The 57,671-nt window shown below is 41.5% G+C and carries 47 protein-coding genes and 13 pseudogenes (2 of these 60 only partly in view); 36 read left to right on the forward strand and 24 right to left on the reverse strand.

The features are described 5' to 3' along the window. The 12 genes from SLP02_RS25715 to SLP02_RS26940 all read left to right on the forward strand — a co-directional run. Positions 1-409, forward strand: partial view of a hypothetical protein gene (locus SLP02_RS25715; protein ID WP_319423538.1) — the 3' portion only. The gene continues 275 nt to the left of window position 1, outside the view; 409 of the gene's 684 nt are visible here — the last part of the coding sequence; its start codon lies off the left edge, out of view; the stop codon is at positions 407-409. A gap of 5 nt (positions 410-414) precedes the next feature. Then, positions 415-1,848 (forward strand): HAMP domain-containing protein, encoded by a 1,434-nt coding sequence (locus SLP02_RS25720; RefSeq protein WP_319423539.1) that lies wholly within the window; start codon positions 415-417, stop codon positions 1,846-1,848. 65 nt (positions 1,849-1,913) lie between these two features. Beyond that, on the forward strand, positions 1,914-2,564 hold the full coding sequence (locus SLP02_RS25725) for a hypothetical protein (RefSeq protein WP_319423540.1): 651 nt from the start codon (positions 1,914-1,916) through the stop codon (positions 2,562-2,564). 85 nt (positions 2,565-2,649) lie between these two features. After that, complete coding sequence (locus SLP02_RS25730) at positions 2,650-3,441, forward strand: MinD/ParA family ATP-binding protein (RefSeq protein ID WP_319423541.1); 792 nt, start codon at positions 2,650-2,652, stop codon at positions 3,439-3,441. Continuing rightward, positions 3,438-4,592: a DUF7005 family protein gene (locus SLP02_RS25735; RefSeq protein WP_319423542.1), complete on the forward strand. Its 1,155-nt coding sequence runs from the start codon at positions 3,438-3,440 to the stop codon at positions 4,590-4,592. The genes SLP02_RS25730 and SLP02_RS25735 overlap by 4 nt, the downstream gene beginning before the upstream one ends. A 73-nt stretch (positions 4,593-4,665) precedes the next feature. Then, on the forward strand, positions 4,666-5,760 hold the full coding sequence (locus tag SLP02_RS25740) for a cyclic nucleotide-binding domain-containing protein (RefSeq protein ID WP_319423543.1): 1,095 nt from the start codon (positions 4,666-4,668) through the stop codon (positions 5,758-5,760). A gap of 77 nt (positions 5,761-5,837) precedes the next feature. Then, complete coding sequence (locus SLP02_RS25745) at positions 5,838-6,080, forward strand: FitA-like ribbon-helix-helix domain-containing protein (protein ID WP_319423544.1); 243 nt, start codon at positions 5,838-5,840, stop codon at positions 6,078-6,080. Continuing rightward, positions 6,077-6,484 (forward strand): type II toxin-antitoxin system VapC family toxin, encoded by a 408-nt coding sequence (locus tag SLP02_RS25750; protein ID WP_319423545.1) that lies wholly within the window; start codon positions 6,077-6,079, stop codon positions 6,482-6,484. Before SLP02_RS25745 ends, SLP02_RS25750 begins: the two co-directional genes overlap by 4 nt. 313 nt (positions 6,485-6,797) lie before the next feature. Next, positions 6,798-8,762 (forward strand): NHLP bacteriocin system secretion protein, encoded by a 1,965-nt coding sequence (locus SLP02_RS25755; protein ID WP_319423546.1) that lies wholly within the window; start codon positions 6,798-6,800, stop codon positions 8,760-8,762. Beyond that, entirely contained in the window at positions 8,749-10,974 is a 2,226-nt protein-coding gene (locus tag SLP02_RS25760; RefSeq protein ID WP_319423547.1) for an NHLP family bacteriocin export ABC transporter peptidase/permease/ATPase subunit, read from the forward strand. The genes SLP02_RS25755 and SLP02_RS25760 overlap by 14 nt, the downstream gene beginning before the upstream one ends. Before the next feature lie 58 nt (positions 10,975-11,032). After that, on the forward strand, positions 11,033-13,828 hold the full coding sequence (locus SLP02_RS25765) for an NHLP bacteriocin export ABC transporter permease/ATPase subunit (protein ID WP_319423548.1): 2,796 nt from the start codon (positions 11,033-11,035) through the stop codon (positions 13,826-13,828). Positions 13,829-14,469: 641 nt separating this feature from the next. After that, positions 14,470-14,841: a transposase gene (locus SLP02_RS26940; protein WP_413467434.1), complete on the forward strand. Its 372-nt coding sequence runs from the start codon at positions 14,470-14,472 to the stop codon at positions 14,839-14,841. 52 nt (positions 14,842-14,893) lie between these two features. Here the strand turns inward: SLP02_RS26940 and SLP02_RS25770 are convergent, their stop codons facing one another. Together SLP02_RS25770 and SLP02_RS25775 are read right to left on the reverse strand one after the other, a co-directional pair. Then, positions 14,894-15,127: a hypothetical protein gene (locus SLP02_RS25770; protein WP_319423549.1), complete on the reverse strand. Its 234-nt coding sequence runs from the start codon at positions 15,125-15,127 to the stop codon at positions 14,894-14,896. Between the two features lie 196 nt (positions 15,128-15,323). Further along, positions 15,324-15,587, reverse strand: a complete 264-nt coding sequence (locus tag SLP02_RS25775; protein ID WP_319423550.1) for a hypothetical protein — start codon at positions 15,585-15,587, stop codon at positions 15,324-15,326. A 60-nt stretch (positions 15,588-15,647) separates the two neighbouring features. On the opposite strand from SLP02_RS25775, the pseudogene SLP02_RS25780 reads away from it, so the two are divergent. After that, positions 15,648-15,881, forward strand: a pseudogene (locus SLP02_RS25780) (DDE-type integrase/transposase/recombinase); the annotation flags it as partial. 631 nt (positions 15,882-16,512) lie between these two features. On the opposite strand, the gene SLP02_RS25785 reads toward SLP02_RS25780, so the two are convergent. From SLP02_RS25785 to SLP02_RS25800, 4 genes are all read right to left on the reverse strand, one after another. Continuing rightward, positions 16,513-16,968, reverse strand: coding sequence for a nuclear transport factor 2 family protein (locus SLP02_RS25785; RefSeq protein ID WP_319423551.1), 456 nt, complete (start codon positions 16,966-16,968; stop codon positions 16,513-16,515). Positions 16,969-17,058: 90 nt separating this feature from the next. Further along, complete coding sequence (locus SLP02_RS25790; protein WP_319423552.1) at positions 17,059-17,922, reverse strand: fumarylacetoacetate hydrolase family protein; 864 nt, start codon at positions 17,920-17,922, stop codon at positions 17,059-17,061. 205 nt (positions 17,923-18,127) lie between these two features. Next, complete coding sequence (locus tag SLP02_RS25795; RefSeq protein ID WP_319423553.1) at positions 18,128-18,562, reverse strand: tautomerase family protein; 435 nt, start codon at positions 18,560-18,562, stop codon at positions 18,128-18,130. 137 nt (positions 18,563-18,699) lie between these two features. Then, positions 18,700-19,455 carry an SDR family NAD(P)-dependent oxidoreductase gene (locus SLP02_RS25800; protein ID WP_319423554.1) on the reverse strand — a complete coding sequence of 252 codons (756 nt, stop codon included), beginning with the start codon at positions 19,453-19,455 and terminating at the stop codon, positions 18,700-18,702. A 421-nt stretch (positions 19,456-19,876) separates the two neighbouring features. Here SLP02_RS25800 and SLP02_RS25805 point away from each other — a divergent pair, with 421 nt between their 5' ends. Beyond that, positions 19,877-20,716: an AraC family transcriptional regulator gene (locus tag SLP02_RS25805; protein ID WP_319423734.1), complete on the forward strand. Its 840-nt coding sequence runs from the start codon at positions 19,877-19,879 to the stop codon at positions 20,714-20,716. A 384-nt stretch (positions 20,717-21,100) separates the two neighbouring features. On the opposite strand, the gene SLP02_RS25810 is transcribed toward SLP02_RS25805, so the two are convergent. Further along, positions 21,101-21,634, reverse strand: a complete 534-nt coding sequence (locus SLP02_RS25810) for a transposase (RefSeq protein ID WP_319423555.1) — start codon at positions 21,632-21,634, stop codon at positions 21,101-21,103. A gap of 404 nt (positions 21,635-22,038) precedes the next feature. On the opposite strand from SLP02_RS25810, the gene SLP02_RS25815 reads away from it, so the two are divergent. After that, complete coding sequence (locus tag SLP02_RS25815; RefSeq protein ID WP_319423556.1) at positions 22,039-22,242, forward strand: hypothetical protein; 204 nt, start codon at positions 22,039-22,041, stop codon at positions 22,240-22,242. Between the two features lie 259 nt (positions 22,243-22,501). Here the strand turns inward: SLP02_RS25815 and SLP02_RS25820 are convergent, their stop codons facing one another. From SLP02_RS25820 to SLP02_RS25850, 7 genes are all read right to left on the reverse strand, one after another. Further along, a complete protein-coding gene (locus tag SLP02_RS25820) occupies positions 22,502-22,816 on the reverse strand; it encodes a hypothetical protein (RefSeq protein ID WP_319423557.1) in 315 nt (104 codons plus the stop codon). A 206-nt stretch (positions 22,817-23,022) separates the two neighbouring features. Then, a complete protein-coding gene (locus SLP02_RS25825) occupies positions 23,023-24,258 on the reverse strand; it encodes an FAD-binding oxidoreductase (protein ID WP_319423558.1) in 1,236 nt (411 codons plus the stop codon). 42 nt (positions 24,259-24,300) lie between these two features. Further along, on the reverse strand, positions 24,301-24,576 hold the full coding sequence (locus SLP02_RS25830; protein WP_319423559.1) for an FHA domain-containing protein: 276 nt from the start codon (positions 24,574-24,576) through the stop codon (positions 24,301-24,303). A 153-nt stretch (positions 24,577-24,729) separates the two neighbouring features. Continuing rightward, positions 24,730-26,508, reverse strand: a complete 1,779-nt coding sequence (locus SLP02_RS25835) for a 4Fe-4S binding protein (protein ID WP_319423560.1) — start codon at positions 26,506-26,508, stop codon at positions 24,730-24,732. Between the two features lie 124 nt (positions 26,509-26,632). Continuing rightward, a complete protein-coding gene (locus SLP02_RS25840) occupies positions 26,633-26,836 on the reverse strand; it encodes a hypothetical protein (RefSeq protein WP_319423561.1) in 204 nt (67 codons plus the stop codon). 258 nt (positions 26,837-27,094) lie between these two features. After that, positions 27,095-27,373 carry a hypothetical protein gene (locus SLP02_RS25845; protein ID WP_319423562.1) on the reverse strand — a complete coding sequence of 93 codons (279 nt, stop codon included), beginning with the start codon at positions 27,371-27,373 and terminating at the stop codon, positions 27,095-27,097. A gap of 132 nt (positions 27,374-27,505) precedes the next feature. Beyond that, positions 27,506-27,745 (reverse strand): hypothetical protein, encoded by a 240-nt coding sequence (locus SLP02_RS25850; protein ID WP_319423563.1) that lies wholly within the window; start codon positions 27,743-27,745, stop codon positions 27,506-27,508. Positions 27,746-27,807: 62 nt separating this feature from the next. On the opposite strand from SLP02_RS25850, the gene SLP02_RS25855 reads away from it, so the two are divergent. The 5 genes and pseudogenes from SLP02_RS25855 (at position 27,808) to SLP02_RS25880 (ending at position 40,495) form a co-directional block, all read left to right on the forward strand. Then, positions 27,808-29,556, forward strand: coding sequence for a phosphatase PAP2 family protein (locus SLP02_RS25855; protein ID WP_319423564.1), 1,749 nt, complete (start codon positions 27,808-27,810; stop codon positions 29,554-29,556). A gap of 188 nt (positions 29,557-29,744) precedes the next feature. After that, entirely contained in the window at positions 29,745-31,082 is a 1,338-nt protein-coding gene (locus tag SLP02_RS25860; RefSeq protein WP_319423565.1) for an AAA-like domain-containing protein, read from the forward strand. A 353-nt stretch (positions 31,083-31,435) separates the two neighbouring features. Continuing rightward, positions 31,436-33,196, forward strand: a complete 1,761-nt coding sequence (locus SLP02_RS25865; RefSeq protein ID WP_319423566.1) for a carotenoid oxygenase family protein — start codon at positions 31,436-31,438, stop codon at positions 33,194-33,196. A gap of 127 nt (positions 33,197-33,323) precedes the next feature. Beyond that, positions 33,324-39,443, forward strand: a pseudogene (locus SLP02_RS26945) (AAA family ATPase). A 238-nt stretch (positions 39,444-39,681) separates the two neighbouring features. Further along, positions 39,682-40,495: pseudogene (locus SLP02_RS25880) on the forward strand (IS5 family transposase). A gap of 102 nt (positions 40,496-40,597) precedes the next feature. Here the strand turns inward: SLP02_RS25880 and SLP02_RS25885 are convergent. Both SLP02_RS25885 and SLP02_RS25890 read right to left on the reverse strand, forming a co-directional pair. Further along, positions 40,598-41,023 (reverse strand): annotated as a pseudogene (locus tag SLP02_RS25885) (transposase); the annotation flags it as partial. A gap of 164 nt (positions 41,024-41,187) precedes the next feature. Next, a complete protein-coding gene (locus SLP02_RS25890; RefSeq protein WP_319423569.1) occupies positions 41,188-41,388 on the reverse strand; it encodes a hypothetical protein in 201 nt (66 codons plus the stop codon). 412 nt (positions 41,389-41,800) lie between these two features. Between SLP02_RS25890 and SLP02_RS25895 the strand changes: the two genes are divergently transcribed. Together SLP02_RS25895 and SLP02_RS25900 are read left to right on the forward strand one after the other, a co-directional pair. Then, positions 41,801-42,022, forward strand: coding sequence for a Nif11-like leader peptide family natural product precursor (locus SLP02_RS25895; RefSeq protein ID WP_319423570.1), 222 nt, complete (start codon positions 41,801-41,803; stop codon positions 42,020-42,022). Positions 42,023-42,324: 302 nt separating this feature from the next. Further along, a pseudogene (locus SLP02_RS25900) lies at positions 42,325-42,498 on the forward strand (BMP family ABC transporter substrate-binding protein); the annotation flags it as partial. Positions 42,499-43,315: 817 nt separating this feature from the next. Here SLP02_RS25900 and SLP02_RS25905 read toward each other — a convergent pair. Further along, positions 43,316-44,269, reverse strand: a pseudogene (locus SLP02_RS25905) (IS630 family transposase). A gap of 136 nt (positions 44,270-44,405) precedes the next feature. Between SLP02_RS25905 and SLP02_RS25910 the strand changes: the two are divergent. From SLP02_RS25910 to SLP02_RS25925, 5 genes and pseudogenes are all read left to right on the forward strand, one after another. Continuing rightward, positions 44,406-44,552: pseudogene (locus tag SLP02_RS25910) on the forward strand (IS1 family transposase); the annotation flags it as partial. A 91-nt stretch (positions 44,553-44,643) separates the two neighbouring features. Then, on the forward strand, positions 44,644-45,504 hold the full coding sequence (locus SLP02_RS25915; RefSeq protein ID WP_319423572.1) for an alpha/beta fold hydrolase: 861 nt from the start codon (positions 44,644-44,646) through the stop codon (positions 45,502-45,504). Between the two features lie 102 nt (positions 45,505-45,606). Next, positions 45,607-45,905: pseudogene (locus SLP02_RS26950) on the forward strand (pyridoxal-phosphate dependent enzyme); the annotation flags it as partial. A 183-nt stretch (positions 45,906-46,088) separates the two neighbouring features. Continuing rightward, a pseudogene (locus SLP02_RS25920) lies at positions 46,089-46,337 on the forward strand (IS6 family transposase); the annotation flags it as partial. Positions 46,338-46,491: 154 nt separating this feature from the next. Continuing rightward, positions 46,492-46,593: pseudogene (locus SLP02_RS25925) on the forward strand (DDE-type integrase/transposase/recombinase); the annotation flags it as partial. Between the two features lie 345 nt (positions 46,594-46,938). Here the strand turns inward: SLP02_RS25925 and SLP02_RS25930 are convergent. Then, on the reverse strand, positions 46,939-47,109 hold the full coding sequence (locus tag SLP02_RS25930) for a zinc ribbon domain-containing protein (RefSeq protein WP_319423735.1): 171 nt from the start codon (positions 47,107-47,109) through the stop codon (positions 46,939-46,941). Positions 47,110-48,180: 1,071 nt separating this feature from the next. Next, positions 48,181-48,423, reverse strand: a pseudogene (locus tag SLP02_RS25935) (IS701 family transposase); the annotation flags it as partial. Between the two features lie 96 nt (positions 48,424-48,519). On the opposite strand from SLP02_RS25935, the gene SLP02_RS25940 reads away from it, so the two are divergent. Next, complete coding sequence (locus tag SLP02_RS25940) at positions 48,520-48,915, forward strand: DDE-type integrase/transposase/recombinase (protein WP_319423573.1); 396 nt, start codon at positions 48,520-48,522, stop codon at positions 48,913-48,915. Positions 48,916-49,022: 107 nt separating this feature from the next. Here SLP02_RS25940 and SLP02_RS25945 read toward each other — a convergent pair whose 3' ends face one another. Next, the gene (locus tag SLP02_RS25945; RefSeq protein ID WP_319423574.1) at positions 49,023-50,903 is read right to left on the reverse strand and encodes a hypothetical protein; all 1,881 of its coding nucleotides are present in this window, start codon (positions 50,901-50,903) and stop codon (positions 49,023-49,025) included. 658 nt (positions 50,904-51,561) lie between these two features. On the opposite strand from SLP02_RS25945, the pseudogene SLP02_RS25950 reads away from it, so the two are divergent. The 5 genes and pseudogenes from SLP02_RS25950 to SLP02_RS26955 form a co-directional block, all read left to right on the forward strand. Continuing rightward, positions 51,562-51,786, forward strand: a pseudogene (locus SLP02_RS25950) (IS6 family transposase); the annotation flags it as partial. A gap of 251 nt (positions 51,787-52,037) precedes the next feature. Further along, complete coding sequence (locus SLP02_RS25955; protein WP_319423575.1) at positions 52,038-52,244, forward strand: hypothetical protein; 207 nt, start codon at positions 52,038-52,040, stop codon at positions 52,242-52,244. A 24-nt stretch (positions 52,245-52,268) separates the two neighbouring features. After that, positions 52,269-52,472: a hypothetical protein gene (locus SLP02_RS25960; RefSeq protein WP_319423576.1), complete on the forward strand. Its 204-nt coding sequence runs from the start codon at positions 52,269-52,271 to the stop codon at positions 52,470-52,472. A 33-nt stretch (positions 52,473-52,505) separates the two neighbouring features. Further along, on the forward strand, positions 52,506-52,688 hold the full coding sequence (locus SLP02_RS25965; protein ID WP_319423577.1) for a hypothetical protein: 183 nt from the start codon (positions 52,506-52,508) through the stop codon (positions 52,686-52,688). Beyond that, on the forward strand, positions 52,660-52,830 hold the full coding sequence (locus SLP02_RS26955) for a tyrosine-type recombinase/integrase (protein ID WP_413467294.1): 171 nt from the start codon (positions 52,660-52,662) through the stop codon (positions 52,828-52,830). Before SLP02_RS25965 ends, SLP02_RS26955 begins: the two co-directional genes overlap by 29 nt. A 201-nt stretch (positions 52,831-53,031) precedes the next feature. Here SLP02_RS26955 and SLP02_RS25970 read toward each other — a convergent pair whose 3' ends face one another. The 4 genes from SLP02_RS25970 to SLP02_RS25980 all read right to left on the reverse strand — a co-directional run bounded on the left by SLP02_RS25970 (position 53,032) and on the right by SLP02_RS25980 (position 55,316). Beyond that, positions 53,032-53,481, reverse strand: a complete 450-nt coding sequence (locus tag SLP02_RS25970) for a DesA/ISL3 alpha bundle tail domain-containing protein (RefSeq protein ID WP_319423578.1) — start codon at positions 53,479-53,481, stop codon at positions 53,032-53,034. 435 nt (positions 53,482-53,916) lie between these two features. Further along, on the reverse strand, positions 53,917-54,117 hold the full coding sequence (locus tag SLP02_RS26960; protein WP_413467435.1) for a transposase: 201 nt from the start codon (positions 54,115-54,117) through the stop codon (positions 53,917-53,919). Between the two features lie 3 nt (positions 54,118-54,120). Next, on the reverse strand, positions 54,121-54,345 hold the full coding sequence (locus tag SLP02_RS25975; RefSeq protein ID WP_319423579.1) for a hypothetical protein: 225 nt from the start codon (positions 54,343-54,345) through the stop codon (positions 54,121-54,123). 689 nt (positions 54,346-55,034) lie between these two features. Next, positions 55,035-55,316 (reverse strand): hypothetical protein, encoded by a 282-nt coding sequence (locus SLP02_RS25980; RefSeq protein ID WP_319423580.1) that lies wholly within the window; start codon positions 55,314-55,316, stop codon positions 55,035-55,037. On the opposite strand from SLP02_RS25980, the pseudogene SLP02_RS25985 reads away from it, so the two are divergent. From SLP02_RS25985 to SLP02_RS26000, 3 genes and pseudogenes are all read left to right on the forward strand, one after another. Then, positions 55,308-55,476 (forward strand): annotated as a pseudogene (locus tag SLP02_RS25985) (transposase); the annotation flags it as partial. The gene SLP02_RS25980 and the pseudogene SLP02_RS25985 overlap by 9 nt on opposite strands. Before the next feature lie 381 nt (positions 55,477-55,857). Next, the gene (locus SLP02_RS25995) at positions 55,858-56,532 is read left to right on the forward strand and encodes a response regulator transcription factor (RefSeq protein WP_319423582.1); all 675 of its coding nucleotides are present in this window, start codon (positions 55,858-55,860) and stop codon (positions 56,530-56,532) included. A gap of 15 nt (positions 56,533-56,547) precedes the next feature. Beyond that, on the forward strand, positions 56,548-57,671 hold the 5' portion of the coding sequence (locus SLP02_RS26000) for a sensor histidine kinase (protein WP_319423583.1). Its footprint extends 127 nt past the window's final position; only the first 1,124 of its 1,251 coding nucleotides appear in the window; it begins with the start codon at positions 56,548-56,550; its stop codon lies off the right edge, out of view.

A 57,671-nucleotide genomic window follows, 5' to 3' on the forward strand; every position in this document is an offset into this window, starting at 1 on the left:
TAATTCACAGCCAGATAAAGATAATGCCCTGGTGTTTGGTGTTGTTAGTGGAACAGTTAAATCACCTAAAATAGATTATCTAAAGCGATCGCAACCCGTAAATGAAATAGTGCCGCCATCGGCAGTAAAACCAACCGAGATGCTGCGTATTGCTTCTGATTGTCATAAAAAGGGATGTCTGCATTTTGATGGTGCTGATTGTCGTTTAGCAGCGAGGATTGTAGAACAGTTACCGACGGTAACGGACACTTTACCCGCCTGTCAAATTTGCTCAAGCTGTCGTTGGTGGCAACAGAAAGGAAAATCTGCCTGTCTGCGCTGTCCTCAAGTGGTGACGAAGAATTACTATGCTTCTTCTTTATTTGAGCAAGTAGCAAATCCCCAGGCTATTACACAGATTAGGTTTTAACTAACATGAAACGCATCCATCGGTTATTATATCCCCCCGCCTGGTCGATCGCGGCAAAGGTTTCGGCTGCATTGCTGGCAGCAGCGTTAATACCGATGAGCTTTAACGCTTATTACAATTTGCAAGAAAGCATTGAGGGTGCAGTAGAAAGTGAATACCGTCAATTGGAGCTTTTGTCTACAAGTATTGCCAGTCGATTAGACCAACTTATTATCAATCTTCAGCCTGTTGTCGTCCAAGTTAGCACAGAGCCAAGCGTGGTATCCTTTCTTAGTTTGACCGCCACCGAGCAGCAAAAAGGTAATAATGTCGCAATACAACAAACTTTAGATAATATTTTTCGCTCTAATCCCGACTATGATGCTGTTTATGTTATGAATCAGAAGGGTCGTTGTCTGGCTGCTAGCGACCCGACTTTTATCGGACAAAACTATAGCTTTCAAGAATACTTTCAAGCGGCAATTCAAGGTAATCCCTATGTTTCTAGCATTCTAATCGGGACGACCAGCAGCAGACCTGGAATTTACTTTTCCCATCCCGTACGTTCTGAGGAGGGCAAGATTATTGGTGTGGCAGTCTTAAAAATTCAGGGTGATCAAATTTGGACAATTGTGAATACCATGCAGGGAGATTCTCAAAGCTCTCCTTTTCTCGTCGATCGCCTAGGAGTAATTATCGCTCATCAAGACCCCTCTTTTTTGTACCATAGCCTCACTCATCTATCTAAAAAAACACAGCAGCAAATCGCCAAAGATCGACGCTACGGGCAACAGCAAATTGAAAGTCTAGACCTGCCGAAATTAGCAGCAGCAATGGTTAGAGCAGAAGCAACAGGACACGCTAGTTACTATTCTCCTGCCGACGAGCAAACTCAACAAATGGTTGGTTTTACTCCTTTGACCGAGCAACCGTGGGTCTTGGGTGTCTATAAGCCAAAATCGCAATTTGTGTCTTCACTCATTACTATGATTTGGCGACAGAGTCGCAGTTTAATCTTGGTAGGAGCAATTGCCATCATTTTGGCTCTGCTGTTGGCACAAAGCATTGCTAGACCAATACGAGAACTTACAGAAGTATCTCAAGCATTAGAAAAAGATAGTTTTGCCTATGATAAATTAACTAAGTTTGCCCGTTCGCGAGATGATATCGGTCAGTTAATGCGCGTCTTTATCAACATGGCGCGAGAAATAGAGGTGCGAGAACAAAAGCTCAAACAACAGGTAGTACAGCTTAATTTTGAAATTGATGAGGTAAAAAAAGAACGTCAGGTAGCAGCAGTTACAGGCACAGAATACTTTCAGCAACTAAAGCAAAAAGCACAGCGACTCAGAAAGCGATCGCCCGTTAGTCGCCATAACGAAGCCGAATATTATCAACAATTACAGCAAAAAGCCCAAAGGATAAAGGCAGTAAGGAGCAGGGGAGCAGAAAAGAACTAACTAATATCTTTACTTGTTACCTATTACTTATGTACGTGCGAACGGCCGTTCGCCCCTAACGAACCATGTCTTCAGACGAATTATTTTCTCGCCAAGAAGCATTAGCTGGATTTCCCGCTAAACGAGCAAGTACACTATTATTTTTAATTGAAAACCGCATGGCACATTTAGCAGCGCGATCGTTAACTAAAGAGCGAGTCGATTTGCAGATAAATTCTAACCTGCTGCTTGATTACGAAGGAATGTTTAGTAATGCCGATATAAACAGCATTGAATTTCCGCCAAAAATTAACGATCATCAAAATAATAAACAAAATAAACTGTATAACCTTAAAGCGAGTTTGTTTAATCAGCGTCGCTTTTTAATCGGGATTATTCCGCTAGTAATTGTCTTTATACTGACCGAATGGCTATTTTTCACCCGAACTCAATCATTTACTAACGTTCTCGCTTTTGCAGGCGTACTAAGTAATTCGCTAGTTGGAGGAATATTTCCTATTTTACGCTACGCCATCTGTCAATTGCCAATCAAAGGCAAACAAGAGTTAAAAATTTGGGCGCATCGTCGCAACATTAGCAGGAACTACGAAAATCTTCCCACCCTATTAGAAGTTTATCGAGGAGATCAAAAAATGCAGTTCGATTTAAGTCTGTCTGGAGGCAAAGTATTATTACCCGCGATGACAAGTGACTGCTGGTTAAAGTTCCAGTTTTAAACCCCGTAGGGGCGATTCGCGAATTGCCGTTACATAAATTTCCCAACGAAACATTCATCCTTTATCATTACGAGATTTATTAATTATGTGCAAAATAGTTTCAGTTCACTCATTCCGTGGCGGTACTGGCAAATCAAACATGGTGGCTAACGTCGCTGCAACCATGACTCAACAGGGACACAAAGTCGGAATTGTCGACACCGATATTCAATCCCCTGGTATTCACGTCATTTTCGGTCTAGACGAAGATCGAATGGATCGCTCTCTCAACGATTATCTCTGGGGAAACTGCGATGTTCAAGAGGCTGCTTATGACGTTACTCGCGTCTTCAATTCCGAACCAGTCGATGGCAAGCTTTATCTAATTCCTTCAAGTATCAAAGCTGGAGAAATTGCCCGTGTTTTACGCGAAGGCTATGACGTAGGTAGATTAAACGACGGCTTTCAAGACCTAATTCGCTGTCTCGATCTAGATTATCTCCTGATCGATACTCATCCTGGTTTAAACGAGGAAACTTTACTGTCGCTCGCTATTTCCGATGTCTTAGTTGTGATTCTCCGTCCAGATCGTCAAGATTTCCAAGGTACTGCGGTAACGGTAGACGTAGCTCGTAAATTACAAGTACCCAAGATGCTTTTGGTGGTTAATAAAGTACTACCTACTTATGACTTTGAGGCATTAAAAACCAAAGTGCAGGACAGCTATAAAACAGATGTAGCAGGAATTGTTGCTCTATCTGAAGATATCATTCATCTCGCCAGTAGCGATGTCTTCTGTTTGCGCTATCCCAACCACGCTTTTAGTCAGATAGTCAGAGAAATTTCTCAACAAATTGTCAGCAAGCCCGAACCCGTTCTGGCGGGAGCAATCAAGTGAATTTGGGATTAATCAGCCACAACAAAGCAGATAAACAAGAACGTGCTAGAATACTAGCTGGATTTGGTGCTAGCGATTGCGAAACTGAGGAATTGCTAGTCTACAATCAAAATGTCTTTGAACGAGACGATGTTAAAGCCTCGCGCCCGTTTTCTTTACCGTCCGAACCTCATATAGCTGTATGGCAAAAATATGTTGCTCAAGCCGAAATAAATGGTGCTTGGTCAATTCTGCAAAATGCTCTGGTTCAGCTAAGATTTCCCATTCAAGCAGGTATTAGTCAAACGCTAGCCTATCGTGAGGCAACTCGCAAAGGAATTAAGCCTAATGTAACAACCGAGCTATTACAACAGCCAGAAGCACTACAGCTAACCATTCATCAAAGTTTGGCGGGTGAGATCCCTGTGTTGCTAACTACCAACCGCGATGATTTTATATATCTAGTTAGAGCAATAACTAAGCGTAACGAACCTGTAACTATACCCGATTCTATGGGTGCTTGCATGGTGGCTGGTTATAATAACTGGGACAGAATTCACCGCTATCGGCAACAATGGTCGGTGGATAATCCAGGTAGTTCGGAATTAGCTTGGTCGGCTGAATTTAAGCGATTAACTGCCCGTAAAGAACTGTATCAAGACCGATTTATTATTCTCAGTGATGGTTTTTACAGTAACGTTCAGCCTCAGGAATTAGGACTAACAGAGACAGAGTGGCGACATTTATCTTTGACGATTCGCTTAGAACATGAATGCACTCACTACTTTACCCGTCGCGTCTTTAATTCGATGCGTAACAATCTGCTGGATGAATTTATCGCCGACTATCGGGGAATAGTTGCTGCTACGGGTAGTTACAAAGCTGACTGGTTTCTCCGCTTTTTGGGTTTAGAATCTTTGACCCACTATCGAGAAGGAGGTAGACTACAAAACTATCGCGGACAACTTTCGGACGGGGCTTTTAAGATTTTACAGCGGTTGGTTAAATCGGCAGCAGAAAATTTAGAGAACTTCGATCGCACCCGCGCCCCTACTGAAGAACAAACAATAATGCTGATGACCTTGACTTCTCTAACCATCGAAGAATTAGCTTCATCTCAGATGAGCGATCGCATTTTGCGAATTATCAAACCGCAACAATTAACCTTGTAGGGGCGGGGTTTATGAACCCTTGCGAATGACCATTCGCCCTTACCAGAATATTTTTTTTATAGAGGATAAAATCATGACAGAAGTTTTACTAAAAGAATTAAATAATAGCGATATTGATTGGTTGCTAGGAACTGGTCGTCGTCAGGATCTAGCTGCGGGGACTCAACTGGTGCAAGCGGGACAACCTTTAGATTGTTTGCACATTTTAATTGAGGGAAGTTTAGTGTCCACCGTACCCCAAATAGATAATAATCCTTTAGCTCGTGCTTTTGCTGCCCTCGATGACGGACAGACTGCTGGAGTAGAAATCGCTCGCTTATCCAGTGGCGAAGTAGTTGGCGAAATGTCTTTGATTAATCTGCGTCTTCCTGCTACTACAGTTACGGCGATCGCTAGATCTCAAGTCTTGTCTATTCCTCTGCTGCAACTAGAAGCCAAGTTAGAGTCAGATATTGATTTTGCAGCCCGTTTTTATCGAGCGATCGCCATTCTATTATCTGATAAATTGGAAACTATTATTACCCGCCTCGGACGCACTAAACTCGCTCCTGATAGTTCAATTAAAGACGTACTGTTTCTATTTGGCGAACTCAATGACAGTGACCTCGACTGGTTTATTGCCAATGGCGATCGCCAGAAGTGTGCTGCTAATACAACTTTGGTCAAGGAAGGTGGTGCGGTAGATGCTCTTCATATTCTTCTTAGCGGTCAAATATCTTTGTCCGTTACCGAAGATGATCGCAATCCCTTAACTCGCATCTTTGCTGCGATCGAAGATAATTTACATCCAGCTATAGAAATAGCCAGACTTTCTAAAGGTGAAATGGTAGGAGAAACTGCCTTTATCGATGGTCGTTTACCTGCTACAACTGCTACAACTACCAAAGAAACTATAACCCTATTTATATCTCGCTCTTTGTTGTCTGCCAAACTACAGCAAGATATTGGTTTTACCGCCCGCTTTTACCGCACTATTTCGGCATTATCTGCAGATAGACTACAGGGAATGTTAACTCGATTAGCTCATAGCCGAAGAATGTATCATAAAGGGCAATCTTTAAATGAATCGGCAGAATATGCCGATGAATTAAACGGTGTTGCTCTAGACCGCATGGCATTAGCAGGAAAACGATTTGACTGGATGCTCGAACAATCAAAAGCAAGTTAAGGCAAGAACTCTCAACTTGACTTTGCCTAAATTAAAAACCATAATGAAACCATATCGGTTTCTTTGTGGATTTACTAATGCCATCAATTACTTTAAAAAATATTCCCGACTCTCTTTACGAAAAACTAAAAGAATCTGCTAGTCTCCATCACCGTAGCTTAAATAGCGAAATTATATACTGTGTTGAACGTACACTTAACACTCATAAAATTGATGTTGATGAGCATCTTCGTATTGCTCGCCAACTGAGAACAAAAACAACCAAGCATCTGCTTACAGATCGACAGCTTGACGAAGCTATAAATCGAGGTAGACCGTGATTGTTGTCGATACCAACATTATTGCTTATCTATATATCAATGGCGAGCGATCGCAACAAGCTGAGGATTTACTCTCTAACGATCCAGAGTGGACAGCACCAGACTTATGGCTGAGTGAATTTAGAAACGTTCTTAGCTTATATTTGCGTAAAAATTTGCTCACTCTCGACGAGATTCTGTTTATTTTACAGCAGGCGGAAGCTTTACTTGCTCATAATGAATATAAAGTTGCTTCAGCAGAAGTTATGGGACTAGTTAATTCTAGCAATTGTTCTGCCTATGACTGTGAATTTGTAGCACTAGCTCAACATTTGGACGTTAGACTCGTGACAGTGGACAAAAAAATAATCAAAGATTTTCCGAACATAGCAATAGCTTTAGAAGATTTTCTGCAAAAGTATTAATCAAAACTTATAAATATTTTCTTTTGTTCTACTCAGTAAAACTTTCGGCTAATTGCATCATTGGAATCATTATAGTTTTATGAGCGATCGAGTTATCTCGGCAATTATTTAATCTAGTTTTTGAAAGCGATTTTTTTATAAAATTCTGGCAAAAATTATAAATTAATCAATAATAGCCAAAAAATAGTTAGATTCAGTAAAAAAAACGCTCTAGTTAAATCGAATTGTTACTTGTAAGCTGAGGTTATAAATCTCAAAAGACAAAGTTATTGAAAAGTTATTTGTCTTAAATTAAATCCTAAAAATATTCAAAGTGAATGGAAAAACTGTTCGACCAATTGCATCTCCTTCAGACAATATTTCTAATCCCCAAAAAATCCGCGTCCTAATTGTTGATGACCAAAATTCAGTCCGTCAGCGACTTAAGCTTTTACTCGAACCTGAAGCAGATTTAGAAGTAGTAGGTATCGCTGAAGATGGCGCGATCGCGATTAAACAAGTAGAGTCTTTGCAGCCTGATGTAGTTCTGATCGATCTGGAAATGCCTGAGATGAACGGAGTTAAGGCGACCAAGATTATCTCAAAACGTTTCCCCGACTGTCGGATTTTGGTGCTTAGTTCCCATGATACTAATGAATATCTAAATCAGGCTATGGATGCGGGGGCAAAGGGTTATTTACTTAAAAATACTCCCGCAGCCGAATTGCATAACGCTATTCGTTCTATATATAAAGGATATTCTCACTTAAGTCCTGGACTGTGGGAAAAAATTCGCCAAGCCTATCGGTCTACTTCAGACGATGCTCAACCCCAACCGCAGAAGACTACCCAAGCTAATGCTCGAGAAAACAAGCTGTTTCGGCAAAAATCTTTAGAACGTCTAGCTTCTCCTGAAAAACTCGACCAGTTGATGCAGGTGGTCAATCCTAAAAGCTGGCTGCCTTTAGTTACTCTCGCTTCAATTGTCGCAGCAGCAGGGGTTTGGAGTGTTTACGGTAAGATTCCCGTAACGGTAGAAGGTCGAGGGGTCTTAATTTATCCCAGTAAAGTTGTACCAGTTCAGGCAAAAAGCGCGGGACAGCTACTAGAACTCAAGATTGAACCAGGAGATCGAGTAAAAAAAGGAGAGGTAATTGCTGCTGTAGCGCAGATCGATCTCCGCAAGCAGCTAGAATTAGCCCAAGCTAAATTAGTTCAGCTACAGGGACAGGATCGTGATGTTGATTTGCTGCAAGCTCAAAGGAGCGATCGCGACATTGAGTCTATTTCCGAACAGCGTCAGGCTTTAGCACAAAAATTGGAAATTTTAGCCGAACTTAGTCCTACTTTAAGAGATAAAGGATTAGTCTCGATAAAACGCGATCGCACCTCTTCAGAAAGCCGTCTACAAATTCTGCGGGAATTGATGCCTACCTATAAAAAAAGACTGGTAGTAAGAAAAAATTTATTTAAACAAGGAGCGATTTCTGATGATGTATTACTACAGGCGCGACAGGAATATTTTGATAATATCGCTCAGATAAATGAAGCCGATTCTCAACTTAAGCAGCTAGATTTTAAAGAAGCAGATGCTTTAAAAGAATATCTTTCTAATTTAAACGAAATTAAGAATATTAAAGCTCAATTACAGGAACTCCAGAGTAAAAAAGCTAATATCGCCCAACAAGATTGGGAAACTTCGACAAACCGTACTAAGGAAATACAGGAAGCAGAGCGAGAAATAAACCAATTATCCGAGCAAATCAAAGACAACAGCCAGATTGTCAGTCAACACGCTGGAAAAATCCTTGAAATTACGACTAATCTCGGTCAGGTGGTTCAGGCAGGAACACGCATTGCCAATATCGACATCGACAATCCAACAGACAAAATGGTCGGGATTACTTATTTCCCTGTCGAGGATGGTAAAAAAATTCAGCCAGACATGACTATTCAAATTACCCCGCAAACAATTAAGCGCGAACGCTTTGGCGGTATTGTGAGTAACGTTAATAAAATCTCGTCTTTTCCCATTACTAAAGAAGCTGCTGCCAGTGTCGTTGGTAATCCCGAAGTGGTTGAAGGCTTAGTGTCTAAAGACCAACCAGGACTAATGCAGGTGTCTGCTAGTCTGCAAACCGATGGCAGTACTTTTAGCGGTTATAAATGGTCTTCTTCTACTGGCCCTAATTTAAAGATTTCCCCTGGAACTACGACGATCGCTCGTGTCAAGATTGATGAGCGATCGCCCATTAGCTATGTTATTCCTTTGTTGAGGTCGGTCAGTGGTATCTACTAATTCTACTTTAACTCGATTCAATCCTCGGCAGTATATACAAAAATTGCTGCCGTCTCGTCGTCGCGTCAAAACTCCTACGCTGCTACAGATGGAAGCAGTTGAATGTGGTGCTGCTGCTCTGGGAATTATTATGTACTATCTCGGTCGCATTGTACCCCTGCCAGAACTAAGGCGGGAATGCGGTGTGTCTAGGGATGGTTCAAAAGCTTCTAATATGCTCAAGGCTGCCAGACGCTATGGATTGGAAGCAAAAGGCTTTAAAAAAGAACTGACCCAGTTGCGAGAACTCCCCTTACCCTACATCGTATTTTGGAACTTCAATCACTTTTTAGTAGTAGAAGGTTGGGGTAAAGAGAAAGTTTATCTCAACGACCCTGCTTCGGGGCCTTGTACGATTTCTCTCCAAGAATTTGATGAGGCATATACTGGTGTGGTGCTGGTCATGCAGCCAGGGGAGGAATTTAAGCGTGGTGGTCGCAAGACGAGTATGGTGCTGGCTTTGTGGTCGCGTCTGAAGGGAACCACGGGTGCGTTAGCTTACTGTTTGCTAGCAGGATTTTTGCTGACCTTAGTAGGGTTGGTAGTTCCCGTATTTACCCAAATATTTGTCGATGAAATCTTGATTCAAGGTCGGCAACAATGGTTACGTCCTTTGCTTTTGGCAATGGCGATCGCAGCTATCCTTCAGGGTGCATTAACTCTACTACGGCTGCGCTATTTACGCCGTCTCAAGATTAAGCTGGCTGTAGGTATGTCTAGCCGTTTTCTCTGGCATATTTTAAGGCTACCCATCAGTTTTTATGCCCAAAGATTTGCAGGAGAAATTAGCAATCGTACCAGCTTAAACGACCAGGTTGCCGATATTCTCTCAGGACAGTTGGCAAGTACGGTAATTGATACGGTGATGCTGGGTTTTTATGTCATTGTTATGAGTCAATATGACTGGGCATTAACGGCGATCGTCGTCAGCTTTGCTCTAATTAACGTTATTACCCTGCAATCTATTTCACGGCAACGCAAAGATGCCAATCAGCGATTAATTCAAGACTACGGTAAGGCAGCAGGTGCTTCGATCGCAGCCCTACAAAGTATTGAAACTCTCAAGGCTTCGGGCTTAGAGTCAGATTTCTTTGCCCGTTGGTCGGGATACTATACCAAAGCGATTAATTCTCAACAGGAATTGGGAGTCACCAATCAAACTCTATCGGTATTGCCCGTACTGTTATCGGCACTATCAGCAGCTTTCTTGCTAGCAGTAGGCGGATTAAGAGTCATGGACGGACACCTAAGTATTGGGATGTTGATTGCTTTTCAAGGCATGATGCAAAATTTCCAACAGCCCGTAGATAGTTTAGTCAGCTTTGGTCGAACTCTACAAGAGTTAGATGGTAATTTAATCCGCCTAGATGATGTTTTAGATAATCCTACCGATCCTCAACTAGAACACAGAAGCGAAGACCAGTCCAGCCCAACATTTACGCCTAAGTTAGCAGGACACCTGGAACTAAAAAATCTCACCTTTGGCTATAGTCGCCTGGAAACACCTTTAATCGAAAACTTTAACCTCAAAGTCAAGCCAGGTCAAAGAATTGCCCTCGTTGGCGGGAGTGGTTCGGGAAAATCTACCGTTGCTAAGATGGTCAGCGGACTATACGAATCTTGGTCGGGAGAAATATTACTCGACGGTAAACCCAAAAGCGAAATTCCCACTCAGCTATTAACTAACTCACTGGCAATGGTCGAACAGGATATTTTGATGTTTGAAGGCACGGTTAGAGATAATTTGACCCTGTGGGATACTACCGTCCCCGATAAATATATCAAACAGGCTTGTCGAGATGCAGCAATTGATGATGTGATTCAGTCTCTGCCTGGGGGATACAATGCCAAACTCGCCGAAGGTGCAGCCAATCTTAGCGGTGGTCAACGACAGCGATTAGAAATTGCCCGCGCTTTGGTTAACAATCCTTCAATTTTAATTATGGATGAGGCTACCAGTGCCTTAGATTCGGAAACCGAAAAGATTGTCGATCGCAACCTAAGACGCAGGGGATGCACCTGTCTGATCGTGGCACACCGCCTTAGTACCATCCGCGACTGCGATGAAATTATCGTTCTCGATCGCGGCAAGGTAGTTCAAAGAGGTACCCATGAAGAGTTATGGCAGCAAGAAGGGGTATATGCACGGTTGATTAAGAGTGGGGAAGGGTAGGGGCGAACGGCGGTTCGCCCCTACGAGATATGTTCTTTATGACGGCAATTTTAAAATAATGGTTAATCAAATTGGTAGAGAAAATTTACCAGGACAAATATATAAAATTAAAGGTAATGAGCCGATCTTGCTAAACGATCCGCAGGTAGTTTGGCTAGTTCAAACTGGCGAGATCGCAACTTTTGCAGTAACGGTTAAAGATAATTTAATTAATGGTAATCGGCGTTATTTGTTTAACTGCGAATCTGGCGAGGCTCTTTTTGGGACTGTTCCAAGTTCGGGCAAGACTGACGGTCAAATCCTGGCTGTACCGATTGGTGAAACGGAGTTGATCAAAATAGATCGAGAATATTTAGATTTTTTAGTTACCAACGCCGATCTACAAATCGATCTCTGGGTCAAAAACTGGCTAAATAAGTTTAAAGATATTCTCTCGACTGCTTCAATGCCACCAATTCAGGTAAAGGCAGGAACAAGGGGGCGATTTTCGCTAAACAATGGTCAAACTTGGCAGCCAGAACCAAATACTGTTGTTTGGGTCAAGATTCAACAGGGTTACCTGCGTTGGCTGGGTAAAGAAGAACTGACTCTAACTAATGCTACGCCAACTGTACCGATCAATGACGGAATTTGGTTGTTGGCAGATGGTGCGGTTCAGCTAACTACGGAAACTACTAATACCCTACAAGATGCTAATACGATACTGGCAGGACTTTCTCAGCTTCACAAACTATTTCTTACCTACGTCAAGTTTCAAACTAAACAAGAATACACCGAAGAACTCGATAGGTTAAATGCTCAATCAAACCTTAACCGTCAGCTTACCGTAACGGCATTGAGCGAGTTGGCATCGCCCTTAATGAAGCGATCGCTCGATTTGTTTGCCAGTGGCGCACCTTTGTTAGTGGCAGCAGGGGCTGTCGGCAGGGCTTTAGGGGTAACTATTCGTCCACCTTCTGCTTCGGAGAACCTCAATCGAGTTAAAGAACCACTTGAAGCGATCGCTCGTGCTTCTCGTTTGCGACTGCGACAGGTTTTATTGCGGGATAAGTGGTGGACGACTGACTGCGGGGCATTAGTAGCATATAGAGAAGAACAACCAGTAGCACTCTTACCCGTTAAGGGCGATCGCTATGAACTGTTAGACCCCGTAACCCAAACTCGCACTATAATTAATGCCGAGGATGCAGCTAGTCTAAATCCTGTTGCCTATATGTTTTATCGTTCTTTACCCGATAAAGCCCTGAACGTAGTAGATGTCTTGAAATTTGCCCTATCTGGTCGAGTTAAAGATATATTCGCGATCGCTTTAACAGGTATTGCTGCTACCTTACTGGGAATGTTGACCCCTTATGCGACAGGAATTTTAATTGATAATGCGATTCCCGACAGCGATCGCGGATTGTTATTACAAATTGGTGGTGGTTTAGTGCTGGCTGCCTTTGCTACCTCTTTGTTTCGGCTGACTCAAGGATTTTCTTTACTGCGGGTGGAAACTACTTCTGATGCTTCTACCCAAGCTGCGGTTTGGGACAGGCTACTAAATTTACCAGTTTCTTTTTTCCGTGAGTATACCACTGGAGATTTACAGTCCCGCGTCAGTTCAATAAGTACGATTCGCCGTCGCTTGGGCGGTAATACTCTGATCCAGCTTATTACTGGATTGTTTGGCTTACTCAATTTAGGGCTATTGTTTTACTACAACGTCAAGCTGGCTTTAATTGCTGTAGCCGTGGCAATCGTCGTGGTTATAGTAACTTCTATTTCTGGTACAATTCTGGTGCGAAAAGTTCGCCCTCTACTAGAGATTGAAGGCAATATCTTCGGGCAAATCGTCCAGTTAATTAACGGCATTTCCAAATTGAGAGTAGCAGGGGCAGAAAAACGCGCTTTTGCCGCCTGGAGTAAAAACTATAGTCGCCAAATCCAGCTAGAATTAAGCACCCAATTGGTTGAAGACATAGTGGCACTGTTTAACACCGTCATGCCAACTATTATTTCTGGGGTGTTGTTTTGGTTTACCCTCAAGCTATTAACCGAAGCACAAACCAAAGGCGAAGTCGGTTTAACCGTCGGGACTTTTCTCGCGTTTAACGCTGCATTTAGAACTTTTCTTCAGGGTGCTACTAGCGTCAGCAATACCGTAACCGATACCTTAGAAGTCGTTCCTCAATGGCAACGCGCCCAGCCAATTTTAAAAGCTATCCCAGAGGTAGAACTTACCAAAGCCGATCCTGGTAAACTTATGGGTAGAATTACCATTGAGCGTGTATCGTTTCGCTATCGCCCCGATATACCTCTAACCCTAGAAGATATTAACATCCACATCGAACCAGGAGAGTTTGTTGCTCTTGTAGGTGGCTCTGGCAGCGGTAAATCAACGCTTTTGCGTCTGCTGCTAGGATTTGAAACCCCAGAAGAAGGCAGCATCTATTACGATGGTCAAGACCTATCTGGTTTAGACATCAGTGCGGTGCGCCGACAATTGGGAGTAGTGCTACAGGGTGGCAAAATCATGTCTGGCTCGATTTTTGACAACTTAGCTGGTGGAGCGCGAATTATCCTGGAAGAAGCTTGGATGGCAGCAACCCAGGCTGGATTAAAAGATGATATTACTTCAATGCCAATGGGGATGCACACTGTAGTAAGTGAAGGCGGAGGAAACTTGTCAGGAGGACAAAGGCAGCGACTACTAATTGCTAAAGCTTTGGTACTCAAACCGCGAATTCTCTTCTTCGATGAGGCAACCAGTGCTTTGGACAACAAAACTCAAACAATTGTCAGTGAAAGTCTCGATAAACTTCAGGTGACTCTAATGGCGGTATCGATCTGGTTAAAGATTAAACGATTTTAATTGATAACTATCAAAAGCGCTCGCCCCAAAATGATTATTCTGATTTTCAATTAAAGTTCATTGTTGTGGTTTAACTAATCAAAGTATATTATTTTCTTTGTTAAATGAGTTTAGTAAACAATTGCGAATAAAATGCTGCTAGGTTATGTGCAACTTTCAGGATTAAGTGGGGTCTTGCACAGTTTTGGTGAACATTGAATAGGGCGATCGCTTGCCTTACTAGACAAGACACAAAAATCGCTTCTTTAGTAGTTCGTGACTGGCACGACCATACATTTGACGTTTAAGCATCTAATACCAATTCTCAAAAGTAACTGGAGACTTAATATGAAAGTAAAATAATAATAAAAGTCGATACATAGAATTGTTAGATCTGAACTAAAAAGCAAATTAAAAGTAGCTCGTCCCCAACCTGAAAAACAAGCTCCAGGTGTAATTGAAGCGTTTAAGGAACATTTCCCACCAACAATTAAGGGAATAGTCAAGCAGATAAACAATCAAGAAACTAGCAATAAAGATATAGTTTATTGGTGTCGTAGCCTGAAACAAGAGTAGGCTTTAGAACGCAAACAGGTAGAAAAATAACCTTAAAGGGAGTAAAACCACAACAAACATGACAATGGCATTATGATTACTATTATATTTATGGATTAATCGAGCCTATTACTGGTAGAAGTTTCTTCTATGAATTTTCTCATTTTAATTTAGCTGTTATGGGAATATTTTTCGAAAAGTTCTGCCGAGAAAACCCAAACGAGATACATATAATTCAGTTGGATAATGCGACTATCCACACAGCTAAGAAACTGAAGGTACCAAATAATATTATTCTATTATTTCAACCCCCTACATGCGGACAAGTCCTTTGTTGTCCAGAGATAAATCCAATCGAAAGACTGTGGGAATACGTTAAATATCGCTTACGCTCACTTTGGTTCACTGATTTAGATGATGTCAAGGATAAAGTTGCCCAAATTTTTAATTCTCTGTCTACAGACATTATTATTTCTTGAGCAGGTTGGAAATGTTTTACTAATCCTTTATCTCTCTAGTCAGTTTTGGGAATTAATATAAGACTCTAGTTTGTCCAGGTTGGAGATGGGCAAAGACAATGGATGCCCTGAGTTGTCTTTTTTCATCATTGATGCGATCGCTTTCTCGGATTCTCAACCAAAATTGAATCATCGGCTCAATTAAAAGATAAGTCAGCCATTGTTTTCCAATAAATTCACGCTCATCAGTTAGATAAGCAACTTCTGCATCAGGAAATAAATCGTAGAAGCGATCAAGTAAATCCATGCGTTCGTTACCATTAGAGTTTGCTTTTTTCTCAAGCGTTGTCCAAACGCAGCCTGCGAAGCAGGCAAGCGACGCTTAGTCGCGTCTTCGAGCTATGCTCGTGCGGATATGCAGCGCCATCATGTACCACTCCTAAAAAAAGAAGATTAAATTGCTTCTCTGCAAAAGACCACTCCGTTCGATCTGTACCTAAAACCTAAGGTTGTGGAATGTCTATCAAAGTAATGACTACTTTGGCAATCGCAGCATAATCCCAATCAAAATTACGGAAGAAACGTTGTAACCTTCTATAACTTGATTCTGTTTTGGCATTACTTCTAAAACCAGTTGTTAGTTCTACTAAATTAATTGTTTTTACTCTTAGCAAAGCAATTAAAAACAAAGCTAGAAAGTTGAGGCGTGCGCCATGCCATCCTAATAGTGGTTTTAAAGTTTGTCGCAGTAAGTTAACCTGATTCATAGGGGTTGATTGTTGAAGTTTGGTTACTTTTCATGAAACCCTTTTTCTGTATAACTTTGCAACCCTATATCTGATTTTTTGTCCTGTACAGAGGCAGCCTATAGGTTTTTTATCAAAATCTTGAAAAGCAAACACAATAAACAACCCAGAGTAATCAATCTAGATAAAAATCCTGCTTATTCAGTAGCCATTGAAGAACTTAAAAAATCAGGTATTCTCTCAAATGAATGTGAATTGAGGCAGCAAAAATATCTCAATAATATAGTCGAACAAGACCACAGATTTCCCAAAAAGCCAGCTAAATATAAATCATATGCTTTGTGCGCGTACATGCGGGCAAGCCCTTTGTCTTGCTAAGTCAGCATTCCCTTGCGTCAGACCCCGCGTCGGCGTCTGACTTCTGACGGCGACGCGGTGAGTCCAGTCCTGCGCACGGGTTTTCCTCTGTAGGGAACTGGCGACCCCTTTAGGGGTCGCATCCGCTTTTTAATTCTTCCGTACAGCATGGCGAACTTTAAGAGGATATGAAATCATGAACGCGATTTGTAAAGGTCAGATTGAGAATATAGCTAAAGTGAATATTTTACGACAACGGAATCTTATTCACACCCTCTTTGGGATTACTGTCTAAAAAATTAGTTGTTTGTAGAATTTTTTTGTTCGTTTGATTTTTTCGCAACACAACCTTCAATCCTGCCATTTATTTTTAATCTATGTTCATCGTAGGTTCGAATAACTGTTTTTTAAATACATAAACCTCCCAGATAATTGCCTAATCCTCTCAATTACGGCATCAACGAGGGTGGTTTTTCCTATTAATGGACGGTAAATGTAGCAAAACTTGTTGAGAATTAGACATGATCGGGTTTTTTTTTGGCTCTGTCGCTTGCTTAGAGTCACGAGCAAAATCATGACTTGCTTTGTCTCACTGTAACCTGGGCGAAGCGGATAGAGCATCGTACTGCCATCTCGGCTCGTGGATACGGCGGCGGATCAACCAGATGCCTTCGACCTCAACCATCTCGTCGCGGTAACGGATGGCACGCACCGAGACACGACCTTGACCGTTTTCACCCCAGTGAAGAGTAGCCATTACATGACTGTCACAGCGGGCGAGTTCGCCTTCAAGATCTACATGAAAGTTGCTCAGTGCGTGATTTGTGCCACTGTAGACTTGCAGAACCTGGTGCAACCAATCTGCAACGTCGCATCCGCCGTGCATGGACTGAGGGTCTTTATTATAGTGGCTTACCGCGTCGTTGGTAAAACAACGAGCAACACCTGTCCAATTTTGGTTGTCTAGGCAGTTAAGATAGTCTTCCATCGTCTCGCGAACCGCAAGCTTTATGGATTGAGTTCTTGACTGAATGATGTTGGGCATGGGGTTTTTCTCCACAGTTTTAAATATGTTCTAAATGTGTTTTGAAAGACGACTACGATTAGTTATAACGGGAGCGAATTTTGTTAGAATTTACAACAAGTCGTCGATAACGGAGTTGGTTAGTACGCCGATCCCCTCGATTTCTGCCTCGTAGGTATCACCGGCTTGCATAAATACCTTGGGGTCACGGGACATTCCAACGCCAGAAGGTGTTCCAGTCATGATCACATCTCCAGGTTCGAGGGTAGTGAATTCACTGATAATCGAGATAATCTTGGGAACGTCAAAGATCAACTTATCAAGACTTGAGCTTTGCATAGTCTTGCCGTTGAGACGCCCCTCTATTTTGAGACCTCTGCAGCCTGGCGGAAGAGCTTCTCGAAGGACAAGAACTGGACCAAGCGCTCCAGTTGAGTCAAAGTTTTTGCCCGCTGTCCACTGCGACGTGCGGAATTGATAGTCACGCAAGGTGGCGTCGTTGGCTATCGTGTAGCCTGCGATGTAGTTGAGAGCATCTAATTCGCTCACGCGTCGAGTTCTTTTGCCAATTACGACAGCAAGTTCTACTTCGTAATCGAGCTGTTCTGATTCTCTTGGCTTCCGGATAGTATCTCTATGGGCGATTAGAGTTGTGGCGAATCTGGTGAAGAGTTCTGGATAGTCGGGTTTCTTCTTGTCTTGCTCGAGTTCGCTTGCGTGTTCGGCATAGTTAAACCCGACGCAGAGAATTTTTGAAGGTTTCTGAATAGGTGGTAAATAAGTTACTTCGTCTAGAATCAATTTAGGCTCGGACAGAAGCCGAGTAGCTACTTTAGAAAGGCTTTCGCCTGATGTAACAAGTTGCAAAAGCAAATCTGTTGAAGTCGTTTTCATGTTTATCAAGCCATGAAAATCGCCACCGTCACTCGCCGCCAGCCCTTGCTGTCCATCTTTTACAAACGTTAGCAGCTTCATGTGTCCAGTCCTCCTAGAAATATAGACGTGTTTATTGAATATAATGGTTGATACAAAATCAATAATCGATAGTTTTTGCGATAGACTACTGCATGAGATACATTAGTTTGGAAACTCACCGTAGAAAGCGATCGCAACGTTGAAATTTAGGCGACAATTGGATAGCTTTTACCAACTTAAGTTCGACGAAAAGTGCAAATCTTACTTAGATAGGGTTTGCGTTGGGATCAAGATTGTGGAGATCTTTAAGCGTGATAGTTTTACCAAAGATACCAAAGTTTGTCGCCAGAACATCTCTCAGGACGACGTATACCGGAGTGAGTGCCTCAGAAGAATTCCCTACAGATTTACGGATCGCTTCCGTGAACCGCTCAATAAGAAATTTTTTTGCGGCAGTGTCTAAGCCTCCATCGAAAGCATTAACCTCAAGGGAAATAACTTTAGTCCCCCCAGACTTTCCAGCATGATAGACGTTCTCGGACGGTAGTTCGTTAAAATATAACCAGACGGTACTCTTGACAAACGGCGATGTCGGCAGCTTTTCGCAGTCGAGGGCTATATCTGTAAGTTCCTCGGCTAGAGCATCGCGTACCGCTTTTGACAGTGTACCAGTAGGATAATTGAAGTAGATTAGGGGCATGGTAGGCTATCTCCGTAGTGTATAGCGAGAATGGACCGCCGCATAAGACTACTATCAAAGCTATGCAGGGCGGATAACGCTGTGCATCATCGCGTCTTAGAAGTCGACGGCGCGATGATGCACCTTGGTTAGATAGATTAGATGGATTGACCGCCAGACACTTCGATCCGTTGTGCATTCACCCAACGATTGTCCTCGGATAGTAGATTAGCGATCATTGGTCCGATGTCATCCGGCAGGCCAACGCGACCGAGTGCGGTCATGTCTGCAAAAGCCTTATTGATCTCTGGGGTGTCGCGGACGGCACCGCCGCCGAAATCAGTCTCGATTGCTCCCGGCGCTACCGTGTTGACCGCAATCCCTCGACTACCTAACTCCTTCGCCATGTAAACGGTGAGTATCTCGACTGCACCCTTTACGGCTGCATAAGCACCGAAGCCAGGATAGGACACTCGGGTTAGACCAGATGACAGATTTACGATGCGGCCGCGGTCTGCGATCAGTGGCAGCAACGCCTGGGTCAGGAAAAGCACACCCTTGAAGTGAACGTTGCATAGAGCATCGAACTGGGCTTCGGTCGTCTCAGCGAGCGGAGCGACATCGCCATGTCCTGCATTATTCACAAGACAATCTAACGTCTCGCGCTGCCAGGTTTCGCGTAGCTCCGTCTGCAGGCGCTTAGCAAACGAAGCAAAACTAGAGATGTTGCCAGTGTCAAGCTGCAAAGCGATCGCTTTGCGTCCCATCGCCTTGATTTCTGCGACAACTGCCTCAGCGTCTTCGCTACGACTTCGGTATGTAAGGACTACATCGTCGCCGCTGCGGGCAATACTGAGGGCTGTATTTCGTCCGAGTCCACGACTAGCACCAGTAATAAGGGTAATTCTGTTCATACTACAACTCCTTTGTTAATTGAGATATTTAAAAATGGGAAAAACAGGTAGGTGACGATTGATGTTTAAACGCAGCTTTCAATCTCTTGAAAGCCTGTAACGCCAAGCGTGATGAGCCGTATGCCCATGTAACGCTGCCACCACTGGCAATAAAGACTATATTATTCTCTTTAATTGCACTTTACGACTTCTTTTGAGCCAATAAGATAATGTGATTTTTCAGAGACATTGCCTCTTTCTTTCAACATACTAAGAGATTTACGACTAACAAGACATCAACAATCCGCTCAAAGTTTTGCACAATTCAATCAAAAATAGCTAGAATCAAGCAATACTTTGATTTTAGCTATTGCGGATCGCTATGAACAGAATGTATGAACTTGCTGAGATTCTTTCACGCCATAGTTTCGCGTCGGAACAAATGGAGCACACTGTGATACCTCGGCTTTCAATATTTCGAGCCGACCGTCCAACAATTCGGACACCTGGAATCTATCATCCTATATTTTGCTTGGTTGTCTCTGGCCGAAAGCAAATGTTCTTCGGAGAGGAGACATCTGAGTACGGATCTGGCGATTGCTTCCTGGTTACTGTCAAGCTGCCTGTTATCGGCACTATTTTGGAGGCGAGTCATGAAAGTCCGTATCTTGCACTATGCATTGATTTACACCACACAACCCTCGCCGAAATCGCTATTAAAGCAAGCCCTATGTCTGACATAACGAAAGGAAGCGATTGTGGGCTACAGGCGGGAACCGCTACAACGGAAGTCGTTGATGCAGCCTTCAGGCTGACGCAACTAATCGACAACTCCGAACATATCGATGTCCTGGCACCTTTATACGAGCAGGAACTGCTCTATCGACTTTACGTTGGATCGTGGGGTCGTTCACTGTATGCGGCAAGTCAAGCAAATAGCCGACTATCACAGGTTGGCACAGCCATTGCATGGTTGCACGAACACTATGCGACTGACTACGCCGCAAATGAATTGGCTAAAGTTACGAGAATGAGTGTTTCGACGATGAATCGCCATTTTCGCGAAATTACTGCAATGAGTCCACTAGAGTACCAGAAGCGCATCCGACTTCAGGAGGCGAGGCGACTTCTCACGAGCCAGATAACGGATGTTTCTGGCGCTGGATATGCTGTGGGCTATTCAAGCCCTTCGCAATTCAACCGAGAGTATCGTCGACTCTTTGGCGCGCCACCTGGCCGGGATACAAGCCAAATGAGAAGCGAAATGGAGTTTCTTGCGTAAATCCCCGAAAAAGGGTTGTGTCGCGAATAATAAGTAGGAATTTTGTAGAGGAATTTAGCTCCTCCAACACTTTTATTACACTATCTTTGAAAAGAGCATAAAAAACTTCAAAAAGTAATTTGTGTTTTTCAGCAATTGCATTTTAAAACGCCTGCAAATTCAAACTAGTACATTTGGTCATCTTAATAGGGGTAGCGCTGAAAACCTATCCTTTAAGCCTACGAAAACAACGACCGATGTTCAGCTAGATACGCGTTTAATTTTCTTGCTGCCTGACCTGTTGTTTGCTTGACTGAATCAGTCACGGTCGCGTCTTTATCCTCCCAGTAAAACTGGTAGTCGACGAGACCGGTGGCGTACTAAAAATGTTCGATGGGGTTGAATTCAGGAGAATAAGGGGATAAATAAACTACTTTTGCACTCCTGTTCTTCAATAATTTTAGTCACCCCTTTAACTTTATGGGCAGGCAAATTGTCCATTACTACCACCGCTCCTGACCATAACTTAGGAGCTAACTCCTGTTGGAGAAATTGTTGAAAATCTTCTCCATTCATCCCTTTGTCGAGAGTTTTTATCCCTAAACAGTAATCATGAGTTATTGCTCCAATTACTATAATTCTTTTACCGCGATAAAATGGTTGTAAATTATACGCTCTTTGTCCTAAAAGGCTTCTGGCACGAGTTCGCCTCAAACTTAACAAGACTCCCATCTCATCTAAGAACACCAAATCTTTGGTTTCTAGTCTCTTAATTTCTGACCAATATTCTAATCGTTGCTGTTGCTTCTCTGGCGTTGCTGCTTGACTACTCCTGAGTGTTTTGTCTTGGTGCGCGTACATGCGGAAGTGCGCCTTTGTCTTGCGAGGCAGCGCGGTCTTTGCGGGAGGAAATGCTCCCGTGTAGGGAGCATATTCCACTCCCGCGGTGTTGGTTTCCGAAGGCGGCTTTTCTGTGGGAAGCTTCCTACAGAAAACGCGCCGTACAAAGAGCGACTTTCTTACCGCGTCTTACGCCGACGCGGTAAGAAAGGACGCTTCGTCCGCATCTGAGTCCGTTGCGAGGCAAAGCGTTGAAGCTATTGCCGAAGGTGGGCGGCTTCCCCGACTTGAGCGCGAGATTCGCGGAATTTAGTTCCGCTTGAATAATCGCGCTGTTGAAGGAACTGTCGAACCATGCGCGGGGGTCGCACCGCTTTTTAATTGTCCATTTTGTTTTCTGTAGCTCTCGGCACATAGTACTAGCACTAACTCTTACACCTGTTTGTTCATCCCAACATTCGCAGTATTCTTCCAAGGTGTAGTCTGAATACTGTCTTACCATTGTGGTTAGTTCTTGCTCTTTTCCTTTCAATTGGCTAGGTTTTCCACCTGTAGCTAGTTTAGGTTCAATACTCCATGTCTCTGGTTTAGGTTTGACTAAATTCTACACCATTCCTCTGCTTACTCTAAACTGTTTGGCTGATTTCCGTATCGATACTCCCTCTTCATGGCTAGCAATTATTTTTTCTCTTAAATCTGATGAGTAGGGTTTCACGCTTTTTAAAGTATTGGCGATCGCTTTTTAATATTTCAGATTTATTGTCTCATATTGATATGCAAACCGCTGTAAATATCTCAATTAACCAGTGTTATTGTTTTATCTAAGTACAATAATTACTACGCTGCTAGCAATTTGTCTGACAGCGGGTTACATATTATTAGACAATTGAGGTTAACCATTCCCAGCCGAACGGATACCGCGACCTTATTAGTGGCTGATCGTCCGAAGGCGGTCAAGCTACCCCATCACCTAGCTCGGGAAAGCATCTCTTTCCACTTATACCAACCCCAACCAGCTTTGTAACCCAATCTACGTGCTATTTCTCGCCAATCTCCCAGGCTCAATTCCAGTTCGGGTAATTCTTTTAGCTGATGGTAAATCCAACCTTTTTGATATCTTTGTAACTCACCAAGGTCAATGAGTTGCTGCACTATATACAGTTTACGTTCGTCATAAACTGTGCCAAATTCGGCAAAGTTGGCAGGGACAATTTCTACGACTTTGAGCCGTTTGAGCGAGTTGCCACTTTTTTCGGTTTCAAAGATGAACTTGACAACCAAATCATGCCACAACTTTTTCTTGATTTTTTGCAACAGAACCCTGGAGCGCGCTGACGTTCTAAAGGAACGGCGAGGCTCTCCAGAGTCTGCCAGACGCAATGACTAATTATTTCTGCTGGAAAACGATGAGGGGCATAGAGATTTTGGTTCATCTCCATATTATTTCATATTGTTCATCATTAACTTGACAGTACCATTGAACCTTTTTAAGCTTCAATTACAACTCGTCCACTAGCTTTAGCTATGCAGGATAAGAGATGTCCTGGTTCACATACAGGATCGTCATCATAATTAACCTCTCTTGCTAATAGTGGTAGTTTACAAGCACCACAAGCTCCCATGCGACAGCCAAAAGGAAGTTCAATTCCTTCTCTTTCGGCTACTTCGAGAATAATATCTTCTAAGTCACAGAAGATTTCTTTATCTGACTTGGTAAAAACCACTACAGGCGATTGATGAGTTGTACCAATAATAAGAGTATTCTCTGTCTCCGTAAATTGAGTGTAGTCTGGCTCGCTGCATCTCGAACTAAGAGATATCACCTTTGCTGCTTCGACTTTAGTTACCGCAACTTCAGTTTTATTTTTGGACGATCGCCCAATTGAACCGCCAAAGCTCTCTTGGTGGTAGTTTTTCATCGGGAAACCAAGTGTTTCTAGCATCGTTTTCACCCCTTGCATAAAAAGATTTGCTCCGCAAACATAAACTGTACGTTCTTGCCAGTCAGGGGCGATCGCTTGCAGCATTAATTCATTTAGTCTACCCGTATATCCCTGCCAAGCTCGACCTGGTTCTGAGCCAGTTGTAGTAACAGCTAACTTAAAATTGTCATACCGCGCTGCCATTGACTCTAATTCGTGCCGAAAAATAAAATCGCGCGGACTCCGCGCACTATGGATAAAGACAAGATCGGTATTAGCTCCTGTATCACAGATCCACCTGGACATTGACATCATGGGTGTAATACCGCTACCTGCCGAAATAAATAGCAGTTTTTGGGCAGTATTATCGACAGTAAATTTTCCCATCGCACCAGATAGTTTAATCTGAGAGCCAACGGTAAGGCGATCGTGCAACCAATTAGAAACTAGCCCAGGTGGGGCATCAGGTTCATCAATCGGCGATGAAACACGCTTGACGGTAATTTCTAAAATATGGGGACGGGAGGGAGTCGAGGAAATGGAATAAGAACGCATCACCCTTTTACCCTCAATTTCTAAATCTAAGGTGACAAACTGCCCAGGCTGATAAGAAAACAGTAGGGGCGGTTCGGCAACAAAGCGAAAAGTTTTGACATCGTGAGTTTCGGCGATCGCCTGTATACAGCGAACGGTTATTTCTGACGAACCCCAGTAGCGAGGTTGAGCGGAAGGTTGTATTTTGTCGGCATGACTGTTACTTATTTTAGCGATCGCCAGCACAAATCCACCGATGCGAAGCAAACTATTTTGCTTTAGAAGATAAGGGCGATCGCTTCTAATCTGCTACTCGTCAATTTGAGAGCCATCCGTACTACCAAAATCTGTATAAAAACATTGTCCATCTTCAAAGCAAATGCGACCGTGAACGCGACTTACTTCGGCACTGTTGAGAACCAAGTCACAACTAGAATGTCTGCCAATAAGATAATTTCTAGGCATTCCTGTGGTTAGGGTCAGCAGTTTCTCTTTGAACTCACAAGTTTCTGCATTAAGTGCTGTAATTTTAAAGGTAAAACCAGCCTGTTCATATCCGCTCGACTTGATGTTTGTTACTGACATAATAGATACCTCTATAAGATTTCATTTGAATTTTTGGCGTTGCACAGTGAACAGATAAACGTTCGAGGCAATGACTAAAAAATAAGGAGTAAAGCTAAAACAGTAGTATTTTGTACGTCATATCATAAATTCGGCGTTGCGGATTTTTACTGACTACTTATTCTTAATTCGTCTAATTCTTGTCGGTGTATTTGTATCTTGGAGGGAACTTGTAGTTCGCTTCTTGGTACTTTTTATTTGGGTAAGTGCTTGGTGTAAATGATTGTGCTGAGTTGATTCAATTGCAGAGCGATCGCTCTTGAGCTTTGTCTTAGCTAAACTGAACTTTGAGCTATAGGAAGCGATTGGATATGAGAGGTCAGGTTTCTCTTGAAGAATTTCTCCCAAAATGCGATCGTGTTCTTCTTCTCCAAGCTGTAGCTTTTCGCGAAGTTGCTGTAAAGCATCTTTACTTACACTTGGCTCAAAAAGATTTTCTACTAAAGCTTCTTGTAGTATGCCTTTGTAAACTCGACAATGGTTTTGTAGTGTAGCATTGGGTAGTGCGGTTGCTAAAACGTATAGTTCATCGGCATTTAACTCATCCAAAGAACGTCCTTCTGCAAGCCTAGAGAAGTCGAGAGATAGTTTTTTTAGTTGACGACGTAATTTATGCGCCAGACCTTCTTTATTATATTGTTGGGAACTACGTCCCCAGGTTCGGTAAAGCCAAACAGTACTGACCAAAATAATTAAGGCATTAAAGATTTGTTGTACCACCCAAGGCAAGCGTAAAATTTCTGGGCGACCACCATAGACAAAAAAAGCATTAAAAGCAATAAAGGTGCAAACCGAAAAGACTCGATGTAAGACCTGTTCCCGCTCGATCTTTGGGTTACGTCGTCTCCAATAAGAAAATAGAGCTTTTTCACTTTTACTGCCAATTAGACAACATATTCCGACAAACAAAGCAAAGGTTAGGGGAACTGCTACCAGTTTGGGAATCGCAATAGACCGATCAAATAAATAAAAACCAGGCTTAAGGACGTTTGCCAACTGATTCTCTTCATGAGTCCAGGCTCCAGAAAAATAATAATTAAAATTTCCCGCATATAGGTAATAGTACATAAAATACCCGCTTACCAGCCCTAAATAACCATATTGAACCAATTTACGACCTGGCTTAGTCAAATGCTCCCAGTAAGACTTCTCAGCATCAATATCCAGACAGGCCGACTTACAGTTAATACAGGCACTTTTTTCTTGTCCAGTGCTGTCTACAGTTCGACACATAGACTGAGTTATACTTCTCGGTGGAGCTTTATGTGCTTCGCTATCCAATAATCCTCTAGGCCCTGTAAAAACCATCTGTACCATACCAAAAGGACAAACATAATGACACCAGCTACGACCACCGTAGAGAAAAACTACGGTTATAGCTGAGAAGATCGTCAAGAGCAAAAAACAACCGAAGACCAAACGAGCAGAGTTGATAAAGAGAATACGGCAGTTCAAACCAATAAACAGCAGAGCAAACTGCACGTATAAATGGTTGCCAACCAGCCAGCGGTTTTTATCGATACTTAGTTTTGGCTGTATTCCTAACCCTCGTGGAATTTGAGACAGAAAATAAAGAGGACATATACGTCGCCAAGTTTCGTGACCGAATACAAAGACGATCGCAATAGCACTAGGGACTATCATGCCCCAAAAAAACCTAGTTCCCATTGGGTATGGTGTTTCGGCTAAACACTCTCCCTGAACTTTAACGCATTGAGCAGGTAATTTTGCCAAGCTGATAATGCGATCGCGAAAAGGGCTATACAGGTTATTCGGATCGCTTAAATGATAGGAAATAGGGTCGTAAAACAAGGAGATAATTAGAATAAGCCAACCAATTACTAGCACCCATCTAACTAGGTGCATCTTTTGTTCGGAAACTCGATTAATCATGGTAGATACTTCTGCTGAAATTGGAGAATAAGTTGAACTTAATAAAATCTTGCTGGGTTTGGAAGCTTAAAACTCTGAAAAATTGACAAATTTGGTTAAACATTTACCAAAGACCCCGACTTGTCTATTGGGAAGAATTTTCCTTTTCAACCCCCCAAAAAGTCTCTATCAAACCACCAACAAACACACAAACAATACCGTAGCTAATCATGTAGTTTAAAGTATCAAAAGGTTGCACATTTGGGTTTTCTTCCCCACCTGCGACTAATAGCAGAATTGATTGACGAACTAACGACAAACTATTAATAGATAATAGGATAACAATCAAAAAAACGAGTAATATTTTAGCGAATGTTGCCAGTTAGATTTTGACTTGTAGGCAGTAAATCCAAGAATACATACTCATTAAAATGGCTCCAAAAAATTTTCCGATATGGATGTTTTGTTCAGCGAAAAATTATGTTGGTAACGATAAAACCTATAGCAATACGACAACAAAATCTGCCAAGGCTCAGGAAAAAATCAAGCTTTTTACAAAGTCAACTATTTTTTCCATTTTTCTATCTGGGATTAGTAGTTAAACAATTTACTTTTTTGCCGATTTAGTCACACCTTCTTTTTTAACGAGCGTCTCTTCTCCACCAGGAGGTATTAAATAAGAGACAATAAACGTAAGTACAGTAGTTGCTGCCCCAGCCATTTCACCCGATATTTTATTGTTGTTCTGTCTAAAAAAAGGATTGTAGGTATTTAGAATTAATACCGTAAAAGTGACTAAAGCTCCTGTAAATACTCCTGCCGTGACTTTTCTAACGGGTTGATAAGTAGATTGATTTTTTTTGGATTGAGTTCTAGTTGAGGTCATGGTTAAATTTTCGCTTTTGTGTACTGTCTATAGTTTAATATTAGGTTTTTTCTAGTTTTTAAATCTCATAAAGCTCATAAAGGAACATATAGAAAAAATCACTAAAAATTGTTTTTTATAAACTAATAATATTCACCACAAAATTACTTGTAAAAAAGTAAATACGAACATATTTTTGCTTTTCGATAGTTTTAAGTTAAATTGACACCGCTCTAATACTTGATTGGCGATCGCAGATTTTAGATGACTTTTTAAATGAGTCTGCCTATGAGTTTTATGAGTTTGAGAATTCCAAAGCAGAATTAGGATGAAACGCAGACAAGTATAGTTGAGAACACAACCAGCGATCGCTGATGCAGACATAACTTTCAATAGCTTGTCCTAGAAATAAAGCAATTGCTTACCCATAAATACATTAATCAAGGAGATTTTAGATGATTAACGAACGACAAAATTTGCCAGGAAAAGATTTTGAACAACGCAGAGAAGAAGCTGTTGGTACACGCAAATTGACTATTGAAGATGCTTTCAAGGATTTTATAACTTCACCACCGCCAACCAACGGGGACGAAGAAAGGTTTAATAATCTTGGTTTTCCAGGGTTTGCTTCCTTTAGCAAAGCCTTAGCTCACAATGCGAGTGGACTGGTCGAAAAATCATCTTTTGAGTCGCTGGTTGCAGCTATACAAAAAGGTACACAACCAGCTTTTGAAAATGTTCGACTAGGTGGAGGGAAACGTCTGCTTGTCAATCCTCTTAATGCTTACTCATTTCAGTTAATCGGTAACGATTCCCACGGCGCACGTATAGCACCTGCTCCTAAATTTACTAGTCGTAACACAGCTGTCGATATGGTCGAACGCTATTGGATGGCACTGTCGCGAGACGTGAAGTTTGACCAATATGCCAGCAGTCAACTAATCGCTGATGCTTGCGAGGACTTGAATAACTTGGGGTTCGAGCAAGAGTTTGGCTTTAAATGCTCGCCAGACACAATTTTTCGAGGACCTTATGAAGGTTGTGACGTAGGACCTTACGTTTCTCAGTTTCTACTACAAGATTTTCGGTTTGGCAATCAGCCAATTCGCCAGTTGCAGCGTTACCCAAGAGAAGGTCTTGATTATCTAACGGATTTTGAAACTTGGAAACAAGTTAATAATGGGGATATTAATCCTAGTGGCTCAGACATTATTGACGGTACACGATATATTACGACTTTACGGGATGCTGGTCAGTGGGTACATCTTGATTTTCCTCACCAGTCGGGTCTTTGGGCGACAATCATTCTCCTGGGTCTCAAGGCTGAGCAATCGAAAGCCAATCCATACGTTAATGGAAACATAAAGACATCTGAGGCATTCGGTAGTCTAGGTAGTCCAGATATTACGATTCAGAGTGGGCTGGCTGGGGTCTATGCCCTCAAGCACGCTTGGTTTCAAAAGTGGTGTGTTCATCGTCGTATACGACCAGAGGCATACGCCCAGCGTCTTGAGCTTTTCCGTCGTGGGGAGTTGGGCAATTCAATTAATAGTCCACTCGACGATGAGAAATTTAACGATCTTTTTGGAGAAGGTGCAAAAGTTTGGCGAAATACTAAAGTACTCGCTCGCATCCTAGAACATAACAAACAGCAAAATCAGGCAAACAATCGGCTCGATCGAGATGGTACTTGGTTGCTGCCAACAGCTTTTCCTGAAGGCTCTCCCGCTCATCCCTCATATCCTGGAGGACATTCTGTATTTGTCGCTGCTGCTGCGACCATTGCTAAAGCATTTTTTGCTGATAGTAAGCTGCTCAATCCCAAAGTACCAGTTGGTGACGCTCAGCAGCTAGGGAATTTTAATGGTCCTACCCTGACGGTTCATGGTGAGCTTAATAAGCTAATTGCTAATATTACCTTGTTCCGCGATGGTGCTGGAATGCACTGGCGTAGCGATGGCACAGCTTCTGGTTCTCATGCTCGCTTTGACGAGCGACCCCGCGCCGCCGAAAGGCGCAAGACAAAGGCTTTAGCCGCATGTACGCACGAGTTTGACCGTCCAGGTACTGGCCTTGAAACAGGCGGTAATTTGCTTGGTGAGAAGCTGGCAATTAGTATGCTGCGGGATATCAAACGCACCTATCGTGAAGAGGTAGGAACTTTTGAGTTTAGAGGGATTAGCGGAGATTGGATCCGAATATAATGAGGAAATAACTATTGGTGTTGTAGTTTATTGTTGGCGATCGCTTTATAAAAAATGCGATCGCCAAATTATTGAATAATAATTTCATAGTTATATTTTTGGCAAACTGTGTAAGATATTATTAACCTCCTAATTTAACTATTTTTTAAAACAGAATATCAAAGTGTGAACACCAGTCTTTAATCGCTATGAACCTCGATCGCCTCCTTGAGATTATTGACCGTCAGCTTATTGACAATCAAGACCGCCCTCTTAATCCCACACAGGTTATGATTTTGCGGGGCATTTGGCAGTACAAAACTTACAATCAAATGGCGATTGAGGCAGACTATAGCCCTGGTTATTTTACTACCGTTGTTGCACCAGAATTATATCAGCGACTTTCCCAGCTCATTGGTCAACGCGTGACCAAGAAAAACTGTCGGCTATTACTAGAGTCCTATGCAGCAAACCCAGCAAACCCAAAGACAAAACTTTCAGACCAAGATCTGGCAAAATCTTTGCCTAACATTAACCAGGACAGATCACCTTCTTATCCTAGTGGCTCAGTACCTTTAGACTCTCCTTTTTATCTCAAACGCCTTTCTATCGAGGAGCAGGTTAATCGAGAAATTACGAAGCCAGGCGCATTAATCAGGATTAAAGCTCCCAAAGAAATGGGAAAAACTTCGCTGCTATTAAGAATTCTAGATTATGCCAATCAGCAGGGATACCGTACAGTTAGTTTAAACTTCGAGCAAGCTGACCAAGCAATACTCAGCGATTTGAATCAGTTTTTACGCTGGTTGTGTGCCAATATTAGTCGTCAAATTCAGCGTAAACCGATGTTAGATGAGTATTGGGATGAAGACATGGGCAGTAAAATTAGCTCCACCCTCTACTTACAAGACTACATACTAGACTCGATTGACGCTCCCTTGGTCTTAGCTTTAGATGAAGTGAATCAAGTTTTTGAGCATCCTCAAGTAGCCAAAGATTTTCTACCTTTATTGCGCTCGTGGTACGAAGAGGCAAAAAGACTACCCGTCTGGCAAAAGCTGCGTTTAATTGTAATTCACTCAACAGAAATTTACGTTCCTCTTCAGCTAAATCAGTCCCCGTTTAATGTAGGATTACCAATTCATTTAGAAGATTTTAATTTAGCAGAGGTAGAGCAGTTAGCTCAACGCTACGGACTTAACTGGCAAGATGGCGTTCAGGTTAGACAGCTAATGTCTATGGTAGGAGGACATCCTGCACTGGTTAGTTTAGCTCTTTACCATCTTAGTCGTCAGGAGATTACTCTGAGGCAACTATTAGAAACTGCTCCTACTGCTATGGGAATTTATGCTCATCACCTACAGCGTCACTGGGCAACATTGAAAAAACAGCCTGAATTAGAACAAGCTCTCGATGTGGTTTTTAATGCTAGTGAGCCTGTTACCTTAGATCATATTCTGGCTTACAAACTAAGTAGTATGGGGGTTATTAGGCAATTAGGAGATAAAGCGATCGCTGGTTGTGAATTATATCGGCGATATTTTTAAAGATGGGTTTGGCTGTTGAAAATCTGAACACTATTGAAGAGATAGCGATCGCCCAGAACACTTTAGAATTGCAGCTCTTTAAAATTAGTTGTCTACAGATTTTTTCTGTCCACTAAAACTTTTTACAACACTACCAAAATTTTGCCAAGTCGCAAGATGTATGAGTTTTTTTATGAGCTTTATGAGATTGAAATACTAAAAGTAAAACTAAGATAAGATTCAGACCTCAAATAAAAGTATCAATTGAATCATACATTGATAAAGAGGCATAAATGAAGCTTTGTAGGCGTATTCAATGAAGATCGTTGAAGTTTTTCACGGCTTAAATCTCATAGACTTTAAAAGTATCTGTTATGTCAGTTGACGTTAGTAAATTCCGCAATTTTGTTAATTCAACTAATCTGTATGAAGATGTTGAGATTGAGGGAGTTTGGCCAGAGAATTTATCAGGTCATGTTTTTATTGTTGCTCCTTTTCATCGACAGCACGATCGCCATTTATTTGCTGGCGAAGGTTTAATTATTAGATGGGATCTTGAGTCTCAACAGGGAAGAGTTAAAGTCCACCATAAAAAATTGAACACTTGGGATAGTTTTTGGCATTCAATACAATCTCCACTCACAGAAATACTGCCAGAAGCATTTTTTCCCGCTAGGCTTGGTCTGATCGGAATTGCGGAAATAGCAAACACCGCTATAGTCAACATGGGTGGAAGGCTGATTCTCACCGCAGATGCAGGACGTTATTGGGAAGTAGATCCAGTTACGTTGGAAACTATTACGCCTGTTGGCTACTTTGACGAACACATTGTTTCTATTCCTCTCTCATTTTTTCCTTTGGTGGCAAATACGGCACACCCTTTTTACGATCCTCATACTAAAAAACTTATTACCTGTGAATTGAAGTCAGAACTTCGTCCAGGGAATTTGTTTACAGATATGCTGAGTGAAGTCTATGTTACCCTTTGGGATGGCGAAGGCACTTTAAAACACTGGGAAATAGAAGGCACAGTTCTCGACGGTAGCACCCATACGGCAATAGTAACGGAAGAATTGATCATGATTCCCGATATGCCATTTCAGATGGGGGTAGCAACGTTATTGGGAGTAAAAGTTGCGCCTCAACAGGCTTATCCAAAAACGCAAATTTATCTAGTCAACCGCCGAGATTTGACCGAAAAGGCAGATTCTGTGCCATCACGTCTCATAACTTTTGCTGGGGACAGCTACCACTTTTTATGCAACTATCATCAGATTGAGCAGAAAATTTATTGTGTTGCCGTACAGCAAGCCACTATTAGTTTAACTGAAGCGATAAAACCCAGTGATGTCAAACACTTTAGTGGCGATCGCTATACGTCTGAATATTATGGCATACCTTGGATGTTTGCTTTTGACCCTGGAGTACTGCGTAAAGTAATAATTCAAGACGCTCAATTAATCGCCCAAGAAGTCTTTATCCATCCTGGTTGGTTTGCAACCATGCTGCACACTGCCGATCCGCGAGAGCTTTTTGATTCTAGAGGTTACTCTGCTATCTATCAAGTTTATGCAGGGTATTATCAAGATTTTATCTGTCGCCGTCAATACCTTAGTTTCCGCGATCATCAAAATAGAATTCTTACCGACGAGCAACTTCCCAAACACGATCTTCCTTCAGTTTTAGCTAAAGTCCCATTAGCCAAAAATTGGCAAGAACTTACCCAGCAAATCAAAACAGAACAAGAACAAAACCCTCATACCCCTCTGTCCGATTTAGGCAAAGAACTATTAGATTTTTACGTTTGTCCTGAAGGATATATTTTGGACAGTGTTCAATTTATTCCTCAAGACCAAAAAGGATATATTTTTGCTACTGTTTTTACTCCCCAAAATTCCCAAGTCTGGCTATTTGATGCAGATTGTCTCAACCAAGGACCTATTGCCAAACTTCATCTAGGGAAAATGGTCAATTTTGGCTTTACCTTGCATTCAGAGTATTTTAAGCAAATTATCCCCAGAGAATCTCATTACAATGTGAATAGATATTTGTGTGCTATGCGAAGTATGTTCAAAGTTCCTTACGAATTTTTTGTCCATCGACGCGGTGACATTCTTAACCGAAAAGTAAATTGATTCATTGGTGAAGATATATAGAGGTGCAAGAATGCGGAGCAGAAGAGAATTGCTTTAAGGGCAAACTGTCATTCTCCTCTACTTGCTACTTAATCGCGATCTAAATTAGTTTTTTAAGCAACTTGTCATGATAACTTTGACTGGCTATCAAATTCTTAGCAAAATCTACGAAAGCTTTAACTCAGAAATCTATCAAGGCATTCGCTCCGCGGACAATCAGCCCGTTATTTTTAAGGTACTGAAACAGGATTACCCTACGGCGCAAGAACTCAAGCGCTACAGGCAAGAATACAAAATTATCCGCAGTCTTAACTTTGATGGGGCGATCTCCGCTTATGGTTTAGAACCCTATGGCAGAACCTTAATTATTATTCTAGAAGATTTTGGGGCTGTATCTTTAAAAAAATGGATCGAGGAACAACCTTTGACGCTAGAGGAATTCTTGCCCATAGCAATTCAATTAGTTGAGAATTTGGGTAAAATTCATGCAGCCAAAGTTATTCACAAAGATATAAACCCAGCCAATATAGTTTTTAATCGGACAACAGGACAACTCAAAATCATTGATTTTGGCATTGCCAGCATACTTCAGCAGGAAAATCCCAGTCTAAAAAGCCCTAACGTTCTCGAAGGCACGTTAGCCTATATCTCTCCCGAACAAACGGGACGAATGAATCGTAGTCTAGATTACCGCAGCGATCTTTATTCTTTAGGAGTCACCTTTTACGAGCTACTTAGCAAACAATTGCCTTTTGAGACAAACGATCCGCTGGAGTTAGTCCACTGTCATCTAGCCAAGCAACCGTTGCCTCTCCAGCAAATCAATCCCCAGATTCCCTTAGTCGTCTCCAATATGGTGATGAAGCTAATGGCAAAAGCAGCCGAGGATGGATATCAGAGTGCTGATGGCATTAAAGCGGATTTAGCAGAATGCCTCAGACAGTTAGAAACTACAGGGAAAATAAGCAATTTTGCGATCGCCACTCAAGATTTGGCTAATCGGTTTCAAATTTCCCAAAAAATCTATGGCAGAGAAGCAGAAATTGCTACCTTAATAGCAGCATTTAAGAGGGTAGCAGCCTTAAATTCAGCCTCAAGCGAACTAATGTTAGTTACTGGATATTCTGGTCTGGGTAAAACAACCCTAGTACAAGAAATTTATAAACCGCTTACTGAAAAACGGGGCTATTTTATCTCTGGTAAGTTTGACCAGTTTCAGCGCAACATTCCCTATTCTGCCATTGTCGATGCCCTAACAGATTTAGTTAAACAACTTCTAGGGGAAAATAAGACCAGACTCAATCGCTGGCGTAAAAAGCTTTTAACTGCCTTGGGGGTAAATGGTCGGGTAATTATTAATGTTATTCCTGAAGTAGAATTAATTATTGGCAAACAGCCAAGCTTGCCAGAATTGGCAGCCACCGCAGCCCAAAATCGCTTCAATCTGGTTTTCAAAAACTTTATTCGCGTCTTTTGTGACTCTAAGCACCCCCTAGTTATCTTTCTAGATGATTTACAGTGGGCGGACTCTGCTAGTCTCAAGTTAATCGAACTAATGATGATGGATGCAGATATTAAATATTTGTTCTTAATCGGCTCTTATCGAGATAACGAGATTAATCTAGCCCATTTATTAACAATTACCCTAAACAAACTGCGTCGAGAAGGGGCAATAGTCAATCAAATTATTTTAAAGCCTTTGGCTCTCAATCAGATTAATCAGTTAATTGCAGATACGTTAAATAGTGAGAGAGAATATGTGCGATCGCTCTGTGAGTTAGTCTGGCGAAAAACTCAGGGTAATCCTTTTTTTGTTAATGAATTTCTTAAAAGTATTTATGTAGATAATTTATTAGTATTTGATGCTAATTCTGTGACCGAAGCTAAACATCGAGGATCTTGGCAGTGGGATCTTAAGCAGATTGACAGAATTGGTAGTACCGATAATCTGGTCGAGTTCATGATCGGCAAAATGCAGAAATTGCCCCAGCTTACCCAAAAAGTGTTGCGTTTGGCAGCCTGTATTGGAGCAGAATTTGACCTCAGTACCATTTCAATTATCGGTAAAAAATCGGCGGAAGAGCTTTGGGCAAGTTTAACTCCAGCAATTGATATAGGTTTAATTATTCCCGTATCAGAATTAAACGAACAACTATTAATTGAAGATTATAAATTCGGACACGATCGCATTCAACAGGGAGCTTATGCTTTGGGCGACGAACAGCAAAGGTTATGGACTCACTTAAAAATTGGTCGCTTACTCTGGCAAAATACTCAGCAGTTGTCCGATAAGATCTTTAAAACTGTCGATCATCTCAACATAGGACAGCAGCTAATTAGCGATCGCGCTGAGCGAACTGAAATTGCTCGACTGAACTTATTAGCAGGACAAAAAGCCAAGGCAGCCAATGCTTATAGTGCAGCACTTGAGTATCTAAATATAGGTCGAGAATTCTTGACAGATGATTGGACAACTAACTACGATCTAACCTTGACTCTTTATTCAGAAGCAACGGAAGTAGCCTATTTAAACGGCGATTTTGAACAAGTTGAGTATTTCGCCTCAGTAGTACTGCAACAGGCACAGACTTTGCTGGATAAAGTAAAGGTTTATCAGGTCAAAATAGAAGTATGTCAGGCACAAAACAAAAATTTAGCAGCAATTCAAATGGCTTTGCCTCTGCTACAAAGCTTAGACTTTACTCTCCCAGAATTCCCCCAATTATTAGATATTCAACTGGAATTAGCAACCACGCAAACAAATTTAGCTGGTAAACAAATTGAGGATCTAGTTAATCTACCGCCAATGAGGGATTTAGAAAAATTAGCTGTGATGAAGATAGCAAGTTCTATCTTTTCTTCTGTCTATATTGCTGCCCCTCAACTATTACCAATACTGGTAGCCAAACAGGTTAACTTGTCTATTCAATATGGAAATACTTCTTTATCTGCTTTTGCCTATGTAAACTACGGGTTAATCCTCTGTGGTGTAGCTAATGAAATAGACCAGGGCTATAGATTTGGACGATTGGCTTTAGACATTGTCGATAAATTACAAACACCAGAACTTCTACCGAGAATAACAGCCGTATTTTCCACAACAATTAGTATCTCGAAAGAAGCAGTCACCAACTCATTAGCATCTCTGCAATCTGCCTATCAAATTGGCTTAGAAATGGGAGATTTGTACTATGGAACTACCTGCGCCTATATCTACTCATTCCATTCAGCCTTTGCCGGCAAAGAACTTACTCAAATAGCATCAGAAATAGCAGTCTACGATCGCGCTTTTAATAAACTCCAGCAACAAAATACCCTTAATTATCTAAAAATTTACGGTCAGGCTGTCTTAAACTTGATGGGTTGTTCTCAAAGCTCCTAGCGTTTGATTGGAGAACTTTATGATGAATCAATCATGCTACCTCTTCACCAGTCGGCAAATGATCGTTATGGACTTTGCGCTTTATACGTCAATAAACTACACCTTTGCTATCTATTTGGAGAATACGAGCGGGCGGTAGCCAACGCAAATAAAGCCCAACAGTATTTAGATGGAGCAACCGCAACCTTACTGATTCCTTTATTTCATTTTTATGATTCTTTGGCACACCTTGCTGTTTACCACTCTGTTGCTATTGCCAAACAACAACAAATCTTAGCTAGACTTACTGCCCGTAAAACTAAGATGCAGCAATGGGCAGATCGTGCGCCGATGAATTACTTACACAAGTTTTACTTAATAGAAGCAGAACAACATCGAATTCAAGGTTCTTTTCTAGAAGCAATGGAATTTTACGATCGCGCGATCGCCGAGGCTAGGGAAAATAAATATATCAATGAAGAAGCCCTTGCTAACGAACTGGCAGCAAGATTCTATTTAGATTGGGATAAAGTTAGAATCGCCCAAGTCTATATGAATGAAGCACACTATCTTTATTCTCTTTGGGGGGCGACGGCAAAGGTTGAGGATTTGCAAGCCAAATACCCACAGTTATTAATCAAATCTTCGGCGATCGCTTCGATTACAGATAAGCTAAGAATAATCAGCAATACTAATACTCGTTCGGGAGAAATTTTAGATTTAGCCACCATTATTAAAGCATCTCAAACCATTTCGAGTGAGATAGTTTTAGATAAACTTCTAGCTGCTCTAATGAAAATTTTGATTGAGAATGCGGGGGCGCAGGTTGGCTACCTAATTTTAGAAAAACAAGGGCAACTTCTAATTGAAGCTTCTGGTTCGGTAAATGAAGAAAACGTTAGTGTTTTAAAATCGCTCCCTATTAAGGGCTATCTCCCCACCTCAATTGTTAACTATGTTGCCCGTACCCAAGAAACGGTGCTGAAAAATAATGCTGTTTATCAGGGCAATTTTACTCAAGATCCCTATATTAAATCTCGTCAGACCAAATCCCTTTTGTGTACGCCATTACTCGATCGCGGACAACTTCGAGGCATTGTCTATTTAGAAAATAATCTAACCACAGGAGCTTTTACCCAACAAAGGCTGGAAATTCTCCAAGTTTTATCTAGCCAAGCAGCGATCGCCATTACCAATGCCCAACTCTACACCGAGCTACAGGAAAATCAAAGTCAACTTGCTCAATTTTTAGAAGCAATGCCTGTCGGTGTATCTGTTCACGATCTTACTGGGCAAACCTACTACGCAAACCAAATAGCCAAAAAATTGGCACAAGAAAGCAATGCCTCTTCTGACGTGAAAACCGAGCAATTGCCAGAAGTTTACCGAGTCTATCAAGCTGGCACAGAACAATTATACCCAGTAACAGAATTACCTGTTGCCCGCGCTATCTCTGGTGAAACAGTCAAAAAAGACGATCTTGAACTTCATCTATCCAATAGAATTATGCCCTTGGAAGTTTCTGCTACACCAATTTTTGATGAAAAGGGCAAAATTAAATATGCGATCGCTGCTTTTGCCGATATCACCGAACGTAAAAACTTAGAAACACAGCACATTCAGTTTACTCAACAGCTTGAACTCAAAAATTTGGCTCTGCAACAAGCTAAAGATAAATTAGCCGAGTCCAACCGCACTCTCGAGCAAAAAGTTGTCGAGCGTACTCAAGAACTTTCACAAACCCTAGAAATACTCAAAGCCACCCAAGCCCAACTGCTGTTTGAAAACGAGCTACTCAAAAGTGCCGAACCCGACGCTAACTTTGACTATCAGGTAGGAGGAAGTTTACCGATGGATGCCCCTACTTATGTAGTGCGATCGGCCGATCGCCATCTATATAAAGCATTGAAGCGGGGCGAGTTTTGTTACGTCCTCAATCCTCGGCAGATGGGCAAGTCTAGCCTGATGGTACGCATGATCCACCATTTTCAGCACGAGGGCTATAGCTGCGGGGCGATCGATCTTACTCGCATTGGCAGCGAAAATATTACCCCTGAGCAATGGTACAAAGGCTTTACAGTAGAGCTATGGCGCAGCTTTGGCTTACTGAGAAAAGTTAATCTTAAAACTTGGTGGAAAGAGCGAGAAGATATTTCTCCCGTACAGCGTTTGAGTCAATTTATCGAAGAAGTTTTGCTTCAACAAGACGACGATTCTCCTAAAAACATCATTATTTTTATTGATGAAATTGATAGCGTCTTGGGCTTAAATTTCCCAGTCAATGACTTTTTCGCCTTGATTCGCTCCTGCTACAATCAGCGCAGTATCAACCTGAAGTATCGACGTTTAACCTTTGCTTTTTTTGGTGTTGCTACCCCCTCAGATTTGATGAACGACATTCAGACAACTCCCTTTAATATCGGTCAAGCAATCCAACTAGAGGGCTTTAAAGAGCATGAAGCTCAACCTTTACTGCAAGGATTGAGCGAGATAAGCAATCCGCAAACGATGCTAAAAGAAGTATTAGCCTGGACAAACGGTCAGCCTTTTCTCACCCAAAAGCTGTGTAAAGCGATCCGCACTGACTCATCTTCGATTCCTACTAACGCAGAAGCCCAGTGGATTGAGAACTTAGTGCGAACCAAGATCATTACCAATTGGGAATCTCAAGATGAACCCGAGCATTTAAGAACTATCCGCGATCGCCTTCTCAAAAGCAAACAGTCTGTTCGGCTACTAGAACTATATCGCCAAATTTTGCAGCAAGGAGAGATAGTTGCAGTTAATAGTTCAGAGGAAAGAGAATTGCTGTTATCGGGATTAGCCGTCAAGCATCAAGGTACTTTAAAAGTTCAAAATCGTATTTATAAATCGATCTTTGTTTAAAACCTTTTAGAATAACAGAATGTTTTTCGGCGACCATTCTTGACTATCTTGCTTGATTTACATCTGGGACATTGCATAACAGTTTTTTAACATATTTTAACTGTGCAACGCCCAAATCCTGTTGTCACCATGCACCATGATTGCCCCAAGCTAAGATTATGCGATCGCTAAGAGAAAAAGAAAAAACTCTCGCTACATTTAATCTGTCAATAGCTTAAAAAGATAGGAAACGAGAGTCATGAATCAATCATATCGTAGCGATCTAACTGACGAACAATGGGAATTGATTAAAACTTTAATCCCACAACCTAAAACTGGTGGTCGTCCTCGAACTGTAAATATGAGAGGGGTAATCAATGGAATTTTTTACATCTTAGTAGCGGGATGTGCGTGGTGCTTACTACCACATGATTTTCCGCTCAGGGAAAACGGTGTACCATTATTTTCGACAATGGCGTATAAGTGGTGACTGGAAACGCATTCATGAGCAATTAAGAAAATGGGTTAGAGCCATTGAAGATCGTCATCCAAGTCCTAGCGCAGCAGTTTTAGATAGTCAATCTGTCAAGACCGCAACTATGATTCATACTGAAGTTGGATCTGATTGTGCTAAGCAAATTAAAGGGCGCAAACGTCATGTTTTAGTAGATACTTTAGGGCTTTTAATTGTAGTAGTAGTTACTGCTGCTAATCTACCCGAACGAGCTTGAGCAAAGCTAGTCTTTGCTCAAGTTAAAAAAGAGCATCTTCAATTTTGGCGGTTAATAAAAATTTGGGTTGATGGAGGATTATAGAGGAGAAGAATTCATGAAGTGGGTTATGGATAACAGATGCGGGGAGTACCCCTTTCTCGATGGATTTTAGAAACCATCCTACCTCGAGACCAACAAAAGGGATTTAAAATCTTACCTCGGCGTTGGGTAGTTGAAAGAACTTTCGGATGGTTCAATTGGTGTCGTCGTTTAAACAAGGATTATGAAGTCTTACCTGCAACTTGGGAAACTATAATTCGAGTCGCTATGATTCGCCTTATGTTAAGAAGGCTGGCATAATTCAATACTTTTCAGACATCCTCTTAAATGGCTATACCAAATATTTTATATGTATAGCTATTAACAATTCATAGCTCACCTTAATTACAGCGGTTTGCATAACTAATTGGTACAGTAGCAACAGTGAGCAAACCAGTTACGAAAATGCTCTGGATTAGATAGGATTAAAGCAATATTTAACGATTGAGCGACTGCTTTGTGAGTTTTCGGCTTAAATTTGCGTAAAAATATCTTCAACTGTGACCAGAGATGTTTTATGGGATTGAACTCAGGTGAATAGGGAGAAAGATAAACCACCCTAGCACCAGCATCTTCGATGATTTTAGTCACCCCATCTACTTTATGCGCAGGTAGATTATCCATTACTACCACTGCACCCTTCGACAAATTAGGAGCCAACTCTTCAATTAAGAATTGTCGAAAATTCTGTCCATTCGTGCCCTTGTCGATTATTTTAATTGCCAAGACTGAATTTTGGGTCATTGCCTCCATAACAGTGATTCTCTTGCCTCGATCAAACGGTTTAAAATCATATGCTCTTTCTTTGTCCCTGAAAACTTCTTGCTCTTGTTCGCATTAAGCCCAGCAGCACCCCCATCTCGTCTAAGAAGATGAGGTTTTTAGTTTCTACTCCTTTGATTTGTGACCAGTATTCTAATTGTTGCTGTTGTTTTTCGTCTGTTGCTGCTTGACTACTGTCTTACCATTGCGGCTAGTTCTTGCTCCTCTGCTTTTAATTGGCTAGGTTTTCCACCTGAAGCTGTTTTAGGTTCAATATTTTTTGTCTTTCGTTTGAGTTCTACCAAATTCCACACCATTCCTTTGCTTACTTTAAACTGATTGGCTAATTTTCGTATTGATACTTCTACATACGGCAGTGCGCCTTTGTTCATGACTAGCAATTATTTTTTTTCTTAGATCTGATGAGTAAGGTTTCACGCTTTTTAAAATATTAGCGATCGCACTTTTGATATTTTAGAGTTATTGTTTCACATTGATATGCAAACCGCTGTATAATACTTTATTATTAAGTATTTTTGTTCTTAATTAATGTGGCAGCGCGGGCGCAAATGCGCCAAAGCGTCGCTAGACGCGACTTGCCTGCTAACGCAGGCTGCGTACGGAGCCAACCTGCAAAACGAACTAATAACGATTGAAAAAGTTACTTCGGGGAAAATCAATCTCTTCTGCGATTGCGATTTAATAGCCAAGAAAAGAAAAACCAAACAATATGCATCTTCATAGTCTGTTATAATTCTTATCAACAAATTTGCAACACTACCAGCGAGAATAGGAGTTTCAAATATGGCTTTAGATCAACTCGAGGCATTTTTAAAGAAAATGCAGTTTGAACCTGCACTTAAAAATGAGGTGCTCGCAACATCAACTGCAGATGATGTTGCGCGAATAGCACTAAAGCTTGGTTTTGAATTTTCAGGTGATGAATTATTGAGAATGTCAGGTAAGAAAGTTGGCAGAATTACTGTTAAAAAAAACGATCTTCCTGGAGAGTACTGGGGGAGTTGAGCAGATGCCAGATCACCTGTTCGCACTTGTCCAAAATCATCAGTGCCTTTTCCCAGTCGGTCGGGTTAAACCTGGCTTGGCTTTTTAGGAGGCACCATCAAAAAACATTCCCGAAAAAGAAAGACTGTAGTACGACGGGATGAAAGAAAAAAAGTCTGAAAAATAAGGCAACTAGCAAGTATTGCCCTTACTCAAGTCTCGCAGAAACATCCCTTTATGTTGATATTTTGACCTTGAATTAACTTGAAAAGTTACAAAACTTTGCGTCATGTCTTATTATTGCAGGTATGTCGGCTATACGCCTTTATAAAGAGGGAATGCCAGAAAATGTCGGTACTTATTTTGGTTACATTGATGAGGCGCAATATATTGCTGGAGTTGTTGCCGCCAACAACACAAAAACTGGAAAACTAGGTTTTGTCGCTGCCAAGCCAATTCCCCAGGTCTTACGCAACATTAATGGTCAATATGTTGGCAAGCACACTCAAGAACACTTGGCTTGTTCTTGAGTATGTCGGATTTTCCCTAGTTAGGGTCGAGTTGTTTACGACGTTTAGCTTCGCCCACTATACATCTTCATAATGCGAGTAAATTATTAAAATTAATCTGGCTATCAAAATATTAAAGTGCTGTAATGTATTGATTTAATTAAACACTAGAACAAAGAGTGAGAGCATATTCAAGCAGATTAAAGTTGATAGCGCGATCGCTCCGTTGAGTCAAGACCCCCTAAAGGGTGAAACACCCGTTAGCATTCCCTTGCGCCTGTCGGCGACGCGGGGTCTTGACTCAGTTTACTCGCCCTCGACAACCAAGGGATACCCCCCGCAGGTACCTCGCCCTCGACAGTTCCAGAAGACGCGGGGAACCCGCGCAACGGACTCACCTGCGGACGAAGCGTCCTTGGTCGCAACGGGGGGAACCCCAAGGGGGGTTCGTGCCTTTGCTCAACGGAGGGAACCTCCGCAACGCAACTGCCTCACCGCAACGGTTTTGCGAGACAGCCTTGCAGGAACGGCGGCTTTTGAGTGAGAAGCTTCCCACTCAAAACGCGCCTTGGCTTTCCCTCCGCAGACGAAGGACTTGTACGCACGTACTGTCGAGGGTGTCTCGCAACGGAGGGAACCTCCCTTCGGGTTCGTGCCTTTGCTTATGCCAGGGAACCTGTCCACCGCAACTGCTTCACCGCAACGTAACTGTTTCACCGCGTCGCCGCTACTGCGCCTACGGCGAATGCTTGGCGACAGAAACTCCTGACATTGGCTTTTATAATAATTTTGCCTTCATATAGCATTACGCGAATACGTTAGGACATTGTGAAAAAGCAGAATCAACACACTCTCTAACATTCTCAAAGTCGTAAATTCTCTGCTTCATCCATGTTTTTAGAACAGACCACCAACGCTCTATTTTATTTAAATCAGGAGAATATGGCGGTAAATAACAAATTTCGCATCCTGCCTCTTGGGTGATTTCTTGGATACTCTGTCCTTTATGGAAAGTCGCATTATCAATGACTATGATGTCACCAGGCTTCAATTGAGGAAGCAAGCTTTTTTCTAACCAAGTCTCGAATACATGACGGTTACAACATCCTTCATACGTTAGTGGAGCAAAGACTTTTCCAGATTTCAATGCAGCAATCCAACTAACCCTGGCTACTCTCTTGCCCGATTTCAGTGCATGACACCTTGTCCCCTTCAGACTGTAACCGTATGGATAATCCGATACGATTATCGAATCCTGCTTCATCCACATAGACTATTTTGCTCTTATCTATTTGATTGATACGTTCTAGAAATTGTTTTCTTTTCTCTTCATCTCTCTCTTGATACCCATAGGTTTGTCTTGGTCAGCGTACATGCGGGCAAGCCCTTTGTCTTGCGCCTGTCGGCGACGCGGGGTCTGACCGCTTTTTTTCTGGTTATGCCTATCTTTTTCATAGCATCGCTCACGTTTTGCTGAGTTAGATTATTGCCCCATAGTTGAGCTATTCGAGTAGTGCGTTTTATTGTTATGTTGCAGCACAAATTCCCAGAATTTTTGAAGGTTTTTAATTTTCGGTTTTTTTCCTTTTTGATAACTAGCAATCGCCTTAAAGTCTCCTGTTTCTTGTTCTCTTTTAAGCCATAAATCTAATGTATTACGACTAATAGCAAGCATTCGGCAGACATCAACTTTCTTTTCTCCGCTTTTTACTGCTTTAATCGCCTTAGCGCGTAAATCGTAACTGTAGGGAGATGCCATTAATTTATCAGTTGCTCGTTTCTCTTCTATTATGTCCTAACTTTCATACGTAATGCTATATTAAGTCTCCAGCTACTTTTGGTAAATGGTATAATTTAGCAACGCCGGACAGTCAGCAAAGAAACGAGACAAACCCAATCGCATCGAACGATTTAACTGTACGCTGCGTCAACGCGTCTTCAGGTTAGTGCGTAAAACACTCTCGTTTTCCAAAAAGTTAGAGAATCACATCGGCGCGATTTGGTACTTCATTCACTACTACAATGAGTCCTTACTTATTTAGGACTACCCGTCAGGCTAATGCTCAGAAGGCTTGCAGCCAACACCTAAGATGTCAAATAGGCTTTATATGCTGTAAAAAGGAGAATTATCTAATGCGAGCCAAGATCCGAGATACAGAGATTTACTTTGATATTGTCGGCGCGGGATTAGTGGCAGATGGAGCGCAATGGCAATCGCAGCCCGTCGCTTTCATCATTCACGGTGGACCTGGTGGCGACCATACACCGGATAAACCGACCTTCTCACCGCTCAGCCACAAGCTGCAACTAGTCTATTTCGACCATCGCGGGCAAGGGCGGTCAGCACGGGGAGCCAAGGAAACCTACACTTTAGACAATAATGTCGAAGACATGGAGGCCCTACGCCAATATCTGGGTGTAGACAAAATTATAGTCCTTGGGACTTCCTATGGCGGCATGGTGGCGCTGACCTATGCGATTCGCTATCCCCAGTACGTCTCTCATCTGATTGTTGTCTCCACGGTGGCAGATTCCCGCTTTCTAATTCGGGCACAGGAGATTCTTGCAGAACGTGGAACAGAGGAACAAAAGGCGATCGCTCAACGACTCTGGGATGGCGCGTTTGAGAATGAAGAACAACTACGCGAGTTCTTCCAGGTGATGATGCCGCTGTACTCGTTCACCTATAATCCCAACTCACCTCAGCCAGCATCGCCCCCAATGACGCTCTCTCCTGATGCCACTAATGTTGCCTTTGGTGGGTTTCTGCGCTGTTACAGCCTGCTAGACCAGCTCCATAAAATTACATCACCCACCTTAGTGATTGGAGGGCGACATGACTGGATTTGTCCACCGGAATTCTCTGAAGAAATCGCCAGTAAAATCCCCAATGCCGATCTGCGAATCTTTAATAACAGCAGTCATTTAATTCGGGTTGATGAGCCAGAAGCGCTTAGAGATACGATCGCAGGTTTCTTGGTCTACAAACAATAGCGATCAATTGCTACTTTACTTGTTCCGACATCTCCTGAAAAGCGAAGGAAACTAATAACAATCTCTGACTCTTTACCAATCGATGATCCGCAGACCGCTCTTATGACAGTAGGTCGAGGTCGCATCTACGATTCGAACACAGATACCATTGGCAATATTCCGCTAGTGCAACTAAAGCACTTAGCCGCTGAACAGAACTGCAGAGCTAAGATCCTGGCAAAGCTTGAGTTTTTAACCCACTCAGCAGCGTTAAGGACAGGGTCGGGGTCAGCATGATCGATGCGTTGGAGCAAGCTTGTCGTATCAAGCTGGGTAAGACTAGGCTTGTCGAAGCGACATCCAAAGACACTGGCATTGGTCTCGCCTTCGTAGCTGCTGCGCGAGGTTACAGGCTAACCATTTGGTTGTGTCGCAAAAACGAAGAGATAGCACTAGAAAGTGTTAATTTGAGAACTTGCTAATTCTCACTTACTTTGATTTATGGCTTCATCTAACCCCTTTAAATGGCGACACTTTCTACCTGAAATTATCCTACTTCTCGCGCATTCCCTTGCGCAGTAGCGGCGACGCGGTGAGACAGTCCGTTGGGCGGGTTCCCCGACTTGAAGGAACTGTCGAACCCTTTAAGGGGGTCACTCGTCAACGTGCGCTGGTATTGTCGCTATCCTCTCAGCTACAGAAACTTAGAGGAAATGATGCTAGAGCGAGGACTCGAAATTGACCATAGCACTATCAATCGCTGGGTTTTAGATTATGCTCTAGAATTGGAACAGCGTTGTCGTCCTCATCTCAAGCCCCCCAATGACTCTTGGGGTGTCGATGAGACTTATATTACGACTCGCGCGTTCCCTTGCGCAGTAGCGGCGACGCGGTGAGACAGTTGCGGTGGACGGGTTTCCCGGCATAAGCAAACTGAGGAAAGACCCCGCGTCGGCGTAAGACGCAAGGGAATGCTTTCCGATGTCGAACCATGCGCGGGGGTCGCTCGTCAAAGTCAAGAAACATTGGAAGTATCTCTATCGAGCAGTGGATAGTCAAGGTAATACCCTCGACTTTTTGTTGACAGCCAAACCAGACGCTGAAGCTGCTTAACGCTTCTTGCTTTGTTCTATACGAGTCGCGAAACCTTTGACTCGCGGGCTGTGCGCTTCTTCATCAAAGCCTTTAAGCTGACCATACTCAAAAACCAAGGGTAATTAACGTAGATAAAAATCCCGCTTATCCATCCGCAGTGAAAAGTCGGCAATCGGTTCAAGCCTTATCTCTATCAACCGAGTTACGACAAGTTAAGTATTTGATTGACACTCCCACGGCACAAAGCACGCTCCGCTAGGGGGATTTTTGATTCATCCCAAGTTAACTAGATCTGTCGCGACGTGAGTGGAACAAGCCGAACTAAATTCGGCGTTTCCTCACGTCAAAGACACATCCCTGCTATTGGCTTAGTCCACAAGCAAACACCGTCTGCCCGACGGCTAAAATGTTGAGCGAACTGTTATAGTCCCTCAGATTATGGCTATTACAGCTAGGGCAATTCCATTTACGGATTGAGAGAGGTAGTAGATCAATGATGTACCCGCATGGGTTACAACAGTCTTTGATAATTCCTGCTGCTGAAAACCTCACTACTGAAAAAGAAACTATTTCTCCCCAGTTGGTTGCCTGTTAAAATATTTTAGAATTCATCATAGTCTGATTTCTTGGACACGCAACTTAAAAACCGCATTAGTTAAAATCTCCTGCATCTAAATAGAGATCAGAAAAACATACAGGAGACGTTGGTAATGCAAATTTGTTATTACAACTTGCGTTGCGTACTTGGGCGATGTCCCCTCTTGCGGAACTGTCGTAAACAAAGCCTTCTCGAAGAGTACCCCTTAGAGGATCCATGATAGACATCTCATCGCACTCTTTTTGTTAGTTTGCCTTTTCTTGGTACGCGTTCCTTAGCATGGGAAACCTCTGCGGGATCGCACCGCTTTTTTATTTCCGACCTCAACTTGCTAAGGAATTGTCTCGTATTTGTCATTCATATAGGTCTGTAACGTGCAAAGCGAATGCTTTACCAGTCGTGCGATGCTCCGCACTTATAGTTTCCCAAGAAAATCTGGACGCTTCGTGTCCGTGACGAGGATCTGCACGTACGCGCGTGCGATTCGTTCTTCTGAAACCTCTGTGACTTCTGCAATTTTTGCCAAGAAAATAATTTTCAATTGCAATTTGTCAATTAAGTTTTTCGTCTCCTGACTAATAATTTTATTTTGTATATTTTGTACAAATTGCCTTCCATATATGTATTTCTTTTTGTTGAAATTACATATTTTCTGTTAACTGTCTACCAATCTTTTGGGTATATACGCTCGAAAATTACAAATTACAATACAAACAGATATGCTTTTAAAAAATCATTTCCTTGATTGCTCTTTTCGTTGTTTGGCAATTTTAGTATTATGCTCGACCTCTCTTATTTTAGAACCTTTAGTCGCTCAAGCTAATCAAAAAGTAGAGCAAAGTAATACTAACAATTCTAATTACACTCTTAACAAAAATAAAGTAACTGTTGCTAATTTCCAGGTTTTGCCTGCTACGCTCAATCTTTTTGCCTCCTTGGCGCCCGTTCCCTTGCGCCTTTCGGCGACACGGGGTCGCATCCACTTTATATATTTTTAGTTAAGGCGAATTAGCTAGAAAGTGATGTAGTGACTGAGGTGATGAGATTCCTACTACTTTAGCAATCTCTGGTAATGATTTCCTTTTAATTAGTGAAATGATTCCAGTCACGTAAATATTTGAAACATTCATAATTTTTCACATCAAAAAACAAGTCATTATAAGCGTCACAATATCGTTCGCATTAATTGAAACTGTCGGTGTAGGCGATCGCTTTAAATGTTTAAGAATCTGTAATTCTACATCCATTATCCTGTTTACCTCACAACCAACAAAAACTTTTTTATTATAGTTTAATTTTCGGAAACTGACAGAAGAGGGATAAGAGACTAGGTACAATTTCTTATGCTCAGTGCCATAAGAAGCAAGCTCGCTGCTAAAAGATTTTTCAAAAAGATGCTCAAAGCCAAATACATTGGGCAGCTAAGAGTGATTAATCTAGATAAAAATCCTGCTTATCCTTTTGCTATTGAAGAGTTAAAAGTAGAAAAGGTATTAGATAAAAAAGGTAAAATAAGGCAAGTAAAATACCTAAATAATCTAGTGGAACAAGACCATAGAGGAGTCAAAAAAATTACCAATGCTACTTTAGGATATAAATCATTTTATACAGCAGGGAAAACAATTAGAGGTATTAAAATTATGCGAATGATTGATAAAGGTCAAGTGAAAGGAGTTAACAAAAATGACGTCATCATGCAAAACAAATTTGTAGCGTCTCTCTTTGAAATTGCTGTCTAAAAAATTAGATAATTACAGAGTTATTTTGTTTTTATTAACTTTTTGCGACACAACCCTGAAATTTCTATCTTTAGTCTAGATTGTCGCCCCGCTAGCTGCGCGGAATGTCAGTTAGAAGCAAAATGGGGAGCCAGAGGAGCGCGTCTAGTATCACCTCCACCGCCAATTGCGGTGGGGCGGTTGTTGGTAACCAAATGCAAACTTTCGACTAAAGCATAATACTCTTGAAACCACTGACTATTCTGGTCATTTGTAGAATAAGTATAGCCATAGGTCTGCTCGAATTTTTCTTCAACTCCTTGTTGCAAGTTGAACGCGCTTACGTTCCAAGCCGTATCATCAACTACATAAGTTCCATAATCTTGCAGGGCATAAAACAGTTTAAGGGCCGGTAAACTCTCAATACCAAGTTGCTCTGGAGTTACATTCGGAGGAATTGCCAGTAATGAACCCATCTCAAAATTGGCATTTGTTCCCCCATAGTTGTCAGCAGCATAATTATCTGCTTTGTAGGCGGGCCAACGATACCCTGGTGTTTTGTCCGCATTGTCATAGTAGAGATATTTATCTGCCCAGACATTAATTTTTAAGGCATGGCGAATTGGTTCGCTGTCGCTTAATTCTCCAAGTCGAATCGAACCGCCAAGTCCAGAAAGTCCAGAACCGCCATGAGCACCAGTGATTCCCGTTCCATAGATATTTTCTTCTCCATAATACCAGCCATAGACGGAATCTCCTGGTTTGGTTCGAGCCAGAGGAGCCACCGCCACTACGGTTTCGCCATCTGGCTGAAGTATTGAGGCAACATTGTTGGGAGTTGAGGAAGGACTGGCATCGGCAACTAGTTGATCTTTGGGGAAGCGAATATAAATTTCGTCAGCAGGATTACCTGTCGGACTTTTAGTGCCACTAGCACGATTAGTCCAACTGCCAGGAGCATATAATCTGGTTAGTGGAGCGTTTTCTGAGACTTGGAAGAGTAATTCGTTATCGGCTGATGTCCATAGTCCTGTTTCTAAATTTGCTGGTTGGTAGACGGCGTTGCTACCGAGGGGTAAGTTCCAGATTGACTCGGTTGCAAAAGGCCATTCCCATGCTTCTCTTGTCTTTGGGAAAAAAGTCTGTGAAGACGTAGATGGAGTTGAAGCAGTCAATGTGCCACTTCCGCCTATTAATAAAAAGTTGATGTCTTCAGTGGTATGAGATTGTTCTAGATCTCTGGAAGTATCCTCTTCTACCATCATTTGTACTCCCTGACTATTCACATTTTGATAGCGTACCCCTGCCGAGTCAGTACCATCATAAGTTGCCAGAGAAGCTAATAATTGTGGAGCTCGCTCAAAACTATTTTCAAATTTAAGCGTACTCCATTCGTGTGTTACGCGGTTTCCCGTATTTCCTGCCTGATAAGAGAGCCCATTCCAACTGCCAGCTCCGGCTGAGATTGCCATCCAGCCAAGCGTTTCCGCAGGATGAGAAGTGTTTAATACTTCTTCTTCTTCCATTGCTAGAGAAAAACCGCGAGCAGAGGTATTTTTCTGACGAGTCCGAACAAAGTTAGATCCATTATCGGTTTGTACCTGGCTAAAAGTTGTGGGAGTATTTAAAAAATCGGTGCTAAAGTCAATTTGCTCCCAATCAGAATTAGTAACGGCATCTGAGTTAAGAGTTCCAACTTCAAGCTGGGTATCATTTTCTAATTCCCAAGTGCCTGCTTCTAGCACCAGATAACTAAAATTTTCGCCTGTGTGCCGTCCGTCTTTGTAGTTAGGTTCTTGAACACGAGCCGTGAAGCGATCTGCCTTGATATCTTCGATACGAACTACTGCTGGATCGGAGCCATTTCGAGATAAGGGTTGAGCAAATACAACTGGATTAGCGTAGCTGTTCTCTAGAACAATAGTTTGACTGACATGTTTTAAGTCAATAACTTGACCAATTTCGCCAATCAACATAGATTGAGCATCACTAAAATCTTCAAACATCATGCAAATTTAAATAAACAAATATCAAACAGAACAAATATTTAATATGTTTGAAGCTTAAGCTTACAAATTAATTCCGTTTCCTGAATAATTAATAGTATGCTCAAAAAATTTGTAAATGAGTACAGTAAATAAACTATGTTTTGATAAAAAGTTTATATTAAAGTAAGTAATTTTTCGCAAAATATAGTTTATTAGTTTTGTTTTATGAGTCGATATACTAGACTTCTTGCAAAATGATTTTATGATAGGATGGAATGCTTTTTCTATTTTTAGAGTATGAACTACGCAAAAGTTTAGCGGGGCGACAATCTAGACTATAAAGTAGAGGAAGAGGGAGTTTGAGACAAGTAGCAAAAAAAGATAGGCTGAAGATCGAGTCATTAAACCTATCGTCATATAATGTTACCTGAATTATATTAAACCCATTTCCAAAAATATCTCAAGTTATGCAATTACTTGTTATTAGAGATTCTAATTAATCTCTTACAATCAATCAAACAAGTAAATCTAGAAAGATCAGCAACTTCTTTGCCATTACTAATACGGTTCTGTTGCAAAAACTAAAAATTGCGACGTATTATAATTTAGGTACAAATAACTACTAAGTTAAATGAACTCACAGCAACCATTCAAGTGAAAACATTTTCAAGGAAAAGTAATTTTACTTTGCGTTCGTTAGTATCCAAAGTACGCCCTCAGTTACAGAAATCTAGAAGAAATAATGATGGAAAGAGGGTTATCTGTAGACCACACAACAATATATAGATGGATGATGATTTACGCACCTCAAATAGAGAAAAGGAGTAGAAAACATCTCGAAGCTACTAATGATTCTTGGAGAGTAGACGAGACATACATTAAAGTAAAAAGAAAGTGGGCGTGGCGACGGCAAACGGACAAAAAACAATGCTCTCTCGTATAATTAGAATTATATAACTTAATTTAGTAAAAGATTAAACTGTGTGCATAAATAGACTTGTACGTCGAGTTTGGCTTTACTGAACGTATAATTAAAGGAAATTAGCACGACTATCGATCAAAAAACTCAGCGTATAATTGCGCAGTGCCAGAAATCTATCTACATCTGAAGCTCTAGTTATTACAAAAGACTCGATTAATTATCGAGACAATTTCGTGCAGTTTCTAACCGAATCAGAACGAAGTGCTTACGCCATTAAAAACTATCTCTGCGATTTAAAGAGTTTGACGCTGTGGTTAGAATCCAAAGGAAATACAGAATTTGCCCCTAGATTGATTACTCCTACTGACTTACAAGAGTATAAACACTATCTAGACAAGGCATTACAATTAAAGCCTCAAACAATTAATCGTAAGCTTTAAAGTCTCCGTATATTTCTCAATTGGGTGGGAACAAAAGGTTATCTCCCCGATAATCGCTTGCCTCATGTTCCTCAACCCATAAAAGAACAAGCTTCAGCCGCAAAATGGTTGGATAGACTCGATCAACACACCCTATGCCGAATAGTAGAGAAAACTAGAGACATTGCGGTCGTCAAACTACTATTAAACACAGGATTGAGAGTTTCCGAACTTTGTGCCTTAACCTAAAACGATATCAAAATTAGTCCCAAAAAAGGATGCTTGAGTGTCAATCATGGCAAAGGTTTAAAAAGAAGAACTATTCCTCTCAACGAAGATGCGCGATCTATATTATTAGAACTGGGATATTATAAGCAAAAAGGTAGTAACCAACTGCTGTTTATCGGTCAAAGAGGGGTAATGACTCCCAGAGGAATTGAAAGCACATACTCGAAAATACGTTAAACAAACCGATTTAGAAAATGTTTCGCCCCATCAACTTCGACATACATTTTGTAAAAATCTTGTTAATGCAGGAGTCAGCTTAGAAAAAGTTGCTATCTTAGCAGAACATGACAACCTGGAAATCACCCAGCGTTACTTGTAGCGACCTGAAATTATAATCACTCCGACCCGAAATCATCGGCGTTTTCAGCCCAGATTAAATGAAACTATAATTTTGCTTCGACTCACATTATGGGTCTTGCGCACTTTTGGTAAATCAGGATCGGGCGATCGCCGATTACTAGACAGGACACAAAAATCTTTTCTTGAGTAGTTCGTGACTGGCACGACCAGACATTTGACGTTATGAGCATCTTGAGTCGATTAACTTTTCTTCAACTTGCTTATTACTCCATTGATAAGTCACTCCATTCTTGACAGCATTTAAATCGTCTTTCAGTTTGGTAGCAAAACCAGTAATTGCTCTCATCTTACTTTCCTCGGCGTTTTTTAACCATTCTGCTAATTTATTTTGTTTCTTGGTGCGCGTTCCCTTGCGCCTGTCGGCGACGCGGGGTCGCACCGCTTTTCGACGAACTAAATCGGCAAAATCCATTGTTAAAGAAATGACCGTATTGAGATCGGGATGTTGTTTTTTCAGTAATTTAATAGCTTTGGTTTCAGCTTCACTTTGATTGATGGTATAGCGTAGAATTGACCACACTGCTACTGCCTGACGTACCGTCATCATAAATACTAGGGGTACTGGTCTACTAGGTTTTTCTCTTGGTTTAAGTCTTTGTACCTCACGCAAACGGTGAGTATATCGAGCTAAAGTGACATAGCTTCATTCGTAGCCCTGTTCTTTAATTTCAAGATAAAGTTTTTGGGTATCATGAAAGCCAGAATTCCATCGTGACTGAAGATACTTTTTGTAGGGAGAGACTTTACATCGTCCTTTATCACTTCGTCCTTTCCTTTCAGGAAACTTTGGGCTGCGAAGATAACGAAAAACTGTACTTTTTCCAATTCCTAAATGGTGATCAATTGCTTTTCCCCCATAACCTTTTTTGTGTAAAGCCCATGCTTTGTCCTATTTTTCTTTTCTTTGCTTTCGTCTTACTTGGGCAAGTTTAAGAGCCTTGATAGGATTTAGAGGAGGTTGAATAGATTGAGCTAAAACTTTTTTGTCTTCAATAATCGGACAATTATTGGTCTAGTCTTCAACATTTTCAAGTAATTTTCTATATTAGTTTGACACGACTTCTAACATTTGAGCTAAATTTTGTAGTAGGTGAAAGCAGTCTGCCACCTGAATAGCCTCTGGACATCCTCGTGATACTCCTTCTTTAGAAGCCTTCGCCCGATCTCTAGAAATAATTTTTACTCCAGGATGTTCTTGTAACCACTCAGCTAAAGTTGTAGCTGTGCGGTTAAAAAGTAATTCTATTGGTTAACGAGTTTTCAAATCTACCAAAATAGTGCCGTAGGTATGGCGTTTGCGATATGCCCAATCGTCTACTCCTAGAACTCTGGGTACAGGATGAAATGGTAATGGCATCTTCATCACTAATCTTAATAAGGTCTGACGACTAATTTTAACGGACAAATGTTGAGTCAAACGAGAGCCTGGTAATCCCCCCTGTGCTAAACCTACTTTAGTAAATTGAATATTCAATCGCTCTGTTCGTCTCGCCTAAGATGCTGCTATTTTAGGTAATCTTTGGGTGAAAATTCGACGTTCACAATTTGAGTTAGAGCAGAATAATTTTCGAGTTGAAAGCTTCAAGCAGACTTGAATAGTTACCCCAAGATACATCTAGTAGCGATCTCTGATAATTACTATGAACTCGATCACTTGTTGAATTACAAATCGGACAAACTGCCTGTATATTCTTTGTTTCGACTTGTATCGTTAGTTGATTTTCTGCTTCACTGATTGACCAAGAAGTTATCTTGAGACAAAAAAACCAGGTAGTAAGTGAGAATTGTTAAAAGGGTGATTTTGTGACATAAATAACCGCTTTTTTTAGCTCTCATTTTATTTACGCACAAAATCTTTTTGTAGCGATCGCCCGATCTTGATTCAGCAAAAGTGTGCAAGACCCTTAATCTGTGATGAAAACGCCGATGATTTCGGGTCGGAGTGATTATAATATGAATTACTTAAATGTTTGCTACAAATAAAGCGTCTAAAATAAAGTCCCATCCTGTAATAGATGCGATCGTAGAGAAAGTGAAATGTGATAATACTTTCGATAGCTTATGTTTGAGGCGATCGAGATGAGCGAATAATTCCCATTTAAGGTGCTTTTTGATTTCTTTCCACAGTCGCTCAATCTGATTAACTTGAGGACTGTAAGGAGGTTAGAAAATCAAGATTACATTATCTGGTAAATTTAGTTCAGACCAAATATGCCAACGACCATTATCAAGTTGAATTAAATGTAGTTGTTTTGGATGAGATCCACGTGAACCAATCAAGATATTGCTGAAAACAAACACCGTCCACATGAGAAAACTCAGCAAAAAAGCGGATGCGAACACTTTAGGGGTTCGCCAGTTCCCTGCGGAAGGGTTTCCCTCCCGCAGGACTGGGACTGGACTCACCGCGTCGCCGTTAGAGCGGGCGGAAATGCTTACTATCATTTAAAAACAGGATGTCAGTGGGAATATCTTCCTCAGAATTTCCCTCCTGCTTCAACTGTATATAGCTAAAGCTCGAAGATGGCAAAAGAAAGGAATTTGGGAAACCATCAATCAGAAAATGAGAGAATTAGTCAGGCAAAAAGAAAACAAATTTCGACAGTCGCTATTTAGCGATCGCTCTCTTTATTCCTCTGGCTCTCATGGCAGTAGTCCCGAACTAATAGATAAGCTGTCACCTTTGTTTGCCCGTAATGGAGTTCAGCTTTATCTCAACGGACACGACCACGACTATGAACGTACCGAACCCATTGAAGCAAGTAAGGTACAGCATATGTTACCTGTGGCAATGGCGCACAGCTAAGAGATGTCGGTGAGTCAGACTGGACTGCCTATTCTGTTCCTAGATTGGATTTTGCTGCTGTTGAAGTATATTCAGATAGAGTGGAAATCACGGGGATTGGTACTAATAGAGAAATATTTGATCGCGGTAAAGTTTTAATTAGCTAGGATTAATTGCTTTTGGATAGTAAGCTAAAGCACCATGAGAATTTTATTAGTAGAAGATGACGATCGCATTGCCAAACCTTTAGCAGAAGGTTTTAAAAACGAATATTACGTAGTAGAAATAGCTACCGATGGTTTGTCGGGGTGGGAATACGCTCAAGGGGCTGAGTTTGAGATGATTCTATTAGATTTGATGCTGCCAAAATTAGACGGCATTACCTTATGTAAGCGGTTAAAAGAGGCTAAATCTAAAGCCTCAATTTTTATGCTCACAGCTAAAGATACTACCGATGACAATGTAATTGGTTTAGATGCGGGAGCAGACGACTACTTAGTAAAACCATTCAGACTCAAAGAATTAGCAGCAAGAGTTAGGGCTTTATCCTGCAGAAGCTACGAACTCAAGCCACAAGTTCTTAGCTATGAAGAATTACAGCTTAATCCTAGTACGGGGGAAGTAACCTATGAAAATAACTTGCTTTCTTTGACCCCCAAAAAATATTTAATTTTAGAATACTTTTTACGCCATCCCCAACAGATTTTAACTCGTTCGGCTATTCTCGATAAGCTGTGGGAGTTTGACAATTTATCAGGGGAAGGAACAATCAAAACTCATATTACTAACCTACGCTCAAAACTTAAAGCAGCAGGAAGTAAAAATAAATTAATCGAAATGGTTTATGGTATTAGTTATCGTTTGAGTTCGTTATAAAATTAGCCCTTAACTATGATGTTTCAAAAAATTCGCTATCGCTTATTTTTATCTAACTTACTGGTTTTGGCTCTAGTTTTGTCAAGCTCGGCTTTTGTCGTGCGTATATTGTTTATTCGTAATCTCAAACAACAGCTAACCGAACGATTAATAGCCGTAGCACAGGGAATTGCTGCCAGTTCCGAGTTAGAGCATGGACAATTGGAGTTGCAAACAAAGTTCTCTCCACAACAATTAAGAGCTCATCAGCAGGTTTTTCAATGGTTCGATACTCAGAAACGATTAATCGAACAACAGGGAGATCCCAATTATGCTCCTACTTTACCTTTTAATGCCGAGCGAACAGTTCAAACTCAAAGCGATAAAATTAAGCTTCTGATAGTAACTTTGCCGATCGTTGAAAACAATAGTAGGCGGTTAATCGGTCATATTCGCCTCAGCGAATCTTTAGAAGAAATAGACGAAACTATCGCTCGATTAGATGTGGGGTTGGCTGCTGGTGCGTTTGTTGCTCTGTTTCTTAGTGGGTTGGGTAGTGGTTGGCTCAATCGTCAGGCAATGCAGCCCATTGAAGAAAGTTTTAAACGTTTGAAGCAGTTTACCGCCGATGCTTCTCACGAACTACGAAGCCCTTTGATGGCAATTAGTACTAATGCAGAGGTAGCTTTAACCTATTCTGACGGAATGCGAAAGAGCGATGGTGAAAAATTTCAGGCAATTTCTATGGCAACCGATCAAATGTCTCAACTTACAGAAGATTTACTGTTACTAACCCGAGCCGATAAAGTCTCTAGTTTTGAATCTAAAAAGATCGATCTGACGACTCTACTTATAGGCTCAGTTAATCTATACAGACCTCAGGCACAAACCAAACAAATTGAACTCAAAGCTGAGATTGAAAATGACCTATGCTTAATTGGAGATGAAGCTAAATTGGCACGAGCCTTTACTAATCTAATTCAAAACGCGATTCAATATACTCCTGCCAATGGAGAAGTTGAAGTTACTGGTAATAGAATTGGTCAAGAACTTTTAGTAAACATAGAAGATACAGGAATAGGTATTGCATCCGAACATTTAGATTTAGTCTTCGATCGCTTGTGGCGTGCAGATCGCTCTCGTTCCTATTACAAAGGAGG

Source organism: Pleurocapsa sp. FMAR1, assembly GCF_963665995.1.
Taxonomy (GTDB): Bacteria; Cyanobacteriota; Cyanobacteriia; order Cyanobacteriales; family Xenococcaceae; genus Waterburya.

Excerpts from the sequence above, each read along its gene's own strand:
- SLP02_RS25895 (WP_319423570.1), top strand. The coding sequence starts at position 41,801 with ATGGCTTTAGATCAACTCGAGGCATTTTTAAAGAAAATGCAGTTTGAA.
- SLP02_RS25915 (WP_319423572.1), top strand. The coding sequence starts at position 44,644 with ATGCGAGCCAAGATCCGAGATACAGAGATTTACTTTGATATTGTCGGC.
- SLP02_RS25725 (WP_319423540.1), top strand. The coding sequence starts at position 1,914 with ATGTCTTCAGACGAATTATTTTCTCGCCAAGAAGCATTAGCTGGATTT.
- SLP02_RS25785 (WP_319423551.1), bottom strand. The coding sequence starts at position 16,968 with ATGCCCAACATCATTCAGTCAAGAACTCAATCCATAAAGCTTGCGGTT.
- SLP02_RS25995 (WP_319423582.1), top strand. The coding sequence starts at position 55,858 with ATGAGAATTTTATTAGTAGAAGATGACGATCGCATTGCCAAACCTTTA.
- SLP02_RS25980 (WP_319423580.1), bottom strand. The coding sequence starts at position 55,316 with ATGATAGTAAGCATTTCCGCCCGCTCTAACGGCGACGCGGTGAGTCCA.
- SLP02_RS25890 (WP_319423569.1), bottom strand. The coding sequence starts at position 41,388 with ATGAACAAAGGCGCACTGCCGTATGTAGAAGTATCAATACGAAAATTA.
- SLP02_RS25855 (WP_319423564.1), top strand. The coding sequence starts at position 27,808 with ATGATTAACGAACGACAAAATTTGCCAGGAAAAGATTTTGAACAACGC.
- SLP02_RS25940 (WP_319423573.1), top strand. The coding sequence starts at position 48,520 with ATGCTCAGTGCCATAAGAAGCAAGCTCGCTGCTAAAAGATTTTTCAAA.
- SLP02_RS25720 (WP_319423539.1), top strand. The coding sequence starts at position 415 with ATGAAACGCATCCATCGGTTATTATATCCCCCCGCCTGGTCGATCGCG.
- SLP02_RS25765 (WP_319423548.1), top strand. The coding sequence starts at position 11,033 with ATGGTTAATCAAATTGGTAGAGAAAATTTACCAGGACAAATATATAAA.
- SLP02_RS25740 (WP_319423543.1), top strand. The coding sequence starts at position 4,666 with ATGACAGAAGTTTTACTAAAAGAATTAAATAATAGCGATATTGATTGG.
- SLP02_RS25770 (WP_319423549.1), bottom strand. The coding sequence starts at position 15,127 with ATGGATTTACTTGATCGCTTCTACGATTTATTTCCTGATGCAGAAGTT.
- SLP02_RS25830 (WP_319423559.1), bottom strand. The coding sequence starts at position 24,576 with ATGTCAGTAACAAACATCAAGTCGAGCGGATATGAACAGGCTGGTTTT.
- SLP02_RS25745 (WP_319423544.1), top strand. The coding sequence starts at position 5,838 with ATGCCATCAATTACTTTAAAAAATATTCCCGACTCTCTTTACGAAAAA.
- SLP02_RS25835 (WP_319423560.1), bottom strand. The coding sequence starts at position 26,508 with ATGATTAATCGAGTTTCCGAACAAAAGATGCACCTAGTTAGATGGGTG.
- SLP02_RS25805 (WP_319423734.1), top strand. The coding sequence starts at position 19,877 with ATGGAGCACACTGTGATACCTCGGCTTTCAATATTTCGAGCCGACCGT.
- SLP02_RS25945 (WP_319423574.1), bottom strand. The coding sequence starts at position 50,903 with ATGATGTTTGAAGATTTTAGTGATGCTCAATCTATGTTGATTGGCGAA.
- SLP02_RS25775 (WP_319423550.1), bottom strand. The coding sequence starts at position 15,587 with ATGAATCAGGTTAACTTACTGCGACAAACTTTAAAACCACTATTAGGA.
- SLP02_RS25800 (WP_319423554.1), bottom strand. The coding sequence starts at position 19,455 with ATGAACAGAATTACCCTTATTACTGGTGCTAGTCGTGGACTCGGACGA.
- SLP02_RS25795 (WP_319423553.1), bottom strand. The coding sequence starts at position 18,562 with ATGCCCCTAATCTACTTCAATTATCCTACTGGTACACTGTCAAAAGCG.
- SLP02_RS25860 (WP_319423565.1), top strand. The coding sequence starts at position 29,745 with ATGAACCTCGATCGCCTCCTTGAGATTATTGACCGTCAGCTTATTGAC.
- SLP02_RS25790 (WP_319423552.1), bottom strand. The coding sequence starts at position 17,922 with ATGAAGCTGCTAACGTTTGTAAAAGATGGACAGCAAGGGCTGGCGGCG.
- SLP02_RS25845 (WP_319423562.1), bottom strand. The coding sequence starts at position 27,373 with ATGACCTCAACTAGAACTCAATCCAAAAAAAATCAATCTACTTATCAA.
- SLP02_RS25865 (WP_319423566.1), top strand. The coding sequence starts at position 31,436 with ATGTCAGTTGACGTTAGTAAATTCCGCAATTTTGTTAATTCAACTAAT.
- SLP02_RS25730 (WP_319423541.1), top strand. The coding sequence starts at position 2,650 with ATGTGCAAAATAGTTTCAGTTCACTCATTCCGTGGCGGTACTGGCAAA.